57 protein-coding genes, 1 pseudogene and 1 riboswitch are annotated in these 54,965 nt (G+C 66.6%); of the genes and pseudogenes, 18 read left to right on the plus strand and 40 right to left on the minus strand.

Annotated elements, in window-relative coordinates:
- Positions 1–11 precede the first annotated feature (11 nt).
- Positions 12–728, minus strand: coding sequence for a DUF4230 domain-containing protein (locus SBA_RS00005; protein WP_261935457.1), 717 nt, complete (start codon positions 726–728; stop codon positions 12–14).
- On the minus strand, positions 713–1,591 hold the full coding sequence (locus SBA_RS00010) for an MBL fold metallo-hydrolase (protein WP_261935458.1): 879 nt from the start codon (positions 1,589–1,591) through the stop codon (positions 713–715). Before SBA_RS00010 ends, SBA_RS00005 begins: the two co-directional genes overlap by 16 nt.
- A 388-nt stretch (positions 1,592–1,979) precedes the next feature.
- Here SBA_RS00010 and SBA_RS00015 point away from each other — a divergent pair, with 388 nt between their 5' ends.
- Complete coding sequence (locus tag SBA_RS00015; protein WP_066605681.1) at positions 1,980–2,870, plus strand: tyrosine recombinase XerC; 891 nt, start codon at positions 1,980–1,982, stop codon at positions 2,868–2,870.
- Between the two features lie 67 nt (positions 2,871–2,937).
- The gene (locus tag SBA_RS00020; RefSeq protein ID WP_261935459.1) at positions 2,938–3,228 is read left to right on the plus strand and encodes a hypothetical protein; all 291 of its coding nucleotides are present in this window, start codon (positions 2,938–2,940) and stop codon (positions 3,226–3,228) included.
- A gap of 3 nt (positions 3,229–3,231) precedes the next feature.
- Here SBA_RS00020 and SBA_RS00025 read toward each other — a convergent pair whose 3' ends face one another.
- The 4 genes and pseudogenes from SBA_RS00025 to rsmI all read right to left on the minus strand — a co-directional run bounded on the left by SBA_RS00025 (position 3,232) and on the right by rsmI (position 6,259).
- Positions 3,232–3,831 (minus strand): DedA family protein, encoded by a 600-nt coding sequence (locus tag SBA_RS00025; RefSeq protein WP_224549671.1) that lies wholly within the window; start codon positions 3,829–3,831, stop codon positions 3,232–3,234.
- 117 nt (positions 3,832–3,948) lie between these two features.
- Positions 3,949–4,922, minus strand: a pseudogene (gene gshB / locus SBA_RS00030) (glutathione synthase).
- Between the two features lie 144 nt (positions 4,923–5,066).
- The gene (locus SBA_RS00035; protein ID WP_261935460.1) at positions 5,067–5,420 is read right to left on the minus strand and encodes a YraN family protein; all 354 of its coding nucleotides are present in this window, start codon (positions 5,418–5,420) and stop codon (positions 5,067–5,069) included.
- Positions 5,417–6,259: a 16S rRNA (cytidine(1402)-2'-O)-methyltransferase gene (rsmI, locus tag SBA_RS00040; protein ID WP_261935461.1), complete on the minus strand. Its 843-nt coding sequence runs from the start codon at positions 6,257–6,259 to the stop codon at positions 5,417–5,419. Before rsmI ends, SBA_RS00035 begins: the two co-directional genes overlap by 4 nt.
- Before the next feature lie 11 nt (positions 6,260–6,270).
- Here rsmI and SBA_RS00045 point away from each other — a divergent pair, with 11 nt between their 5' ends.
- Entirely contained in the window at positions 6,271–7,476 is a 1,206-nt protein-coding gene (locus SBA_RS00045) for a penicillin-binding protein activator (protein ID WP_390902356.1), read from the plus strand.
- 24 nt (positions 7,477–7,500) lie between these two features.
- Here SBA_RS00045 and SBA_RS00050 read toward each other — a convergent pair whose 3' ends face one another.
- Entirely contained in the window at positions 7,501–8,277 is a 777-nt protein-coding gene (locus SBA_RS00050) for an ABC transporter ATP-binding protein (RefSeq protein ID WP_261935462.1), read from the minus strand.
- On the minus strand, positions 8,271–9,269 hold the full coding sequence (locus SBA_RS00055; RefSeq protein ID WP_261935463.1) for a FecCD family ABC transporter permease: 999 nt from the start codon (positions 9,267–9,269) through the stop codon (positions 8,271–8,273). Before SBA_RS00055 ends, SBA_RS00050 begins: the two co-directional genes overlap by 7 nt.
- 38 nt (positions 9,270–9,307) lie before the next feature.
- On the opposite strand from SBA_RS00055, the gene SBA_RS00060 reads away from it, so the two are divergent.
- A complete protein-coding gene (locus tag SBA_RS00060) occupies positions 9,308–10,117 on the plus strand; it encodes an ABC transporter substrate-binding protein (protein WP_261935464.1) in 810 nt (269 codons plus the stop codon).
- A gap of 36 nt (positions 10,118–10,153) precedes the next feature.
- Here the strand turns inward: SBA_RS00060 and SBA_RS00065 are convergent, their stop codons facing one another.
- The 7 genes from SBA_RS00065 to SBA_RS00095 form a co-directional block, all read right to left on the minus strand.
- Positions 10,154–11,992 (minus strand): TonB-dependent receptor plug domain-containing protein, encoded by a 1,839-nt coding sequence (locus SBA_RS00065; RefSeq protein ID WP_261935465.1) that lies wholly within the window; start codon positions 11,990–11,992, stop codon positions 10,154–10,156.
- A 165-nt stretch (positions 11,993–12,157) separates the two neighbouring features.
- Positions 12,158–12,371: riboswitch (cobalamin riboswitch) on the minus strand.
- A 69-nt stretch (positions 12,372–12,440) separates the two neighbouring features.
- Positions 12,441–13,238, minus strand: coding sequence for a formate dehydrogenase accessory sulfurtransferase FdhD (gene fdhD, locus SBA_RS00070; RefSeq protein WP_261936645.1), 798 nt, complete (start codon positions 13,236–13,238; stop codon positions 12,441–12,443).
- 31 nt (positions 13,239–13,269) lie between these two features.
- Entirely contained in the window at positions 13,270–13,575 is a 306-nt protein-coding gene (locus SBA_RS00075; protein ID WP_261935466.1) for a formate dehydrogenase subunit delta, read from the minus strand.
- Positions 13,576–13,585: 10 nt separating this feature from the next.
- Positions 13,586–16,432, minus strand: a complete 2,847-nt coding sequence (gene fdhF, locus SBA_RS00080; protein ID WP_261935467.1) for a formate dehydrogenase subunit alpha — start codon at positions 16,430–16,432, stop codon at positions 13,586–13,588.
- The gene (locus SBA_RS00085; RefSeq protein WP_261935468.1) at positions 16,429–18,015 is read right to left on the minus strand and encodes a formate dehydrogenase beta subunit; all 1,587 of its coding nucleotides are present in this window, start codon (positions 18,013–18,015) and stop codon (positions 16,429–16,431) included. Before SBA_RS00085 ends, fdhF begins: the two co-directional genes overlap by 4 nt.
- Positions 18,012–18,464, minus strand: a complete 453-nt coding sequence (locus SBA_RS00090; RefSeq protein ID WP_261935469.1) for an NAD(P)H-dependent oxidoreductase subunit E — start codon at positions 18,462–18,464, stop codon at positions 18,012–18,014. Before SBA_RS00090 ends, SBA_RS00085 begins: the two co-directional genes overlap by 4 nt.
- A gap of 97 nt (positions 18,465–18,561) precedes the next feature.
- Positions 18,562–19,464, minus strand: a complete 903-nt coding sequence (locus SBA_RS00095; protein ID WP_261935470.1) for a LysR family transcriptional regulator — start codon at positions 19,462–19,464, stop codon at positions 18,562–18,564.
- Between the two features lie 40 nt (positions 19,465–19,504).
- Here SBA_RS00095 and mobA point away from each other — a divergent pair, with 40 nt between their 5' ends.
- A complete protein-coding gene (mobA, locus tag SBA_RS00100) occupies positions 19,505–20,047 on the plus strand; it encodes a molybdenum cofactor guanylyltransferase (protein WP_261935471.1) in 543 nt (180 codons plus the stop codon).
- Between the two features lie 186 nt (positions 20,048–20,233).
- Positions 20,234–21,817, plus strand: coding sequence for an ABC-F family ATP-binding cassette domain-containing protein (locus SBA_RS00105; protein WP_261935472.1), 1,584 nt, complete (start codon positions 20,234–20,236; stop codon positions 21,815–21,817).
- A 3-nt stretch (positions 21,818–21,820) separates the two neighbouring features.
- Here the strand turns inward: SBA_RS00105 and SBA_RS00110 are convergent, their stop codons facing one another.
- Genes SBA_RS00110 through SBA_RS00120 form a run of 3 tightly spaced genes read right to left on the minus strand, consistent with a single transcriptional unit; the run spans position 21,821 to position 26,034 of the window.
- Complete coding sequence (locus SBA_RS00110) at positions 21,821–23,350, minus strand: DHA2 family efflux MFS transporter permease subunit (RefSeq protein ID WP_224549646.1); 1,530 nt, start codon at positions 23,348–23,350, stop codon at positions 21,821–21,823.
- 25 nt (positions 23,351–23,375) lie between these two features.
- Positions 23,376–24,527, minus strand: coding sequence for an EmrA/EmrK family multidrug efflux transporter periplasmic adaptor subunit (locus tag SBA_RS00115; protein ID WP_261935473.1), 1,152 nt, complete (start codon positions 24,525–24,527; stop codon positions 23,376–23,378).
- Entirely contained in the window at positions 24,520–26,034 is a 1,515-nt protein-coding gene (locus tag SBA_RS00120; protein ID WP_261935474.1) for an efflux transporter outer membrane subunit, read from the minus strand. Before SBA_RS00120 ends, SBA_RS00115 begins: the two co-directional genes overlap by 8 nt.
- Positions 26,035–26,123: 89 nt before the next feature.
- On the opposite strand from SBA_RS00120, the gene SBA_RS00125 reads away from it, so the two are divergent.
- Positions 26,124–26,801, plus strand: coding sequence for a TetR/AcrR family transcriptional regulator (locus SBA_RS00125; RefSeq protein WP_261935475.1), 678 nt, complete (start codon positions 26,124–26,126; stop codon positions 26,799–26,801).
- A gap of 10 nt (positions 26,802–26,811) precedes the next feature.
- On the opposite strand, the gene SBA_RS00130 is transcribed toward SBA_RS00125, so the two are convergent.
- The 4 genes from SBA_RS00130 to SBA_RS00145 form a co-directional block, all read right to left on the minus strand.
- Complete coding sequence (locus SBA_RS00130) at positions 26,812–27,378, minus strand: winged helix-turn-helix domain-containing protein (RefSeq protein WP_261935476.1); 567 nt, start codon at positions 27,376–27,378, stop codon at positions 26,812–26,814.
- A gap of 75 nt (positions 27,379–27,453) precedes the next feature.
- Positions 27,454–28,377 carry a transposase gene (locus SBA_RS00135; RefSeq protein WP_261935477.1) on the minus strand — a complete coding sequence of 308 codons (924 nt, stop codon included), beginning with the start codon at positions 28,375–28,377 and terminating at the stop codon, positions 27,454–27,456.
- Complete coding sequence (locus SBA_RS00140; protein ID WP_261935478.1) at positions 28,365–29,177, minus strand: hypothetical protein; 813 nt, start codon at positions 29,175–29,177, stop codon at positions 28,365–28,367. The genes SBA_RS00135 and SBA_RS00140 overlap by 13 nt, the downstream gene beginning before the upstream one ends.
- The gene (locus SBA_RS00145; RefSeq protein ID WP_224549638.1) at positions 29,174–29,314 is read right to left on the minus strand and encodes a hypothetical protein; all 141 of its coding nucleotides are present in this window, start codon (positions 29,312–29,314) and stop codon (positions 29,174–29,176) included. Before SBA_RS00145 ends, SBA_RS00140 begins: the two co-directional genes overlap by 4 nt.
- A 156-nt stretch (positions 29,315–29,470) precedes the next feature.
- Between SBA_RS00145 and SBA_RS00150 the strand changes: the two genes are divergently transcribed.
- Positions 29,471–30,094, plus strand: coding sequence for a response regulator transcription factor (locus tag SBA_RS00150; RefSeq protein ID WP_261935479.1), 624 nt, complete (start codon positions 29,471–29,473; stop codon positions 30,092–30,094).
- Here the strand turns inward: SBA_RS00150 and SBA_RS00155 are convergent.
- From SBA_RS00155 to argH, 4 genes are read right to left on the minus strand one after another with little or no spacing between them, the layout of a single operon-like run.
- Positions 30,085–30,849, minus strand: a complete 765-nt coding sequence (locus SBA_RS00155) for a precorrin-2 dehydrogenase/sirohydrochlorin ferrochelatase family protein (protein ID WP_261935480.1) — start codon at positions 30,847–30,849, stop codon at positions 30,085–30,087. The two genes, SBA_RS00150 and SBA_RS00155, sit on opposite strands and share 10 nt — an antisense overlap.
- Positions 30,849–32,114, minus strand: coding sequence for a diaminopimelate decarboxylase (gene lysA / locus SBA_RS00160; protein ID WP_261935481.1), 1,266 nt, complete (start codon positions 32,112–32,114; stop codon positions 30,849–30,851). The genes SBA_RS00155 and lysA overlap by 1 nt, the downstream gene beginning before the upstream one ends.
- Positions 32,115–32,132: 18 nt before the next feature.
- Entirely contained in the window at positions 32,133–32,390 is a 258-nt protein-coding gene (locus SBA_RS00165) for a hypothetical protein (RefSeq protein ID WP_224549631.1), read from the minus strand.
- Positions 32,387–33,772, minus strand: coding sequence for an argininosuccinate lyase (gene argH, locus SBA_RS00170; protein ID WP_261935482.1), 1,386 nt, complete (start codon positions 33,770–33,772; stop codon positions 32,387–32,389). Before argH ends, SBA_RS00165 begins: the two co-directional genes overlap by 4 nt.
- A gap of 43 nt (positions 33,773–33,815) precedes the next feature.
- Between argH and SBA_RS00175 the strand changes: the two genes are divergently transcribed.
- The 8 genes from SBA_RS00175 to SBA_RS00210 all read left to right on the plus strand — a co-directional run bounded on the left by SBA_RS00175 (position 33,816) and on the right by SBA_RS00210 (position 42,759).
- Positions 33,816–34,412: a TlpA family protein disulfide reductase gene (locus SBA_RS00175; RefSeq protein WP_261935483.1), complete on the plus strand. Its 597-nt coding sequence runs from the start codon at positions 33,816–33,818 to the stop codon at positions 34,410–34,412.
- Between the two features lie 250 nt (positions 34,413–34,662).
- Positions 34,663–37,299, plus strand: a complete 2,637-nt coding sequence (locus SBA_RS00180) for a TonB-dependent receptor plug domain-containing protein (protein WP_261935484.1) — start codon at positions 34,663–34,665, stop codon at positions 37,297–37,299.
- A gap of 76 nt (positions 37,300–37,375) precedes the next feature.
- Positions 37,376–37,864, plus strand: coding sequence for a RidA family protein (locus SBA_RS00185; protein WP_261935485.1), 489 nt, complete (start codon positions 37,376–37,378; stop codon positions 37,862–37,864).
- A gap of 35 nt (positions 37,865–37,899) precedes the next feature.
- A complete protein-coding gene (locus SBA_RS00190; RefSeq protein WP_261935486.1) occupies positions 37,900–39,501 on the plus strand; it encodes a flavin monoamine oxidase family protein in 1,602 nt (533 codons plus the stop codon).
- A 1-nt stretch (position 39,502) separates the two neighbouring features.
- Positions 39,503–39,907, plus strand: a complete 405-nt coding sequence (locus SBA_RS00195; protein ID WP_261935487.1) for a c-type cytochrome — start codon at positions 39,503–39,505, stop codon at positions 39,905–39,907.
- Positions 39,904–41,037, plus strand: a complete 1,134-nt coding sequence (locus tag SBA_RS00200) for an aminotransferase class I/II-fold pyridoxal phosphate-dependent enzyme (protein ID WP_261935488.1) — start codon at positions 39,904–39,906, stop codon at positions 41,035–41,037. The genes SBA_RS00195 and SBA_RS00200 overlap by 4 nt, the downstream gene beginning before the upstream one ends.
- Positions 41,034–42,293 carry an aminotransferase class V-fold PLP-dependent enzyme gene (locus tag SBA_RS00205; RefSeq protein WP_261935489.1) on the plus strand — a complete coding sequence of 420 codons (1,260 nt, stop codon included), beginning with the start codon at positions 41,034–41,036 and terminating at the stop codon, positions 42,291–42,293. Before SBA_RS00200 ends, SBA_RS00205 begins: the two co-directional genes overlap by 4 nt.
- 19 nt (positions 42,294–42,312) lie before the next feature.
- Entirely contained in the window at positions 42,313–42,759 is a 447-nt protein-coding gene (locus SBA_RS00210; protein ID WP_261935490.1) for a RidA family protein, read from the plus strand.
- A 121-nt stretch (positions 42,760–42,880) separates the two neighbouring features.
- Here SBA_RS00210 and SBA_RS00215 read toward each other — a convergent pair whose 3' ends face one another.
- The 7 genes from SBA_RS00215 to SBA_RS00245 form a co-directional block, all read right to left on the minus strand.
- The gene (locus SBA_RS00215) at positions 42,881–43,066 is read right to left on the minus strand and encodes a Trm112 family protein (protein ID WP_261935491.1); all 186 of its coding nucleotides are present in this window, start codon (positions 43,064–43,066) and stop codon (positions 42,881–42,883) included.
- Entirely contained in the window at positions 43,063–43,677 is a 615-nt protein-coding gene (locus SBA_RS00220; RefSeq protein ID WP_224549609.1) for an LON peptidase substrate-binding domain-containing protein, read from the minus strand. The genes SBA_RS00215 and SBA_RS00220 overlap by 4 nt, the downstream gene beginning before the upstream one ends.
- 5 nt (positions 43,678–43,682) lie before the next feature.
- Positions 43,683–44,594 carry a tetratricopeptide repeat protein gene (locus tag SBA_RS00225; RefSeq protein ID WP_261935492.1) on the minus strand — a complete coding sequence of 304 codons (912 nt, stop codon included), beginning with the start codon at positions 44,592–44,594 and terminating at the stop codon, positions 43,683–43,685.
- A gap of 100 nt (positions 44,595–44,694) precedes the next feature.
- Positions 44,695–45,543: a MipA/OmpV family protein gene (locus SBA_RS00230; protein ID WP_261935493.1), complete on the minus strand. Its 849-nt coding sequence runs from the start codon at positions 45,541–45,543 to the stop codon at positions 44,695–44,697.
- Positions 45,544–45,617: 74 nt separating this feature from the next.
- Entirely contained in the window at positions 45,618–45,971 is a 354-nt protein-coding gene (locus SBA_RS00235) for a DUF2141 domain-containing protein (protein ID WP_261936646.1), read from the minus strand.
- A gap of 86 nt (positions 45,972–46,057) precedes the next feature.
- Positions 46,058–46,822, minus strand: coding sequence for a sterol desaturase family protein (locus SBA_RS00240; protein ID WP_261935494.1), 765 nt, complete (start codon positions 46,820–46,822; stop codon positions 46,058–46,060).
- A gap of 176 nt (positions 46,823–46,998) precedes the next feature.
- Entirely contained in the window at positions 46,999–47,889 is an 891-nt protein-coding gene (locus tag SBA_RS00245; RefSeq protein WP_224549601.1) for a prephenate dehydratase, read from the minus strand.
- A gap of 185 nt (positions 47,890–48,074) precedes the next feature.
- Here SBA_RS00245 and SBA_RS00250 point away from each other — a divergent pair, with 185 nt between their 5' ends.
- Positions 48,075–48,704 carry a c-type cytochrome gene (locus SBA_RS00250; protein WP_261935495.1) on the plus strand — a complete coding sequence of 210 codons (630 nt, stop codon included), beginning with the start codon at positions 48,075–48,077 and terminating at the stop codon, positions 48,702–48,704.
- Positions 48,705–48,873: 169 nt separating this feature from the next.
- Here SBA_RS00250 and SBA_RS00255 read toward each other — a convergent pair whose 3' ends face one another.
- Both SBA_RS00255 and SBA_RS00260 read right to left on the minus strand, forming a co-directional pair.
- Entirely contained in the window at positions 48,874–49,605 is a 732-nt protein-coding gene (locus SBA_RS00255) for a DUF695 domain-containing protein (RefSeq protein ID WP_261935496.1), read from the minus strand.
- Between the two features lie 145 nt (positions 49,606–49,750).
- A complete protein-coding gene (locus SBA_RS00260) occupies positions 49,751–51,067 on the minus strand; it encodes a hemolysin family protein (protein ID WP_261935497.1) in 1,317 nt (438 codons plus the stop codon).
- A 153-nt stretch (positions 51,068–51,220) separates the two neighbouring features.
- On the opposite strand from SBA_RS00260, the gene SBA_RS00265 reads away from it, so the two are divergent.
- A complete protein-coding gene (locus SBA_RS00265) occupies positions 51,221–51,901 on the plus strand; it encodes an OmpA family protein (RefSeq protein ID WP_261935498.1) in 681 nt (226 codons plus the stop codon).
- A 59-nt stretch (positions 51,902–51,960) separates the two neighbouring features.
- Here the strand turns inward: SBA_RS00265 and SBA_RS00270 are convergent, their stop codons facing one another.
- Genes SBA_RS00270 through SBA_RS00290 form a run of 5 tightly spaced genes read right to left on the minus strand, consistent with a single transcriptional unit; the run spans position 51,961 to position 54,785 of the window.
- Entirely contained in the window at positions 51,961–52,581 is a 621-nt protein-coding gene (locus SBA_RS00270) for a MarC family protein (protein WP_224549591.1), read from the minus strand.
- A complete protein-coding gene (locus SBA_RS00275) occupies positions 52,578–53,246 on the minus strand; it encodes a YybH family protein (protein WP_261935499.1) in 669 nt (222 codons plus the stop codon). Before SBA_RS00275 ends, SBA_RS00270 begins: the two co-directional genes overlap by 4 nt.
- On the minus strand, positions 53,243–54,136 hold the full coding sequence (gene folD, locus SBA_RS00280) for a bifunctional methylenetetrahydrofolate dehydrogenase/methenyltetrahydrofolate cyclohydrolase FolD (protein WP_224549587.1): 894 nt from the start codon (positions 54,134–54,136) through the stop codon (positions 53,243–53,245). Before folD ends, SBA_RS00275 begins: the two co-directional genes overlap by 4 nt.
- Complete coding sequence (locus SBA_RS00285) at positions 54,133–54,474, minus strand: DUF167 family protein (RefSeq protein WP_449325374.1); 342 nt, start codon at positions 54,472–54,474, stop codon at positions 54,133–54,135. Before SBA_RS00285 ends, folD begins: the two co-directional genes overlap by 4 nt.
- A complete protein-coding gene (locus tag SBA_RS00290) occupies positions 54,471–54,785 on the minus strand; it encodes a YggT family protein (RefSeq protein WP_224549585.1) in 315 nt (104 codons plus the stop codon). The genes SBA_RS00285 and SBA_RS00290 overlap by 4 nt, the downstream gene beginning before the upstream one ends.
- Positions 54,786–54,965 lie beyond the last annotated feature (180 nt).

The raw sequence follows: 54,965 nt of genomic DNA on the forward strand, positions 1-54,965 counted from the left end.
CCCTAGCGCTGCTACCGCCTGTTGGCCAGTACCTCGTTGATCGGTGTGGTGACGTCCCACTGGTCCTCGCTGCGCCGCTCGGCCGGAAAGGTGACGATCACCCGCGCATCGCCAAAGCCCATCGCGGCCAGCGGCGCACTCATGATCTTGCTCACCGCGCCGCGCCCATATTCACGCGCCTGCGCCATGCGTTCGGGCGAGCGCGCCGACGCCTCCGCCCGCGCCTGCGCATGGACGGACACTTTCCGGCTGAGGGCCTCGCCCGCCGCCCGCGTCACGAACAGGCCGCTGGTGCGCACCAGCGTCCGGCGCGCCTCGTCGACATTGGGCTTGTCCGGCGTCACATCGGGCGCATTGACGATCAGCGTGCGGCTCTTCTCGTTCCACTCCAGGTCGCGCGCACTAAGCCCCGAAAGGTCGACGAAATAATCGACCGAATAGGGCATCTTCACCAGCTGATCGGATTTCAGCCAGCCAAAGCCGCGCACATCCTGCGCCGTGCTCTGGACCGTGCCGTTCAGCCGCGACACGCGCAAATCGCTGGCGCCCGCGATCTTCTCCGCGATGATCTTCGTCACCGCCGACCCGTCATCCTCGACCGCGACCACATAGTCGCGATCATAGCGCTGCCACCCGACCAGCATCGCCGCCCCCACGAACAGGATCAGCAGCGCGCCAAGGATCGGCCCGGCATAGCGTTGCCATGGGCGCCTCAGCGCATCTGCCATCGCCCATCCTCCAGCGGTGCGGCCAGCCCCCGGCCGTCCAGATCGATCAGATGCGCCAGCACCGATCGCCCCGCCGCGCCATAGAGGCGCGGATCGACGCCCTTGTACATTTCAGCCACCATATCAGGGATCGCACTGTCGCCGTTGCGCGCCAGAAAGCGCAAAATCTGCCCCTCGCGCTGCTTGCGATGGCCCATCATGCCGCGCACCAGCCGCTGCGGGTTTTCGATCGGCTCGCCATGGGCGGGATAATAGATACGGTCGTCCCGTTCCAGCAGCCGCTGCATCGATCGCATATAGGCGCTCATGTCGCCATCGGGCGGCGAGATCACGCTGGTCGACCAGCCCATCACATGGTCGCCGGTGAAGAGCACATTCTCCTCCAGCAAGGCGAAGCAGAGATGGTTGGACGTATGCCCCGGCGTCGCCACCGCCTCCAGCGTCCAGCCCGGCCCGCTGACCTGCTCGCCATCGGCCAGCACGCGATCGGGCCGATAATCCGCGTCGAAGGCGGCGTCCGCCCGCGGCCCGTCATCGTCCAGCGTCAGCGGCGCGCAGCCGATCACCGGCGCGCCGGTCATCGCGCTGAGCGGCCGCGCGGCCGGGCTATGGTCGCGATGGGTATGGGTGCATAATATCGCCACCACCGGGCGTCCGGCAATGGCCGCGGTCAGCGCGGCGAGATGATCGGGGTCCGCCGGGCCGGGATCGATCACCGCCACCGCATCCATGCCCACGACATAGGTCTGCGTGCCGGTATAGGTGAAGGGCGACGGATTGGGCGCCAGCAACCGCGCCACCAGCGGAGACAGCGACATCAGGACGCCGGTCGGCAGGTCGGCCGGATCGAAAGGTGTTGCCATGCATCCCATGTGCCCATTTATGCGCGGATTTCAAGGGCGACTGCTAGGCAGCAGGTGAGACAGGCGCTTGGTCTGAAAGCCACCAGACATTGGAATGGATTACACCGTCATCCCGGGCTTGACCCGGGATCCCGCTTCTTCATTTCCTTCGCTTACTCAGTAGCTTGAAGAATAGCGGGATCCCGGCTCAAGGCCGGGATGACGAAATGACGAATGACCGCAACCCACCCATTAATCTGTCCTACCGATCCCTGCTCTGGTAAACACGACGCATGTCCATCACGCGCATCTCTGCTTTCCAGCTCACCTCGCAACAATATGTCCAACGCCTGTTCCAAAATGTCGAAACCGGCGGGAAATGTGCGAAGTTAAGTGCGGCGTCTCCGAAATGACCCCCGCCCTTTCCGAACGCTGGCGCCAGCATCTCGCGCTCGACCGTCGGCGCTCCGTCCACACCGTCCGCGCCTATGTCGCCACCGCCGAGCGGCTGATCGCCTTCCTCGAACAGCATCGCGGCGAAGGCGTCAGCCCCGCCACGCTCGCGCACATCGATCAGGCCGAACTGCGCGCCTTCCTCGCCAGCCGGCGGACGGACGGCATCGGCAATCTCTCCGCCGCCCGCGAACTCTCCGCCGTGCGCGGCTTCCTCAGGTTCGTCGGTGGCGACGACGCCCGCGTGCCGCTGCTCAAGGGGCCGAGGGTCAAGCGCGGCCTCCCCCGCCCCATCTCTCCCGACGAAGCCGTCGCGCTGGCGCAGGACATCGCCGAGACGGCCCGCGAAGGCTGGATCGGCGCGCGCGACTGGGCGGTGCTGCTGCTGCTCTATGGCGCAGGCCTGCGCATCGGCGAGGCGATGGGCCTGCATGGCGACATATTGCCGCTGGGCGACACGCTGCGCGTCACCGGCAAGCGGGGCAAGACCCGCATCGTGCCCCTGCTGCCGCAGGTGCGCGCCGCGATCGACGCCTATGTCGACGCCTGCCCCTATCCGCCCGCCCGCGACCAGCCGCTGTTCCGCGGCGCGCGCGGCGGGCCGCTTTCCCCCGCGCTCATCCGCCGCGCGGTGCAGGGCGCGCGAGGGCGGCTGGGCCTGTCGGACCGGACGACGCCCCACGCGCTGCGCCACAGTTTCGCCACCCACCTGCTGGGCCGCGGCGCGGACCTGCGCTCCTTGCAGGAGCTATTGGGCCATGCCAGCCTGTCCTCGACGCAGGTCTACACCCAGGTCGATGCCGCGCACCTGCTCGACATCTATCGCAACGCCCATCCCAGGGCGTGAAAGGGCCACGATAGCGCCGCATTTCCCGACCAGCCTGCATCGCTTCTCCATGGCGAGGGAAAATGCGATGATGCTGCGTCTGGTCCTGGCATTGCAGAGCGTCGGCGCCACCGACATTCCGCCCGACTTCGACCTGAAGCGGGTCAAGCCTTCGCCCAACACCAATGCCATCATCGTCACCGCCCGCAAGCCGAGCCAGCGGGTCGATCGCGAACCGCTGAGCATCGAGCCGCCGCTCGGTCGGGCGGAGATCGGCCTGTTCGGCGACGTGAAGGCGAACCTCCATGTCGAAAGCCAGGGCTTCGGCAACGGCACCACCTCCCAGCGGGTGATGGTGGGGGTGAAGATTCCGTTCTGAACCTCAGCCCTTGGGCCGCCAGGTCGCGAGCCGCCAGAGATAGAGGATCACCGCGCCCACCACGCAGGCGGTCGCCACCGGGCCGATATAATGGTCGATGTCCCGGAAATTCTGCCCCAGCACATAGCCGGCATAAGCCAGGATGACATTCCAGATCAGCGCCCCGCCCATCGTCCACAACAGGAAGCGGACATGCCCCATGCGGAACAGCCCCGCGGGCAGCGATATCATCGTGCGGAAGGCGGGCATGAAACGAAAGACGAAGACGACGATCTGGCCATATTTGCCGAACAGTCGGTCGAGCGCCTCGACATCGCGCCACTCCAGCGTCGCCCAGCGGCCGAAGCGATCGACCAAGGGTTTCAGACGCTCGAAGCCCAGCACATGGCCGACCAGATACCAGAAATAATTGCCGATCGTGGTGCCGATCGTGCCGGCCAGCAGCAGCCAGCCCATGTCCATCCGCCCCTGCCCGACGCGGATGCCGCCAATCCCCATGATGAGTTCGGACGGGATCGGCGGAAAGACATTTTCCAGGATCATCAGGAAGAAGATGCCCCAATAGCCGCCCGCATCGATCAGGCGGAGAACCCAGTCGGTCATCCTCGATATATCCACGCCGTCATCCCAGCGCCGGCTGGGATCTCACTTTTCTGATCAACGCTCCAGGAAGAAGAGAGATGCCAGCCTGCGCCAGCAGGACGAAAATAAGGCATCCCATCAAGCCGCCGCCCGCGCCGCCAGCCGGGCGTCTATCGCGTCCCAGATCAGGCCGCCGGTGTCGGTGCCGTCGAACGCGTCGATCGACACGATGCCGGTCGGCGAGGTGACGTTGATCTCGGTCAGCCACTCGCCACCGATCACGTCGATGCCCACGAACAGCAGCCCGCGGGCCTTGAGTTCCGGCCCCATGGCCGCGCAGATTTCGCGCTCCCTGTCGGTCAGCTCCGTCTTCGCCGCCGATCCGCCCACGGCCAGGTTCGAGCGAATCTCGCCCGCACCCGGAATACGGTTGACCGCACCCGCGACCTCGCCGTCGATCAGCACGATGCGCTTGTCGCCCTGCGCGACGCCGGGAATGAAGGCTTGCACCATGAACGGCTCGACCCAGGACGCGTTGAACAATTCCACCAGTGACGACAGGTTCGCGCCGTTGCTGCCGACGTGGAACACGGCCACGCCGCCATTGCCGTACAGCGGCTTGACCACGATCTCGCCATGCTCCGCCAGGAAGCTCTTCACCTGCGCCAGATCGCGGGTGATCATCGTGGGCGGCATGAAGCGCGCATAATCGAGCACGAACAGCTTTTCGGGTGCATTGCGGACGCTGGCCGGGTCGTTCACCACCAGCGTTTCCGCCTGCACCCGCTCCAGCAAATGGGTGGCCGTGATGTAGCTGAGGTCAAAGGGCGGATCCTGCCGCATCCACACGACATCGACGTCGCGGCCCAGGTCCAGCAACTCCGGTTCTCCGAAGGCGAAATGATCGCCCTGCACCTTCTGCACCTTGACCGGGCGCGCCTTGGCCAGCACCCGGCCATCGCGGAAGGTCAGGTCCGGCGCCAGATAATGATAGAGCCGATGCCCCCGCGCCTGCGCCGCCAGCATGATGTGGAAGGTCGAATCCCCCCGATCTTGATGCCCTCCATCGGGTCCATCTGCACGGCGACGGTCAGGGGGTTGAGTTCGGTCATGCGCGTCATTCCCTTAAACCGTTCGGTTCGAGCAGCTTCGAGCTTGTCGAGAAGCGCCCGTCGAGAACCCTTTCTCGACTGCGGTTCTCAGCTTCGCTCGAACCTCCGCTCGACACGAACGGGATTGATGGATGGGGCGGGCCTTCACCCCCCATGCCAGACATTGGCCAGATGGCGCGGCGCACGCCCCGGCGCAAGGAGGATGACGTCGATTCGCATGTCGTCCCCCGGTTTCGCCAGTTCGTGCCACAATATTTCCGCCGCCTTCGCCACTCGCGCCAGCCGCCGCTCGTCGATCGCCAGGTCCAGTTCCGCCGCGCTGCCCCGCGCCTTCACCTCGACGAAGGCCAGCATCGCGCCCCGCCGCGCGACCAGATCGACCTCGCCCGCCGCCGTGCGCATCCGGCGACCCACGATCTGCCAGCCCTTCAGCCGCAGCCACCAGGCGGCGATGCGTTCGGCCTGCCGCCCGCGCTTCTCCGCCGCCGCTCTCGTCACCCCTTCAATTCCGTCGCCCGGTCATAGAGCGTCCGCCGGTCCAGCCCCAATTTCTTCGCGACCTCGCCCGCCGCCTTGGACACCGACAGCCGGGTCAGCGCCTCCCGCAACGCCGCGTCGGCGTCCTCCGCGCTGGCGGGCGGCGCTTCGCCCGGCGGGCCGACGGTGACGACGATCTCGCCCTTGGGCGGCGCATCGGCATAGCGGGCGGACAGTTCGGACAGCGTACCGCAGGCGGTTTCCTCGAACGTCTTGCTGATCTCGCGACTCACCGCCGCCTCGCGATCGCCCAGATGCGCGGCCATGGCCGACAGGCTTTCCGACAGGCGCGGCCCGCTTTCGTAGAAGACCAACGTCGCGCGCACGGCCGCCACCTCGTCCAGCGTATCGCCCCGTGCCTTCGCCTTGCTCGGTAAAAAGCCCATGAACAGGAAACGGTCGGTCGGCAGCCCCGACAGGGTCAGCGCCGCGATCGCTGCGCTCGGCCCCGGCAGGGTCGTGATCCGCCGCCTCGCCGCCCGCGCGTCGCGCACCAGCTTGTAGCCCGGATCAGAAATCAGCGGCGTCCCCGCGTCCGACAGCAAGGCCACCGATTCGCCCGCCATCCGTTCGACCAGCCGCTGGCGGACATTTTCGGCGCTATGGTCGTGATAGGGGACCATGGGCCGGTCCGATCCGGCATGGCGCAGCAAGCGTGCGCTCACCCGTGTATCTTCCACGGCGACCACATCGGCCAGTCGCAGGACTTCCGCCCCACGCGGCGTAAGGTCACCAAGGTTGCCGATCGGCCCCGCAACGATATAAAGCCCAGGCTCTAGCCCAGAATGTTGAGTTTCCATAAGGACGCCAGATGACAGAGACGGATGCCCCCCGGCAAGCAAATGTGTTCGCTGCCGTGAAGCGCGGCGCGCGTTGCGCCTTCATGGGGGCGGCCCTGTTCCTCGCCGCCTGTCAATCGATCGTGCCGAAGGGGCCGGCGCCCACCACCCCCACCCGCCCGACCCAGCCGACCGGGCCGGAGGTCGTGCAGGGCCTGCCGACCGACGCCACCCGCCATCGCGTCGCGCTGCTCGTGCCGATGAGCGGCCCCAATGCGGGCGTCGGCCAATCGATCGCCAACGCCACCACGCTGGCGCTGATGGACACCCGGACCGACAAGGTCCGGATCACCACCTATGACACCGCGCTCGGCGCGGCGGCGGCGGTGAACAGGGCGTTGGCCGATGGCAACCGCCTGATCCTGGGGCCGTTGCTGGCGGAGGACGCCCGCGTGATCGGACCGATCGCCGCGCGCGCCAATGTGCCGGTCATCAGCTTCTCCAACGACGCCAGCATCGCGGGCAGCGGCGTCTATGTGCTGGGCTACAACACCGCCCAGTCGATCGACCGCGTCGTCGACTTCGCCAAGGGCAAGGGCCTGTCGCGCTTCGGCGCGCTGGTGCCGCGCGGCACCTATGGCGAACGGGCGGGCAATGCATTGCTGCGCGCGGTCGAGCAGGCCGGCGGCACCGTCGTCTCCATGCAGACGTTCGACCGGACTCCTGCCTCCATCACCGCTGCGGTCAGGAAATTGCAGGCCTCCTCCAGCTATGATGCGCTGCTGATCGCCGACAGCGGCCGCGTCGCACTCCAGGTCGCGCCGATCGTGCGGAAGAATGGCGGCGTCACCGCGCGGCTGCTCGGCACCGAATTATGGAATACGGAAGGCACGCTGGCCGCCAGCCCCGTGCTGCGTGGCGCCTGGTTCGCCAGTGTCTCCGACACGCTCTACCGCCAGCTCGCGACCAAATATCGCGCCCGCTACGGCGCATCCCCCTTCCGCCTGTCCTCGCTCGGCTATGATTCGGTGCTGCTGACGGTGCGGATCGCGCAGGACTGGAAGCCCGGATCGCCCTTCCCCGCCGCGCGGCTGCGCGACGCAGGCGGCTTTTCCGGCATCGACGGCGCCTTCCGCTTCAACCGCGCCGGCGTCGCCGAACGCGCGCTGGAAGTCAGCGAAGTCGGCGCCGGCGCCATCACCGTGGCCGATCCGGCCCCACGCGGCTTCGGCGAGTAATTCCGCCCCTGCCGGCGGGGTGGATCAGGACACCCGCCCCACCGGCAGGATCAGCGGCGCGTCGCCGTCCCGCTCGATCCGCGCCGTCACGCCATAGACCCGCGCCAGCGCATCCGCCGTCAGCACGTCCATCGGCGCGCCATCGGCCACCAGCGCCCCGCCGTCCATCAGCAGCAGCCGGTCGCAATAGCGCGCCGCCATGCCGAGGTCGTGCAGCACCGTCACCACCAGCGCCCCGCCGCGCGCCTCGCCGCGCAGCAGGTCCATGACGTCGATCTGATGTCCAGGATCGAGCGCCGCCAGCGGCTCGTCCGCGATCAGCCCGCGCGCGCCCACCGCCAGCGCCCGCGCCAGCAGCACCCGCGCCCGCTCGCCGCCCGACAATTCGGTCGCGACCCGGCCTTTCAGGTGCAGCACGTCGGCCCGCGCCATCGCCGCCTCGATCGCCGCTTCGTCCTCTTCCGACAGGCGTGACAGCGGCCCCAGATGCGGCAGCCGCCCCAGCGCCACCAGCCGCTCGACGCTGAGCGGCCAGTGCAGCGTCTGGCCCTGCGGCAGATAGGCGACGGCACGCGCGATCGTCTGCCGGTCGAGCCGCTTCCCGTCCTGCCCATCGATCAGCACTCGCCCCGCCTGCGGCGACACCAGTCCCAGCAACGCACGGATCAACGTCGATTTGCCCGCGCCATTGGGACCGACCACGCCGACCAGCGCGCCCGGTTCCAGCGTCACGTCCACATCGCGCACCGCCGCGTGGCGACCCAGCCGCACCGTCAGCCCCTGCGCCGATATCGTCACCATAGCCGCCGCTCCCGTATCAGATGGACCAGGAAGACCGGCACGCCCAGCAGCGCCGTCACTACCCCCAGTTTCAATTCGTTGTTCGTCGGGATCAGCCTGACCCCGATATCCGCCAGCGTCAGCAGCGCCGCGCCGCCCAGCAGCGAAGGCAGCAGCACCGCCGAGGGCGACCGGTCGGTCAGCGGCCGGACCAGATGCGGCACGATCAACCCGACGAAGCCGATCGATCCCGACACCGCGACCGCGCCGCCTACGCCGATCGCCACGCCCAGCATCATGCGCAGCCGCGCAGCCGACAGATTGACGCCCAGCGCCTGCGCGCCATCCTCGCCCAAGGTCAGCGCGTCCAGCGTCCGCCCGTCCGCGATCAGCAGCGCCGCGCCCAAGACGACGCAGGGCAGCGCGATCCAGACATGGGCGTAGCTGCGATTTTCCAGACTCCCCATCAGCCAGCTCATGATTTCCATCGCAGCGAAGGGATTGGGCGACAGGTTGAGCGCCAGGCTGATCCCCGCCCCCGCCAGCGTCGCCACGGCGATGCCGGCCAGGATCAGCGTCAGCGGGCTTTCCACCGTGCCCGACAGCGCGAACAGGGTCAGGATGGCGACCAGTCCGGTCAATATGGCCAGCAGCGGCAGCACCATCGGATGCAGCTGCGCCAGCCCGAAATAGAGCGCGCAGACCGCCCCCAGCGCCGCCGCATTGGACGCGCCCAGCACCGACGGTTCGGCCAGCGGATTACGCAGATAGCCTTGCAACGCGGCGCCGGCCACGCCCAGCATCGCGCCGACGATCAGGCCCAGCAGCATCCGCGGCAGACGCAGATCCAGCACGATGGTGCGGGCGACATCGTCTCCCCCGCCGGTCAGCACCGCGCCGATCCGCCCCGGGCTGATCGCCACCGCGCCCAGCAGGACCGATCCGAACGCCGCCGCCACGACCAGCAGCAGCAGGCCGGGGATCAGCAACGGATGATGACGGCGCACGGTCATGGCTTGCCTCCTTGCCCATGCTTGATAAGGCGATGGGCATGACCAGCAGGATATTTCTGGCGGCGACCGCGCTGATCGCACTGACCGGCGCTGCCGCCCCCACGGCGCCGCGCCGCATCGTCTCGCTCAACGTCTGCGCCGACCAATATCTGCTCGCCCTCGCCGATCCCGCTCAGATTGCCGCGCTCAGCAGCAATGCGCGCGATCCCGAACTGTCCGCTACGGCGAGCAGGGCGCGCGGTTTTCGCACGCTGCGCCGTCCCGCGGAGGAAGTGCTGGCGATCCGCCCCGACCTGATCCTGGGTTTCCCGATCGGCCCGAATGCGGTGGCGGGCGCGCCGCCGGGCCAGTGGCGCACGCTCGGCCTCGCCAGCGCCGACAGCTATGGCGCGATCCTCGACCAGATCAGGCAGGTGGCGCGCGCGACCGGCCATGTCGATCGCGGCGAGGCGCTGATCGCGGCCATGAACCGCGATCTCGCCGCCCTGCCCCGTCCCAGGCGTGGCGGCGTCGCGGCCTATTATCAGCGGCGCGGCTATATGACCGGCACCGGCACGCTGATCGATGATCTTATGCGCCGCGTCGGCCTCACCAATCTCGCCGCCAAACTCGGCAAACCGCCGCTGGCGCAAGTGCCGCTGGAAGAAATGGTGGCGGCACGGCCCGACTGGCTGATCGTGGAAAGCGCCACCGACCGCGTGGTCGATCAGGGCACCGAAATGCTGCACCATCCCGCGCTCGCCGCCGTTCCGCGCATCAGCCTGCCGCAAAGCTGGACCGTGTGCGGCGGCCCCGCCTATGTGCAGGCGGCCCGCACCATCATGGCGCGACTGAACGCGCCGCGCTGAAGGGGCAGGCATCACGCCCGCCCCCTTGCCTGTCGATCAGAAGCGGACACGCACGCCGCCATAGGCAGCGCGGCCATAGGAGCCATAGCCATAGGCCGTCTGGTACGTCTCATCGAACAGATTGTCGATGCGACCATAGACTTCCAGATGCGCGCCCAGCGGCATCGAGGCCCGCACCCCGGCCAGCGCATAGCCGTCCAGCCGCCGCGTATTCGCCGCATTGTCGAAGCTGTCGCCCACCATCGTGACCGTCGCGCCGGTCGACAGGCCGAACGACCAGACATAGTCGGCCGACACGCTCACCGCATTGGCGGCGCGGCGGGCCAGGCGATTGCCGAAATCGGCCGACCCTGCCGACCGGTCGCGCGCATCGACATAGCTGTAGCTGCCGGTGACGGTCAGCGCATCGACCGGCTTCAGCGCGATCGACGCTTCCACGCCCTTGGCGCGGGTGCGGTCCAGATTGCCATAGGTGAAGGTGGCGTTATCATAATTGATCTGGTTGCGCGTATCGCGGCGGAAAGCGGTGACCGACAACATCGCCCGACCACCGTCCAGGCTCTGGTCGAACCCGACATCATAGCTTTTGGACCGTTCAGGGCGCAGCGCCGCATTGCCGCTAAAGCTGTCGTACAGTTGATAGAGCGACGGCGCCTTGAACCCTTCGCCATAGCTCAGCCGCACATTGGTCGCGCCGCCATTGGGCGAATAATTGGCGTTCGCGCCGAAGGTCGTCGCGCCGCCAAACTGGCTATGGTCGTCATGGCGCACGCCACCGGTCACGGCCAAACCAGCGAAAGGCTTGACGATCGCCAGCGCATAGACGCTGTCGATGTTGATCTTCGCGCTGGCGGTCGAACCGAAGCCGAAGAAATCATAATCCGGCCGCTCATGCTCATAGCCGAACAGCAGCTTGGCCTGGTCGACCGGCGCGTAGACGCCTTCATATTCGAAGCGCAGGTTGGTGCCCGAATAGCCATAGTCGGGGTCGGTGCCGCGCACGAAATAATAGTCGCGATCGTTGCGCATCCAGGTGACGGCGGCGCGGTTGGTCAGCTTGCCATCCAGCAGCGCCAGGTTGAGGCCCGCATAGCCGACATATTGGTCGAGCTTGCTGACGTCGCTGCTGTCGGCGGGTGCGCCGAAGAAGCTGTCATAGTCGAGGTCGGCATGGATATAATAGCCGCGCAGGTCCAGGCTCAGCATATCGGTGAAGCTGAGCTTCAACCTCGCGTTGGTCGCGATATTCTCGGTCCCGTCGCGCTCCGTCCCGCCTGCGGCCGACGAAATGCCGTCGGTGCGGAAATAGGCTGCGCCTAGGCCGCCCGCGGCGATGCCGCTGGTGCCCGACACGTCCGCCTTGGCGCTCAGCGTGTCGCTATAGCCATAATCCACCGATGCGTTCGCGCCGAAGCCCTCGGCCGGCACGCCGGTCATCAGGTTGACCACGCCGCCGATCGCCTGGCTGCCATGCACCACCGAGTTGGAACCGCGCAATATTTCGATCCGCTGGATATTGCCGGTCAGCAGCGGCCCGAAATCATAGCCGTCGCCAATGCCGCTGGGATCGTTGACCTTCACCCCGTCGATCAGCACCAAAGTCTGCGTCGTCTCCGCGCCGCGCAGCGACACGCCGGTCACGCCGCCGGTCGATCCGTTGCGGTTGAAGCGCACGCCCGGCGTCGTCGCCAGCAAATCGACCACATCGATCGCCTGGCGCGTCTTGATCGTCTCCGCGTCGATCACGGTAATCGCCTGGCCGACCTCGTCGCGCGACTGCGCAATGCCCGTGGCGGTGACGACGATCTCGTCATCCTGCGCCCATACCGGCGTCGCCACGATCAGCGCCACCAGAGAAATGCCTGTTTTCAACATATATACCCCCCGGCGCCGGTGCGACTTGGGCTGGGGCGTCCGCAATGCGGTCGGGCGGAAGCACGGGATGGCGCCATATCCCGTCCACAACCCGATGCGGCCCCGGCCGCATGGCGTCGCTCGACGGAAAAACCACCGTGCCCCGGCCATCCCCTGGACCAAAGCAAGAGCGACCAAGCGCCGGCAGGTCTCCTGGCTCGCGGGTCGCAGCACGGATGCATAGCCTTCCCGGACATGGGTCCAGTGGCCGGTCTTTCGACCATATGCATCGCACTATCCGCTTACAGTTGCAGGGACAGCCACGGAATTGGGCGCTCGCACGCCCGCACCGCATTCCCGATTAAGCCCGTTGCCGGGCACCGGCGCGATCATCTCGCAGGGGAAGCAAAGCCGCCCCCACGCCGCGCGCTCTAAGGGAAAGCGGATGCGATGCCAAGCGGCACCGGGTTTAAGCCAAAGGCCTGTTGCTCCGCAGCAACATGGCGTCCCGCCGCGCCAACACGACCAGCGGCAAGCCGGCCTCTTCCGCGCGGGCCGCCGCCAGCCGGGTCGGCGCGGAAATGGTGACGAGCAACGGGCATTGGCTCAGCACCGCCTTTTCCACCAGTTCATAGGAACAGCGCGACGACAGCAGCGCAAAACCGCCGTCCCAGTCCGCGCCAGCCCGCGCCATCGCCCCGATCAGCTTGTCGAACGCATTGTGCCGCCCGACATCCTCGCGCACCAGCCGGACGGCCCCGTCCGCCCCGACCCAGGCCGCGGCATGGGCCGCGCCAGTCGCCGCGTTCAACGGCTGGTGATCGTGCAGCGCCGCCAGCGCGCGAAAGATGGCGGCGCGGTCCGCCCGCGACGTCGTCATCACCCGCGGCAGCGGCCGGATCGCCTGCTCCAGATTCTCGATCCCGCATATGCCGCAGGAGGATTCGGACGCACGATGCCGCACCCGCTCCAGCAGCGCATCGGTGCGGTCCTGCGGCAAGGTCGCGCGGGCCACGATGCCCTGTTCAGTCCGATGGGTATCGACGTCGAACGCCGCGTCGCCCGGCCCGATCAGCCGCTCGCCCAACGCAAAGCCCAACACCAGATCGCCAATGTCGGTGGGCGTCGCCATCAGCACCGCATAGCCGATGCCGTTAAATTCGATCGCGACCGGCACTTCGTCGGCCAGCGCGCGGTCGATCGCCTGCGTCCCGCCGTCCGGGGTCAGGCGATCGAAAGTCAGCGGGCGGGCGGCGGCATCATCCATCGTCACGGCGTAGCGATGGACGGCGTGCCGCTCAACCGGCGTCGCAATGCCCGGCCTCGTCCACCGCGTTGAACTGCGCCGCATCGACGGCGGGCGCCGGCCTGCCCTGCGCCATCCGCGCCACGGCGGCTGCGACCATGGGCGACAGGCGCTCGGGCTGGTCCTGCGCGATGGCGATGATCTGCGCCTTCATCCGCGGATCCCAGAAGCGGGTCAGATGCTCGGCCAGCGCCGCTACCGCCTTCGCCTCGCCCATCATCGCCATGTTGCGGGCGATCTGGTGCGCCATATAGACCAGCCGGTCCGTGGTGGACATGACATGGGTGTCGTCGCTCATGTCCGTCATCCTATTCGGCCGCTTCCAGCGGCGCGATGCGGCGGCTGGTCCGGGCCTGCTGCGCATAATCCTGCTGCCAGTCGCTCGGCCCGTTCGACGCCATCACTTGCACCGCCGTCACCTTATATTCCGGGCAATTGGTGGCCCAGTCCGAATAGTCGGTGGTGATGACGTTCGCCTGCGTCTCGGGATGGTGGAAGGTCGTATAGACCACGCCCGGCGCAACCCGCTCGGTAATCAGCGCGCGCAGGGTCGTCTCCCCCGCCCGGCTGCGCAGCGTCACCCAGTCGCCATCCTTCAGGCCGCGATTGTCCGCATCGCTCGGATGCATTTCCAGCCGATCTTCCGGATGCCACGCCGTATTGGCGGTCCGCCGCGTCTGCGCGCCGACATTATAGTGGCTCAAAATGCGCCCGGTCGTCAGCAGCAACGGGAAGCGCGGCCCGGTCTTCTCGTCGGTCGGCACATAGTCGGTCACGACGAACTTGCCCTTGCCACGCACGAAGCCGTCGATATGCATGGTTGGCGTGCCGTCGGGCGCGGCGTCGTTGGCCGGCCATTGCAGCGATCCTTCCGCCTCCAGCCGGTCATAATGCACGCCGGCGAAGGTGGGCGTGAGCGCGGCGATCTCATCCATGATTTCGGACGGGTGGCCATAGGTCCAGCCCAAGTCCATGGCGTTGGCCACCAACTGCACGATCTCCCAATCCGCATATCCATTGAGCGGCGCCATCACCTTGCGCACCCGCTGGATGCGCCGCTCGGCATTGGTGAACGTGCCGTCCTTTTCCAGGAAGGTCGATCCGGGCAGGAAGATATGGGCGTAATTGGCGGTTTCGTTGAGGAACAGATCCTGCACCACCACGCACTCCATCGCCGCCAGCCCCGCCGCGACATGATGGGTATTGGGATCGGACTGGAGGATATCCTCGCCCTGCACGAACAGCCCCTTGAACGTCCCGTCGGTCGCGGCGTCCAGCATGTTGGGGATGCGCAATCCCGGCTCGGCGTCCAGCGCCACGCCCCATGCCCGCTCGAACAGGCTGCGCGTCGCGGTGTCGGACACATGGCGATAGCCCGAAAATTCATGCGGGAAGCTGCCCATGTCGCAGGCCCCCTGCACATTATTCTGCCCCCGCAGCGGGTTCACGCCCACGCCCTCGCGCCCGACATTGCCGGTCGCCATGGCCAGGTTGGCGATCGCCATCACGGTCGAACTGCCCTGCGAATGTTCGGTGACGCCCAACCCATAATAGATGGCGCCATTGCCGCCGGTGGCATAGAGCCGCGCCGCGGCGCGCACGTCCTGCGCCTTCACGCCGGTCAGCGGCTCGATCGCCTCGGGCGAGCGCGCCGCCTCCGACACGAAATCCGCCCAGTCGGCAAACTCGTCCCAGTCGCACCGCGCCCGAATGAAAGCCTCGTCATAGAGCTTCTCGGTCACGACCACATAGGCGATCGCGGTCAGCATCGCGACATTGGTGCCGGGTCGTAAGGGCAGATGATGTTCCGCCGCGACATGGGGAGATTGCACCAGATCGGTGCGGCGCGGATCGATGACGATCAGCTTCGCGCCCTGCCGCAAACGCTTCTTCATGCGACTGGCGAAGACCGGATGCCCATCGGTCGGATTGGCGCCGATGACGAGGATCACGTCCGCGGCCATGACGCTGTCGAAATCCTGCGTCCCCGCCGACGTGCCGAAAGTCTGGCTCAAACCATAGCCGGTCGGCGAATGGCAGACGCGCGCGCAGGTATCGACATTATTATTGCCGAACCCCTGCCGGATCAGCTTCTGGACGAGGAACGTCTCCTCATTGGTGCAGCGGCTCGACGTGATGCCGCCGATGCTGCGCGTCCCATATTTCGCCTGAATCCGGCGAAACTCGGACGCGGTATAGGCGATCGCCTCGTCCCAGGACACTTCGCTCCACGGCTCGCTGACCGACCCGCGGATCATCGGGTTCAATATCCGGTCCTGATGCTGCGCATAGCCCCAGGCGAAGCGGCCCTTGACGCAGCTATGGCCGCGATTGGCCTTGCCGTCCTTCCACGGCACCATGCGCACCAGTTCCTCGCCCCGCATTTCCGCGCGGAAGGTGCAGCCGACGCCGCAATAGGCGCAGGTGGTGACGACGGCGCGGTCGGGCGTGCCGATCTCCACCACCGCCTTTTCGATCAGGCTCGCGGTCGGGCAGGCCTGCACGCACGCGCCGCAGGACACGCATTCGGAGCCGAGGAAATCCTCGCCCTGCGACGGCGACACTTTGGACTCGAAACCCTTATTCTCGATCGTCAACGCGAACGTGCCCTGCACTTCCTCGCAGGCGCGCACGCAACGCGAACAGACGATGCATTTGCTGGGATCGAAGTCGAAATAAGGGTTCGACTGGTCCTTTACCTGCCCCATATTGGTCGCGCCGTCATAGCCATAGCGCACGTCGCGCAGGCCCACCGCGCCCGCCTGATCCTGCAATTCGCAGTCCCCGTTCGCACCGCAGGTCAGGCAATCGAGCGGATGGTCGGAGATATACAGTTCCATCACCCCACGCCGCAATTGCTTCAGCCGGTCGGTCTGCGTCCGCACCACCATGCCGTCGGCGACCGGCGTGGTGCAGGACGCGGGATAGCCGTTGCGGCCTTCGACTTCGACCAGGCAGAGGCGACACGACCCGAAACTCTCGACACTGTCGGTCGCGCACAGCTTGGGGATCGACCCGCCCGTCAGCGACGCCGCGCGCATGATGCTGGTGCCTTCGGGCAGGGTCACGCTCTGCCCGTCGATGGTCAGGGTGACGGACTTGCCCGTGGCGAGCGCCGGCGGCGTGCCATGATCGGTTTCGCGATTGAAGCTCATTCCGCTGCCTCCTTGATGGGTGCAGGCGCACCGAAATCCTCGGGGAAATAGTCGAGCGCGCTCAGCACCGGATAGGGGGTGAAGCCCCCCAACGCACATAGCGACCCATATTTCATCGTATCGGCCAGATCGCGCAGCAAAGCCGTCTGCCCCTCGATCGACACATCGATCCGGGATGGAGAGCGAGAATATAGCGCCTTCCCCAACCCCCCGTCATCCCAGCGAAGGCCGGGATCTTTCTTCTCTTCACCCCCCGGCCGTTGCGCAATGATCCGATCCATAATCTCCACCCCGCGCGTCGATCCGATCCGGCAGGGCGTGCATTTGCCGCAACTCTCCGCCGCACAGAATTCCATCGCGAAGCGCGCCATATGCGCCATGTCCACGCTATCGTCGAAAACCGTGATCCCGGCATGGCCGATCAGCCCGCCAGCCTGCGCAAAGGCTTCATAATCGAACGGCAGATGGAACATGCCGGGCGGGAAATAGGCGCCCAAAGGTCCGCCCACCTGCACCGCCCGCACCGGTCGCCCGCTCGCCGTGCCGCCACCAATCTCGTTCACCAGTTCGCCCAGCGTGATCCCGAAGCCGATCTCATACAGCCCGCCATGCTTGACATTGCCCGCCAGTTGCACCGGCATCGTGCCCCGCGACCGCCCGAACCCGACCGCCGCATAGGCCTCCGCACCTTCGCTCAGGATGAACGGCACGGCCGCCAGCGACAGCACATTGTTGATGACGGTCGGCTGGCCGAACAGCCCCTGGAGCGCCGGCAAAGGCGGCTTGGCGCGCACCTGCCCGCGCTTGCCCTCGATCGAATCGAGCAGCGCCGTTTCCTCGCCGCAGACATAGGCGCCCGCCCCCTCGCGCACCTCCAGCGTGAAGGGCGCGACGATGTGCGCCGACGCCTCGATCGCCGCGCGCATCGTCGCGATGCAAAAGGGATATTCGGAGCGGATATAGATATAGCCATGCCGCGCGCCGACCGCGTGAGCGGCAATCGCCATCCCCTCGATCAGGCAGAAGGGATCGCCCTCCATCAGCATCCGGTCGGCGAAGGTGCCGCTGTCGCCCTCGTCGGCGTTGCTGACGATAAACTTCTCGTCAGCAGGCGCGTCCAGCACCGTCTGCCACTTGATCCCGGTCGGGAAACCCGCCCCGCCGCGCCCGCGCAGGCCCGACCCTTTGACCGTATCCACCACGGCCTGTGGTGCCTGCGCCCGCGCCTTCTCCAACCCAACCCAGCCGTCCTGCGCGGCATAGTCGGTCAGGCTCAGCGGATCGATCACACCGCACCGCGCAAAGGTGAAACGCTGCTGCCCGGCGAAGAAGGGCAGTTCCGCCACTGGCCCCAGCCGCGAAGCATGGCTGCCCTCCAGCACCGCCGCCACATCATCCGGCCCGACCGGCCCAAAACCGATCCGTCCCGCGTCCGTGTCCACCTCGACCAGTGGCTCGATGCTGAACAGCCCGCGCGACCCGGTCCGCACCACCTCGCACCCGGCCTGCGCAAAGGCGCGCGCCACATCGTCCGCGCCCAGCGCCACCGACGCCATGTCGCGGCTGATAAACACGCGCATCATGCCGCCACCTCCAGCGCGATCCGCTCCAGCGCGGCCGCATCGATCCGCGCCACCGGCCGCCCGTCGACCAGCGCATTGGGGCCGATCGCGCACAGACCCAGGCAATAGACCGGCTCCAGCGCCACCTGCCCGTCGCCCCGCGTCTGGCCCATCGCCACGCCCAGCCGTCGCGCCGCCGCCGCCTCGATCGCCGCACCGCCGCGCGCCTGGCAGCTTTCCGCCCGGCACAGCTTCACCACGTGCCGCCCCGGCGCGACCCGCCGAAAATCATGGTAGAAGGTGACGACCCCATGCACATCCGCGCGGCTGAGGTTCAGCGCCTTGGCGATCGCCGGCACCCACGCGTCGTCGATATGGCCGGCCTCTTCCTGCATCGCGTGCAGCAGCGGCAATAGCCGGTCGCGCGTCGCGCCATGGCGCGCAGTCCATGCGCCGATAAATTCTTCCATTTCTACCCTGCCTTCTGGCCCGATTTTGGGTGCGATCCTGCGCCCCGGCCGTCAGCGGGTCAAATCGAAGTCGTCCATCTTTGATAGAAAAACCCTATCAGGAAATCCGGAAGCCCGATGGCAGGCGCAGGTCGCGCGCGACCCCCAGCACCGCCTGCGCCAGCGGCCCCATCGGTGCGCTGTCGGATACGATCACGCCGACCCGGCTGCCCTCGTCCGTTTCCGGCATGGCATGGGTCCGCGCCCAGTTCAGCCCGTCGAGCAAGGCCGCATGGCTGTCGGGAATGATCGAACAGAGCCGCCCCTGCTGCACCAGCCCCAGCAGCGCGACATAGCTGTCCGCCGTCACCAGCGGCCGCAGCGCCAGCCCCCGCTCGGCCAGCCGCGCGTCGAGAATCCGCCGGTTCTGCATCCCCTGATGCAGCAGGCAGAGCGGCAGGCCCGCCAGCGTCGCCCAGTCGAGCGGATCGGGCACCGCCACGCCGCCCACCGCGCTCACCAGCATCGTCCGCTCGACATAGAGCGGCACCGACAGCGTATGGGCGGGCGGCTCGAAATCCAGATAGGTCAGCCCCGCATCCAGCTCGAACGCCGCCAGTTCCCGCTCGATCTGGCGCGACGTCAACGCCCGGATCGACACGTTGAGGCCGGGATGCCGCGCCTGCATCGCCGCGACCAGGCAGCCGATGGCGGGCATCGCCGCGGGTATCGCGCCCAGCCTGAGTTCCCCTTTCAGCGGCCCGCGCGCCGTCTCCGCCGCCTGCCCCAGCGCTTCGGCCGCCGCGACCAGTTGTCGCGCCCAGGGCAAGATCGCATCCCCCTCCGCCGTCAGCCCGCCATATTTGCGGTCGCGCCGGATCAGCCGCTTGCCCAGTTGCGCCTCCAGCGTGGCGATCCCCGCCGACAGGGTCGGCTGGGACACATTGCAATGCGCCGCGGCGCGGGCAAAATGGCCTTCGCGCTCCAGCGCCAGAAAATATTCGACAAGGCGGGTCTGCATTGATTCTGCTATAGGCTTTATAGAGGGGAGCTATCAAGCGATGCACGAAGGACGGATTTTGGGCGCCATATTGGCCGGCGGCCGCTCCAGCCGCTTCGGCAGCGACAAGGCGCTGGCCCGCATGGCCGACGGCCGCACCCTGATCGATCATGCGATGGCCGGCCTTGCCCCCCATGTCGCGACGGTCGTCATTTGCGGCCGGGAAGGTGGCCTGCCGGATCGCCCCGCGCCCGACATGGGGCCGCTCGGCGGATTGAACGCGGCGCTCCATCACGCGCTGGACCATGGCTTCGCCGGGGTGCTGACCACCGGCTGCGACATGCCCTTCTACCCCGCCGCCCTGCCCGCCGCCCTGATCGGCGAGGGCGCCGCCATCCTGAAAGGACAGCAGCTGCTCGGCTGGTGGCCTGCGACGCTGTCGCCGCAACTCGACGTCCATCTGGCGGCGGATAACAACCGCTCCATCCACGGCTGGCTCGCCCGCATCGGCGCGCGCATTGTGGCGATGCCCGGCCTCGTCCTCCCGAACGTCAACCGGCCGGAGGATCTGGCGAACCTCTCCCGCGACGGCGGTCCGCGCTGACCAGCGTCTAAGCCTGTTCCACCCCCTGTCCGGCAAGGACATTTGCTGCTAAGGGTCGAGCTTCACATCTGCGATGCGCGAAAAGCTTGCGACTTTCCGCCATGATCGCCTCACCGACGAGGACCGCCGCCATGAACATCGCCCTGACCGCACAGCCCACCCGCTCTGCCTTCAGGAAAGCCGTTCATGCCTGCCATCACTCTTTCGAATCTCTGCTGGTCCACGCCTGACGGAACGCCCGTCCTTTCCGGCCTGGACTTCCGCTTCATCCCCGAACGCATCGGCCTGATCGGCCGCAACGGCGTCGGCAAATCGACGTTGCTCGCACTCATCGCAGGCGATCGGACTCCTGCGACGGGGCAGATCAGCGTCACCGGCGCTGTCGCGACCCTGCGCCAGGCGCGCGACGCCGACCCCGGCCGGACCATCGCCGATCTGTTTGGCGTCAGCGCATCCCTGGCGCTGCTCGATCGGGCGGACGCGGGCGCGGCGACGATGGACGACCTCGACCAGTGCGACTGGACCCTGCCGGGCCGCCTTGCCGACGCCCTGGCGGAGGTGGGGCTTGAGGCCGATCCCGCCACATCACTGGCGCACCTGTCCGGTGGCCAGCACACCCGCGCCGCGCTCGCCGCCGCTCTTTTCGCCCGGCCCGACTGGCTCATTCTGGACGAGCCGACCAACCATCTCGACGCCGACGGTCGCGACGCGCTCATCACTCTGCTCGGCCGCTGGCGCGGCGGAGCGATCGTCGTCAGCCACGACCGCGCGCTGCTGGAGACGATGGATGCGATCGCCGAACTGACCAGCCTCGGCATCACGCACCATGGCGGCAACTGGTCGGCCTGGCGCGCGCGCAAGGATATCGAGCTGGCCGCCGCCCATCATGCACTCGACCAGGCGCAGCGGCAGGCGTCCGACCTCGCCCGCAGGACGCAGCTCGCGACCGAGCGTCAGCAGCGCCGCGACGGCGCGGGCGCGCGGCAGGCGGCGAAGGGCGGTATGCCACGCATCCTGCTGGGCAAGCGCAAGCAGCAGGCCGAACAATCGAGCGGAGACGCGGCCCGCCGCGCCGATCAGCAGCGCGCGGAAGCGCAGGTGGCGATGACCGAAGCGCGCGCCCGAATCGAAATACTCGATCCGCTGCGTGTCTCCCTGCCTTCCGCCAATGTCCCGACCGGCCGTATGCTGCTGACGCTGGAGGCGGTCACGGCCGGCCATAATCCCGTCAACCCACCGCTATGCGATCTCAGCCTGACCATCGCCGGACCGGAGCGAATCGCCATTACAGGCCCCAATGGCGTCGGCAAATCGACCCTGCTGCACCTGATCGCGGGCCACCTCGCGCCACTGTCGGGCCGCATCCATCGCTCCGCCGACTACGCCCTGCTCGATCAGGACGCCAGCCTGCTCGATGCCGATGCCAGCATTGCCGACAATTTCGCACGCCTGCATCCCGGCGCCTCCCGCAACGCCGTCCATGCCGCGCTCGCCCGCTTCCGCTTCCGCGCCGACCTGGCGCTGCAACGGGTGGAAAGCCTGAGCGGCGGACAGAGGCTGCGCGCCGCGCTCGCCTGCGTACTGGGCGGAGAGACGTTGCCCCCGCTGCTGCTGCTGGACGAGCCGACCAACCATCTCGACCTCGATTCGATCGCCGCGATCGAACAGGGCCTCGCCGCCTATGATGGCGCGCTGCTCGTCGTCAGCCACGACCCCGCCTTCCTCGACGCGATCGGCATCACGCGGCGGATCGCCCTGCCGCTGCGCTGAGACTCAATGGGCGGCGGAGGTGTCCACAGGCCCGGTCGGGCGCGGCGCGAGCCAGACGATGATCGCGGCGCCGAACAGAATCAGCGCTGAGATGAAGAAGATATGGTCGACCGCCGTCACGATCGCCTCCTGCTCCACGATATTGGAGATGGTCTGGCGGATCTGCTCGGTGGAAAAGCCAAGGCCGCCCAACTGCGCCTGCGCATCGGCCGGTTGCAATACGCTTGCCAGCTCGTTGCGCGACACGCGCTGCGAATCGCTCCAGCCGGTCAGCACCAGCGAGGTCGCGATCGCGATCGCCATGGTGCGGACGAAATTCTGGAGACCCGCCGCCGACGCCGTTTCGCTCGGCAGCACGGATCCCAGCGTCAGCGTGGTCAGCGGAATCATGAAGAAGGGCATCGCGAAGCCCTGGATGAATTGCGGCGCCGCCATCGTCCAGAAATCAATGCCGCTGGTCCAGTGCGCGCGCCACAATGTCATCAGCCCCAGCCAGAAGACCGCGCCTGAAATCATCAGCCGCGGATCGACCTTCCCCACGAAACGCGCGGCGACAGGGGCGGTCATCAGCGCCGCCATGGCGGTGAAGGCGGTCAGGATGCCAGCCCAAGTGGCGGTATAGCCCTGCGTCATCTGCAACCATTGGGGGATGATGACGATGCCCGAAAAATAGGCGCCAAAGCACAGCGCCAGCGAAAACACGCCGGAGGTGAAGCCGATATGGCGGAACACCCGCAGATCGACGACCGGATGCTCTTCGGTCAGTTCCCAGATGATGAAGGCGAAGAAACCGATCACCGCCAGCACGCCCAGGATGACGATCATCGGATCGGCGAACCAGTCATGATCGCGACCGATGTCCAGCATGACCTGCAGGCAACCGATCCAGAAGACCAGCAGGAACAGGCCCATCTTGTCGATCGGCACCTTGGCCGTGTCGGTCTCCACCGGCCGCAGCAGCGCCTGCGCGGCAAAGACGCACATCACCGCGATCGGCAGGTTGATGAAGAAGATCCAGTGCCAGCTCCAATTGTCGCTGATATAACCGCCGATGATCGGACCCATCGCCGGGCCGAGCAGCGTCGTCATCGCCCACAGGCCCATGGCGCGGGGTCGCGCCTCCGGCGGGAAGATGCGCATCAGCAGCGTCTGCGACATCGGCATGATCGGCCCGCCGCAAATGCCCTGGCCGATGCGGCAGGCGACGATCATGCCCAGGGTCATCGACATGCCGCACAGCAGCGAGAAGATGCCGAACCCGACCATCGCGAAGGTGAACATCTTCACCACGCCGAAACGCTGCGCCAGCCAGCCGGTCAGCGGCACGCAAATGGCCTCCGCCACCGCATAGGATGTGATGATCCACGTCCCCTGGTCGGGCGATATGCCAAGATTGCCCGCAATGTGCGGCACCGAGACATTGGCGATGGTCAGGTCCAGCACAACCATGAAATTGCTCATGGCCAGCACCAGTCCCGCCAGGGTCCGGGTGCGCGGCGAGAGCCGCGAGAAGATATCGTCGTCGCTGCTCATCGCCCGAACCTTCCTCAATCTCGCCCTACTTGTCGGACAGGTCGATCTCGACATCCATGGACAGGCCGACGCGCAGCGGATGCGCGGCCAGTTCCTTGGGGTCGAGCGCGATCCGCAGCGGCAGGCGCTGCACCACCTTGATCCAGTTGCCGGTCGCATTCTGCGCCGGGATCAGCGACATGGACGATCCGGTGCCGCCGGAAAAGCCGACGACCTTGCCATGATAGACGACGTCGCTGCCATAGAGGTCGGACGTCACCTTGGCGGGCATGCCGACGGTCACGCCGCGCAGTTGCCGCTCCTTGAAATTGGCGTCGACATAGACCTGGGCGAGCGGGACGATGCTCATGATCGGGCTACCCTGCGCCACGCGCTGGCCCACCTGCACCTGCCGCTTGGTGACGACGCCGTCGATCGGCGCGCGGATGACCGCGCGGTCGAGGTTCAGCTTCGCCGAATCGAGCTTGGCCTGCGCCGCCATCACCGCCGGGTCGGTATCGACCGTCGATCCGCGCACCAGCGCATCATTGGCCGCCAGTTGCCCGCTGGCCGCGCTGCGGGTCGCCTGCGCGGTCTGGACGCCGGCGCGGGCCAGGTCCAGCGCCGCCCGCGCGGAGGCATAGGCCTTGCGCGCGCCGGTCACTTCATCGCCCGACACCGCGCCATCGCCCACCAGCGCCTCGCGCCGTTGCAGGTCGATCCGCGCCTTGTCGAAGTCGGCCTGGGCGGTCGCCATCTGCGCGCGCGCCTGCACGATATCCGCGCCGCGCGCATCCACCTGCGCCGCCAGCGACGTGCTGGTCGCCGCGGTCTGGCGGAAACGACGCTTGGCTTCGGCCAGGTCGGCTTCGGCCTGCGCCACCGCGATCTTCGCGTCGGTCGGATCCAGCTTCACCAATATATCGCCGCGCTTGACCTGTTGGGTGTCGCTGACCAGCACCTCAGTCGCCTGCGCCGACATCAGCGGCGTCACCTGCGCCATTTCGGCATTCACATAGGCATTGTCGGTGGCGACATGGGTGCGGCCGACCAGCAGATACCAGACACCCCACAACAGCCCGCCGACGATGACGACCAGGCCAAGCCGGATCAGCCATGTCTTGCGCGCCGACTGGCGGCCTTCCTGCTGCATATCGTCGCTGTCGGGCGCTGTGGTTTGCGGATTGGCGTCAGCCATGGGGCTTGTCCTTGGACTGGAAGTCGCTGGCGGCGAAGCCGCCGCCCAGCGCACGGATGAGAGCAATATCGGTCGAGAAGGCGCTCGCCTCCAGCCCTGCGAGGGACTGGCGCGCGCCGAGCAGTTGGTCCTCGACATTCAACACGTCGAGATAGGTGGACAGCCCGCCCTTATAGCGTTTCTGGGCGATGCCATAGGCGTCCTCCGATGCGGCGACCGCCGCGCGGGCATCGACCAGCCGCTGGTCCAGCGTCTTGCGCGTGGTGACGGCGTCGGCCACCTCCTGATAGGCGGCCAGCACGGTCTTGTCGTAGGACGCGACCGCCTCGTCATAGGTGGCACGCGCCCCGCGATACTGGCCCTGCAAGGCCCCGCCATGGAAGATCGGCAGGCTGATCGCCGGACCGACCGTGCCGAACAGCGATCCCTTGTCGAACAGGCTGTTGATGAAGGGCTTGGGCGTACCGGTCGCCGACGTGCCGCTGAACACCGTGTCATAGCCCAGCGACTGCACGCCGATCAGCGCGCTCAGCCGCAACGCGGGAAAGAAATCGGCATGGGCCACCTTGATCCGTTTGGCCGCCGCTTCGGTGCGGGCCAGCGCGGCGGCGATGTCGGGACGGCGGGCGACCAGATTGGTGGTGACATCGGCGGGCAGGCCCAGCGGCGCCAGCGCGCCGATCTTCGGCCGGGCAATCGAAAGCCCCCGGTCCGGTCCTGCGCCGATCAGCGCCGCGATCTGATGCTGCCGCAATTCGATCGCCATGGTCGCGGCGGCCAGCTGCGCGCGGGCGGAGGATACGGTCGCGTCCGCCTGCCGCACGCTGCCGCGCGTTTCCAGGCCATTGTCCCGCCGGTCGGCGACCAGCTTCTGGCTCGCCATCCGGATGTCGAGGGTGCGCTGCGCAATGTCCGCTTCGTCACGCAGCCGCGCCAGATCGGCATAGGCGTCGGCGATCGCCGTCGTCAGCGCGAGCCGTGCCTGCTGCGCGTCGATCTGCGCCGCCCGGGTTTCGGAGGTGGCCGCGGCCAGCGCGGCCTTGTTCCTGCCCCACAGGTCGAGGTCGAAGCCCATGTCCAGCGCCACGCGCCCTGTGCCCAGCCAGCCTTTCGGCACGAAATTCCGGGGCTGACCCATATTATAGCTTTGCTTGGTCGCAGCGCCGCTCGCCTCCAGATCGACCGACGGCAGCAAGGCCGCGCCCGCCTGTTGCGCCATGCCCGCCGCCTTGCGGAAACGGGCGCCGGCCGCGGCGACGTCGGGCGACGCGCGCAACCCTTCGGCGATCAGCGCATCCAGTTGCGGATCGCCATAGGCGCTCCACCAGCCGTCGCCCGGCCATGCCACCGGCGCGGCAGCCAGGCTGCGCTCCGCCGCGACGGCCGCAGGGGTGCGCAGCTCGGGCTTGGCGCCCAGATCGGGGACCGCGGCGCAGGCCGCCAATAGCAGAAGGGAAGAAGCCATGCCTCCCGTGCGGGCGGCCAGGGCAATGCGACTCACGGACATATCTAACCGTACCACCTAGTATGAAAATTGCACTTGCCGCCCCCGCCCGGCCTTGTCAACCGAAATAGCGTACTCTATGGTACGATTTTATGACAACGCCCGATACGCCTGTGATTCCCAGCAGAAGGGAGGCCCGCCGCCAGGATCGACGCGACGCGATCCTGACCGTGGCGCAGACCTATTTCCTCGAACATGGCTTCGCCGACACCACCATGTCGGGGATCGCCGCGGAACTGGGCGGATCGAAGGGCACCTTGTGGAACTACTTCCCTTCGAAGGAAGCGCTGTTCGCCGCCGTGGTCGAGCGGGCAGCCAAGGCCTATCAGGGCCGGCTATCGCAGATTCTCGATCCAGACGGCGCGCTGGAGCCGACCTTGCAGAGCGCTTGCCGCAGCCTGATCGAGAAAATAACCTCGCCAGACGCCAGCGCCCTGCATCGGCTGATCGTCGCGCAGGGGCGCCGCTTCCCGGATCTAAGCCAGATTTTCTTCGATCTCGCGCCACAGAATACCCGCCTGCTGCTGGCCGACTTCCTGCATGGCGCAATGACGCGCGGCCAGTTGCGGATGGCCGATCCGATCGATGCCGCACGCGCGCTGATGTCGCTGTCGATGTCCGGCTGTCACCAGCAAATGCTGATTGGCCGGATCGACCGTCCCGCCCCCAATGAAATCGCCGCCGACGCGGCCTTCGCTGTCGACATCTTCCTGCGCGCCTACGCGCCTCTATCCGGGCCTTCGCTTCCGCCGGAAGCGCCACCCGTCTGACATCAGGACGTCAGGCGGTGTCCGGCCAGCGCCCGTCGGGGCACAGGGCGTAGCCGCGCCCCTTCACCGTATGCAGCATCGCCACGGCGAACCCGCGATCCAGCTTGCCGCGCAGCCGCGACATATGCACCTCGACGCTGTTGGTGCCGGGGTCGAAGTCCAGCCGCCAGACCGCGCGCAGCAACTCCGTCCGGCTCACCGCCTGACCCGGCCGCCGCGCCAGATGCAGCAGCAGCGCATATTCCCGCGCCAGCAGCGGGATCGGCCGGCCGTTACGCTCCACCCGCCGGTCGACCAGCCGGATCGTCAACTCGCCCAGCCGCAACCGGGGCTGTTCGGCATCGGCCAGACGGATGATCCGGGCGACCGTCTCGGCCTCGTGCATCCAGGGGCCGACCACCTCCTGCATCCCCTCCTCCAGCGCACGAGCGCGGGCGGCCGGATCGTCTATCCCCTGCCATAATATGGTCGCGTCGCCCACGCGCACCAGCGACGACTGGTCCCGCCCCGGCCGGATCGCCAATTCAAGGCCGCGCGCGCTCAGCGCCCGCGCGACCGGCGCGAAATCCGGCCCCATGCCATGGCATTCCACCCGTCTGCCCACATCTGGCCCGCCATATCCTCGTCATCCACATCCCACCTGCGGAGGGGGTCAAAAACAAGCCATTTCATATCCGTTATGGATGTTTCGCAACGCAGCCTCGCCCGCACGACGGAGCAGCGGACTGCCGCTCCGTGCGCCCTGCTCGGCATGGGCCAGCCGCGCGGCGGCATCCGCCAGCCCTGCGCCGATCGTGCGCCAGGCGGTCCAGCGCATCGCGTCGACCGGGTGGCGCGCGGCAAAATCATGCGCCAAGTCGATCGCATCGCCGCTGCCGCATCCGACCGCCAGTTCCAGAAGCAGTTGAGCGCTCGCCACCGTCATGCATTGGGCGATCACGCCGCGCGCCGTGTCGAACCGATATTGACGTCGCCACCCCTGGTCGGGCGCGCTGGCCAATATGTTGAGCGACACCGACAGCGACTCCGCCGGCAATTGCGCATGGACGTCGCGATTGGCGCGGTAGAGCAGCATCTTGCCTTCCGACAGGCAACTGCGCTCGACGAAGCGCAGCGCCACCGCCTCCCCGTCCGCCCCCGCCACGCCGTCGGGGTCATAGTCATAATAGTCGGACCCATAGCCCGGCCCCAGATAGCCCACGGTCAGGAAGTCGAAACTATGGTCGTGCGGCACATGATAAAGGAACGCCGACGCGCCGCTCATCCGCACCACATGGTCGCGTTCCGCCGGCCAGAAGGCGGCACGCAGCACATAGCGGTCGGTCGGCGGGTTGAGCAGCAGCACTTGCGCCGAATAAGGATTGACCCGCCTCTGCCCGGCGCAGCGATCCTTCAGCTCGGCCACCGCCAGCTCCGACAGGAAATCGCGGTTGCGCGACAGCGCGCGCAGCATCGGCGCGGCTTCCGCCAGCCCCTCTTCGCATCCGGAGTCGAAGGCCGCGCTCTCGCACCAGTCGATCAGCGCCTCCAGATCGATGGTCGTACCGTCCTCCGGCGGCGCGATCAGGCGGGGCATGGTTCGCCCTCCACCTGCCGCAGCGTCCGCGCCGCCAGCCCCCGCACCGTCGCATCGGCGTCCCGCCTCGCCATGGCTCGCAACGCCGGCAGCGCGCGCTGCGTATCGAGCGCCAGATATTCCCGCATCACAGCCCAGCGCTGGCCCGGCAGCGGCGCGTCCAGCGCCTGCCCGAACTGCCCGGCGGCATCGCGCCGCCCCTGTAGCCGCAGCAGCGACAACAGCATCAGCGTGCGGGCATGAGCTTCGTCCGCCTGCGCGCTGGCGATCGCCCGCCCGTCGCTGCGGTCATGGATGCGCGCCTGCACCGGCCCGACCGGCGCGATTTGCGCCCGCAGCAGCATCAGCGGCGCGTCGGCCGGCCGCAGGCACAGCGCCTCGCGCCGCTCGTCCAGTTCGATCGTGGCCCCCGCCGCGCAGGACCGCGTGCCGACCACCACCGCCCGTTCGCCCTCCAGCCGCCAGACGTCGCCCGCCAGCGGTCCGTTCAACGGCCGGCACAAGCTTAGGCGCCCGGAAAAATGCACCCTGTCAGAGGGTGCCTGCCCCCCATCCAGCAGGCTCGCGGTCAGCCATATCCGCTCTGTCCGCGCCAGCACCAGATGGCGCGTGCCGCCCTGGCGACTGGCGCGAAAGCCCGGCAGGTAGCGAGGGTCGCCCGCCATCGCCTGTATCTCCGCCGCCAGCAACGCCTCGAACCAGCCAATGTCCGTCATGAACGGCCGGATCAGCGCCACCGCCCGATCGAGCGGCGCGGCCTCGGCCGCATCGACCGCCGCGGCCAGCGCCGCCGGGATCACGGCCGCACGATCACCGCGATCACCACGTCCATCACGCTGATTTCCAGCGCGTCGCGATCCTCCAGCCCGAACAGGCTGGCGCCGTCCTGCAGGTCCGCAATATCGTCGATGGCAAGCTGTGTGATCTGTTCGGACATGACGATCTCCTCCGTTGATGTCGGGGAGAGGCTATGGCGCGCGACCGCACCGAACCAATTAAATCGAATTAATCGCACCTCCGCGCGTTAACCATTTCTTCGGGCGCGCTTCCTATCCTTTTCCTATCAGGCCAGAATCGGGAAAAGTGGGACGACATGCCGATCTTCAAGCGCAACCGCATCCGCCACGGCGAACTCGACGGCGCAGCCGAAGCCTTGCGCTCCCCCCGCCGCCTGCGCCTGCTGCTGGTCGATGAAAATCCTACCGCGCGCGCGGTCGTCGCCCGCCGCCTGTCGCACCTCAATTATGACGTGGTGCTGGCCGAAAACGGCTTCATCGCCCTCAACCTGCTGGTCACCCGCCCGGTCGATATCATCCTGGTCGACATGGGCCTGACGATGCTGCCGGCGGTCGGCATGATGCAAAAGATCCGCGCCGCCAATCTGGCCGGCAACGCCTGTTTCGTGATGATCGCCGGGCGGCTCGACAGCCAGTCCACGGTGGAGGCGCTCGCCGCCGGCGCTGACGACCATGTCGTCAAGCCCTTCGACTTCGACGTTCTCGACGCCCGTCTGCGCCATCTGTGCCAGCGCGCCGAACAGGTCGGCGCCCTCACCCGCCACAATGCCGAACTCGACGCCCGCATCGCCCGCCGCGCTGTGGAACTGGGCGAAACCCGCGAAGCGCTGCGCGAAATGCAGCTCGATCGCGCCCGTCTCGTCTGCTCGATCCAGGCGCTGCATGACGAGGTCGAACGGCTCCACGCCGCTCAGGGCTGATCCATCTCCAGCCATAGCGACAGGCCGTCCCCCGCCATCGCAGGCGGCGCCTGGGTGACGATCCGCGCCGCATCCGCCCGCGCGCGATCCAATATGGCCGGCGCCACCGCCGGATGATGATAGACCCGGTCTGCTTCCCCCAGCAGCCGCGCCGCCCGCAATGTCAGGTCGTCGGGATCGCCCGACAGCAGCCGGATCGCCTCCAGCCGCGACGGCGTCGCCGCGCCTTCCCCCGCCAGCCAGCCCGGCACGCCATCGGCCGCCCCATCGCGCAGCGGATCGATCGCGCCGCCGGGGACCAGCCCCGCATCGATCGCCCGCCGCCGCGCATCCGCCTCCGGCCAGCGCGCCCGGATCGCCGCCCGCGCTGCGTACAGCGCCGTCGCCAACGCCCCCAGCCGCGCCGGCAGCATCGCCTCCAGCCGTTGCCGCAACGCCTTGGCCAGCCCCGCCGAAGCGCCGCCGGTGCCGATCGCGATCAGCACCGGATCGCGGTCCACGATCGCGGGCAGGGTGAAATCGCACAGGTCCGGCGTGTCGGTCGCATTGACCAGCACGCCCCGCGCGCGCAGCCGCGCCACGGTCGCCGCGTCCCCGTCCGCCACGATCGCGATCCGGGCGTCGGGATCGCTCTCGCCCACGACGATCGCGCCCGCCCGTTCCAGCAGCCGGCGCTTGGCGTCCGCCGCCTCGCCCTCGCCCGTCAGGATCACCGGCCTGCCCGTCAGCCGCAGGAAGACGGGCAGGCTGTGCATCAGCGGCCGACCCAGTCCGGGATGATGTCCGCTTCGATCAGCGCCTCGACCGGCGGCCGCGCGCGCACCACCGCCCATTGGTCGCCCGACACCAGCACTTCAGGGGTCAGCGGACGGCTATTGTAGGTGCCCGCCATGGTCGCGCCATAGGCCCCCGCCGTCATGAAGGCGACTAGGTCGCCCGCCTGCACCACGTCCATGTCGCGATGCATGGCGAAGGTGTCGCCCGTCTCGCACACCGGTCCCACGACATTGGCGGTTGCGCGCGTCCCCGCCGGCTTCACCGCGCGGATATCGTGCCAGGCGTCGTAGAGGCTGGGTCGCATCAGGTCGTTCATCGCCGCATCGACGATCACGAAGGGCGCCTGCGCGCCCTGCTTCACCCGCACCACGCGCGACAGCAAAGCGCCGGCATTGCCCACGATCACCCGGCCCGGCTCGAACATCAACCGCACCGGCCAGCCCTGCGTCACCCGGCACACCATCGCACCATAATCGGCGGGGCTGGGCGGCAAAGGCTGGGAGGGATCATAGGGCACGCCAAGGCCACCGCCCAGATCGGCGGTGCGAATGTCATGCCCCGCGGCCCGCAATTGCTCGATCAGCGCGCCGACCTTGGTGAAGGCGGCCTCCAGCGGGGCGAGGTCGGTCAACTGGCTGCCGATATGGACGGCGACGCCCTGCACGTCCAGGCCCGGCAGATCGCGCGCGGCGGCATAGGATTCCAGCGCATGGGTGTAGGGGATGCCGAACTTGTTTTCCGACTTGCCGGTCGAAATCTTGGCATGGGTGCCCGCGTCGACATCCGGATTGATGCGATAGGCGACCGGCGCGCGCAGGCCCATCGACAGCGCGACCTCCGACAGCATCTCGGCTTCCGGCTCGCTCTCCAGATTGAACTGGTAAATGCCCTGTTCCAGCGCCAGCCGCATTTCCTGCGCGGTCTTGCCGACACCCGAAAAGACGATGCGATCGGCCGGAATGCCCGCGGCGATCGCGCGCAGCAATTCGCCGCCCGACACAACGTCCGCGCCCAGCCCCAGCTTCGCCAACGTCGCCAGTACCGCACCATTGGGATTGGCCTTCACCGCAAAGGCGATCAGCGGGTTGTCGAGCGCGCGCAGCCCATCGCGAAAGACGCTGACATGGCGCTCCAGCGTCGCGGTGGAATAGACATAGACGGGCGTGCCGACCGCATCGGCGATCACGTCCAGCCGCACCTGCTCCACCTGCATGGCGCCGTTCACATAGTCAAAATGGTCCAACTTCGCGTCCTTAAAAGCTTATTGCGGCCGCTTTTCGGGCGGCAGGTCGAACGGGTCGTCGGCCCGCTGCCGGGATTGCGTCAGCAATTCCACATTGCGCTCGGGCCGGGCCTGGATGGAGGGTTCCATCAACTGCGCCGCGGTCGGCGCGGTCGCAGCGCCCGTCGGCACCGCAGGCAGATTCTGGCCCTTGACGGGTTTCAACGGCTGGCGCCCCCCGCATCCGGCCAGCGCCAGCGCGATCAGGGACAGGCCAGCCAGCGTCCGCTTCTTCATGATCCCAGCTCCTGTTTCGCCAGTTCCTCTTTCGCCTGCGCGATCCGCGCCCGCACCTGGGCAGGCGCCGTGCCGCCATGGCTCTGGCGGCTGGCGACCGACGCGTCCACCGTCAACACCGCATAGACCCGTTCGTCGATCCGCGCGTCGATGTCTTTCAGCGTCGCGATCGGCAACTGGTCCAGCGGCACCGCCGCCGCCTCCGCCGCCGCGACCGCGCGCCCGGTGATATGATGCGCCTCGCGGAAGGGAATGCCGCCTTCGCGCACCAGCCAGTCGGCAAGGTCGGTCGCGGTGGCAAAGCCGCTCTCGGCCAGCCCGCGCATCCGGTCAGTGCGGAACGTCACCGTCCCGACCATGCCGGTCATCGCCGCGATCGACAAAGCGAGCAGGTCGTGCGCCTCGAACACCGGCGGCTTGTCGTCCTGCATATCCTTCGAATAGGCGAGCGGCAGCCCCTTCATCGTCACGCACAGCGCCGTCATGCAGCCCATGATCCGCCCGGCATGACCGCGCACCAGCTCGGCCGCGTCAGGATTGCGCTTCTGCGGCATGATCGAACTGCCGGTCGAATAGGCGTCGGGCAATTTCACGAAGCCGAAGGGCTGGCTTGCCCAGATGATGAACTCCTCGGCCAGCCGCGACAGGTGCAGCGACGCCTGGGTCGCGGCCATCAGATAGTCGAGCGCGAAATCGCGGTCGGATACGCTGTCCAGGCTGTTGTCGGTCGGCTTGGCAAAGCCCAGCGCCGCCGCCGTCGCATGGCGATCGGTCGGGAAGCCGGTGCCGGCCAGTGCCGCCGCGCCCAGCGGACATTCGTTCAGCCGCGCGCGCGCGTCCGCAAAGCGGCTGCGGTCGCGCCGCACCATCTCATAATAGGCCATCAGATGATGCCCCAGCGTCACCGGCTGCGCCGACTGCAAATGCGTGAAGCCCGGCATCACCGCATCAACATTCTCCTCCGCCCGCGCCACCAGCGCGCGCTGGAGGCCGCGCAAGCCCGCCTCGACCTCGTCGATCGCGTCGCGTACCCACAGGCGGAAATCGGTCGCCACCTGGTCGTTGCGCGAACGGGCGGTGTGCAGCCGCCCCGCGACCGGACCGATCAGTTCGGCCAGCCGCGACTCGGTGACCATGTGGATGTCTTCCAGGTCCAGGTTCACCGGCACGCCGTTAGCTTCATATTCGGCGGCGATGGTGTCGAGTCCCGCTGCAATCGCGTCCGCATCGGCGTGCGCAACGATGCCCTGTGTGGCGAGCATCGCGACATGCGCCTTGGACCCGGCGATATCCTGTTTCCACAATCGCTTGTCGAAGGGGATGGAGGCATTTATCTCACGCATGATCGATGCCGGGCCGGCGGCGAACCGGCCGCCCCACATGCTGTTGGAGCCTGCTTCCGTGATATCGTCATTCCGCGCGCTAATGATACTGCTCCTGCCTGCCGCTCTGGCGGCTTGCGATAGGCAATCGCCGCCGAAGGAGCAAGCCAATGCCGCCCTCCCCGGTGAGGTTCCCGCCACGTCGGGAGAGGCAACAGGCGGCGCGACGAAGAAGGAGGGCGCCTTCGACTATCGGCTCGACCGCAGCAAGGCGGGCGCCCCCGCCCCCGACTTCGCCTTCCAGGACCCCGGTGGCGGCGAAAAGACGCTCCAGGATTTCGCCGGCAAGCCGATCCTCGTCAATCTCTGGGCGACCTGGTGCGCGCCCTGCATTGCGGAAATGCCCACGCTCGACCGGATCGCCGAGGCCTATGGGCCCAAGGGCCTCGCCGTCCTCACCATTTCGCAGGACAATCAGGGGCTGAAGGCCGCCAAGCCCTTCTTCGCCAAACATGACCTGCCCCATCTCAAGGCCTGGGCCGACCCGGAAAACCAGCTCGGCTTCCACTATGCCACCGGCCTGCTGCCCACCACCGTCATCTATGACGCGCAGGGCAAGGAAATGGTGCGGGTGATCGGCGCGATGGATTGGGAAGGCCCGGAGGCCAAGGCGCTGATCGACGCGGCAATGGCGTCCTGACCGGCTGAATGAAACCATAACGAAGCAGAGTCAAAAATCCGCCATGCCAGTTGATTGCAAAATGGCGTGGCGGCGATGCACAGTTGTCACTTGCCGATTCGCTGATCCCCGCAATATCCTCGATGGCTTTTGCCATGGAAACAATTGAGAAATATTACGTTTTAATGCATTTTTTTGCACTGCAATAGAGGATTGCCACAGCCCGTCCGTCCTCCCCCTTGTCATCATAATGCAAAAACAGGGGGCATGAATGACGCGACTGTCCGCGCTCAAACTTTCACTTATTCTGGCTTCGTCCTGGTCCGCCTGCGCCATCGCGCAGGATGCACCGCAGGAACCGCAGACCGATGACGGCGCTGCCATCATCGTCACCGGCACCCGCGCCGTCGGCATTTCGGCCGCCGAATCCGCCGCGCCGGTTCAGGTGCTGAGCGAAGAAGCCATCAGCCATGTCGGCCAGCCGAACCTCAACCAGGTTCTGACCCAGATGGTGCCGGGCTTCACCGCGCAGACGCAGGGCACCGATCTGTCCAGCTTCTCGCTCTCGGCCCGTCTTCGCGGCCTCAGCCCCAACCACACGCTGGTCCTCGTCAATGGCAAGCGCCGCCACGGCAACGCCATTCTTCAGGTGATTTCCGGCGCGTTCCAGGGGTCTGCCGCGCCCAGCATCGACGTCATCCCGCCCGACGCCATCTCGCGCGTCGAAGTGTTGCAGGAAGGCGCAGCAGCCGTCTACGGCACCGATGCGATCGCGGGCGTCCTCAATTTCATCCTCAAGGACAATGATGAAGGCGGCTCGTTCAAGGTCACCGGCGGTCAATATTATGACAGCGAAGGCGAACTCTTCTCCGCCTCGGGCAATGTCGGCTTCAAACTGGGTGAGGAAGGCTTCTTCAACCTGACCCTGTTTCACCGCCGCCAGGATTATACCACCGTCGGCAAGGGCCAGGTGCTCGTCACCCAACAGGACGGCACGCTGCAACCCAACGCGCCGGCCCAATGGTCGAACCTCGCGGGCGATGCGCTGTCGGGCATCAACGGCGGCCAGCCCAAGACCAACCTCAACGTCGCCTTCTACAATATGGGCTATGATTTCGGCGGCGTCGAACTCTACAGCTTCGGCGACTATAGCCGCCGCGAAGGTTGGGCGAAGCAGGGTTATCGCCATCCCAAGCGCATCTGCTACGAAAGCGGCAACACCGGCGGCAGCGTCACCCCGGCCGCCTATGATCCCAGCATCTGCTATGGCGATACCGGCGTCGTGGGTATGGTCCCGCTCCAGCATGTGATCGAAAACGAATATAGCTTCACCATCGGCGCCAAGGGCGAATTTGGCGGCGGCTGGAACTATGATGTGTCCGGCACCTATGGTTCGCAGAAGGACGACATCTGGACGGAAAGCTCGGCCCATCGCGAAATCTGGCAGGAAAGCTACCAGAACCAGCTAAGCGGCATCGGCACTGCCAACACGCCCAGCAGCGCTTATGACGGCGGTTTCAAACTCGCCCAGACCACGCTCACCACCGACATCCGCAAGGAATTCGATGTCGGCATGGCGACGCCGATCACGCTCGCCTTCGGCGGCGAATATCGCAAGGACGAATATGAAATCATCGCCGGCGATTCCATCTCGACCTACAAGACCGGCGTCCAGTCCTTCCCCGGTTACAAGGCGAGCGACGCGGGCAAGTTCGATCGCAGCTCCAAGGCAGGCTATCTCAACTTCATCGCCAAGCCGACCGATGGCTGGAGCGTCGACTTTGCCGGCCGTTACGAAGACTATACCGATTTCGGCGACACGCTGATCGGCAAGGTCACGACCCGCTACGACTTCTCGGACGCCTTCGCCATCCGCGGCACCGCCAGCACGGGCTTCCGTGCGCCGACGCTGCAGGAACAGAAATATTCGACCATCAACGTCGGCCCGACCAGCGCCGTCGCACAGTTGCCCGCCGGCTCGCCTGCCGCCGCGCTGCTGGGCTTCGATTCGCTGAAGCCGGAAAAGTCGAAGAATTTCTCGGCCGGCTTCGTCGTCCGTCCGGTGCCCAAGCTGGCGATCACGGTTGATGGCTATCTGATCAAGATCAAGGATCGCATCACCGGCACCGCGGCCCGCAACGCCGTCCTCAACGGCGTGGCGCAGCCCGGCGGCGCGGACATTCTCAACGCCTTGAGCGCGGCGGGCATCGTCCTCGACAGCGCCCTCTTCACCAGCGGCACGATCGGCGTGCAAAGCTTCACCAACGGCGTCGACACCCGCACCTGGGGCATCGACTTCTCGGCCAGCTATCCCGTCGCGCTGGACTTCGGCCAGCTCAACCTGTCGCTGACCGCCAACTATAACAAGACGAAGATCACCAACAACAAGCTGGGCTATCCGCTGTTCAACGCCGCGTCGGAAAGCAATATCGAACGCGCCAACCCGGACTATAAGGTCGTCGCCAACGCCCTGTTCAAGAGCGGGCGTTTCGCGGTCAACCTGCGCGAAACCTTCTACGGCAAGACCAGCGTCCTGGTGCGGCCGGCCTTCACCTCCTCCGCCAACGGGTCGGTCATCATCCCCGAAGGCGGTTTCCTGATCGCCGACGGCGCGCTGGTGAACGGTGTGAACGCCAACCAGCTCTACTTCAACGGCGTGGCCAAGGCGGCGGCCATCACCGACCTGGAAGTGAATTACGACTTCACCGACGCGGTCACCTTCTCGCTGGGCGCGAACAACCTGTTCAACAAGAAGCCGGAAATCCCCAAGCTGCTCAAGGGCGTGGTCGTTCCCACCGGCGTATCGCCCTATGAAAACGGCTCGGGCTCCTACAGCGCGTCCTACGGCCACAGCGCCTACAGCACATCGGGCGGCTATTATTACGCCCGCATCGACTTCAAATTCTGATCGACGTCACGAGGGAAGGGCCGGTCCGGCAAGGACCGGCCCTTTTTCTTACCATCGTCAACAAGGGGGATTGTCCATGAAAGCGCGTTTCGCCTTCCTGCTGGCCGCCATGGCCGCCACCTCTACCTCTGCCCAGGCCGCCACCGTCGAGCATAAGCAGGCGCCCGGCGCCATGATCGCCAGCGCGGCCATCATCCCGCCCGGCAGCACGCTCTATTATCTCTCCGGCGCGACCGGCGCGCCGATCGATCCCAAGGATGTCGAAAGCCCCGATGCCTTCGGCGACACCGAGGCGCAGACCCTCTCCATCTTCACCAGGATGAAGGCGCAACTGGCCGACATGGGCCTCACCATGGGCGACGTCGTGAAACTCACCGTTTTCCTGGTCGGCGATCCCAAGCTGGGCGGCAAAATGGACCGCGACGGCATGACCCGCGCGTACAAGACATTCTTCGGCACCGCCGACCAGCCCAACCTGCCGACCCGCTCCGCCTTCCAGATCGCCGGCCTCGCCCGGCCGCAGCAACTGGTCGAGATCGAGGCGATCGCCGCCAAGGCGCCCTAAGCACCATGCAATGCGCGCAACAAGGGGGGACATTCATGACGCACGACACCACACCCAGCCGCCGCGACCTCCTGACCATGATCGGCAAGGTCGGTGGCGCCGCCGCCATGTATCAGGCGATGACGGCGCTCGGCCACGCCGCCGAAACCCAGTTCACCGGCCCGCCGGTCCTGACCGGCGCGAAGCCCGGCGCCTCCGTCCTCATCCTGGGCGCGGGCCTTGCCGGCATGGCCGCCGCCTATGAGCTGCAAAAGGCCGGCTATGCGGTCAGGATACTGGAGTTTCAGGATCGCCCCGGCGGCCGCAATTACTCGCTGCGCGGCGGCGACAGCTTCACCGAAAGCGACGGCACGGTGCAGAAGGTGCAGTTCGCGGCGGGCAATTACCTCAATCCCGGCCCCTGGCGCATCCCGCACCATCACAAGGCGCTGCTCCATTATTGTCGCCAGTTCGGCGTCGCGCTGGAGCCTTTCATCCAGCTCAACCATAATGGCTTCATCCATTCGACCGAAGCCTTTGGCGGCAAGCCGATGCGCTACAAGGAAGTCGCGACCGACTTCAAGGGCCACACCTCCGAACTGCTGGCCAAGGCGATCAGCGCCAAGGCGCTGGACGACAAGCTGTCCGCCGAGGATCAGGAAAAGCTGATGGAGGCGCTGCGCGGCTGGGGCGTGCTCGACAAGAATCTGGCCTATACCAGCAGCCTCAAGGTCTCCGCCCAGCGCGGCTACGATCAGGCGCCCGGCGGCGGTCGCAACGGCGCCCCCACCCCGTCGCAGATCGCCAAGCTCCAGGACGTGCTCGACCCGCAGGTCTGGACCGCCATGTCCTTCTATTTCAGCTATGTGATGCAGACGACGATGTTCCAGCCGACCGGCGGCATGGACATGATCGGCAAGGCCTTCGCCAGGAAGATCGGCAAGATCGTCACCTACAACGCCAAGGCGGTGAAGGTCGCCCAGTCCGACTCTACGTCCGGCAAGGGGGGCGTCACCGTCAGCTACAAGGATGTCGCGACCGGGCAGATGCACGATGTCAGCGCCGATTATTGCATTTGCACCATCCCGCTCTCGATCATCAGCCAGGTCGACATGCAGGTGTCCCCGGCGCTCAAGGCCGCGATGAAGGCGGTGCCCTATGGCGGCCACGTCAAGATCGGCCTCGAATTCAAGCGCCGCTTCTGGGAGGAAGACGACAATATCTATGGCGGCCACAGCTTCACCGACCAGTCGATCACCCAGCTATCCTATCCCAATGACAGGATGTTCGGGTCCGGCCCTGCCGTGCTGCTCGGCGCCTTCGCCCGCGACCTTGCCGGCTTCCAGCTCGCCGGCATGACGCCGCAGCAGCGGATCGAAACCGCGCTCAAACAGGGCGAAGTGTTCCACCCGCAATATCGCAAGGAATTTATGAACGGCGTGTCGGTGCCCTGGAGCCGGGTGCCGTGGATATTGGGCTGCACCTCCGCCTGGAGCGAGGACAACCGCAAGGCGCATTACAAGACTCTCGTCACGCTCGACAATCGCGTGGTGCTGGCGGGCGAACATGCCAGCTACTATGGCGGCTGGATGGAAGGCTCCATCCTGTCGGGCATGGACGCGATCACCCAGATCCACGAACACGCGCAGGCGGCCTGAGATGCGGCGCTGGCTCCTGCGCCTCGGCGCTCTCGCGGCGTTGGCCGCGGCCCCCGCGCTGGCGGATTCCCCCGGCGGCCGCCCGGTCAAGATCGCGCTGCCCGATGGCGAGCAGGTCTATAAGCAGGTCTGCGCCGCCTGCCATCTCGACCATGCGCAGGGGTCGCCCGACGGCACCGTCCCGGCGCTGGCCCATAATGCCAAGCTGGCGACGGCGGACTATCCCATCACCGTCGTCATGAAGGGCCAGGGCGGCATGCCCTGGTTCTCCGAAATGCTCACCCCCGGCCAGGTCGCCGGTGTGGTCGGCTATGTCCGCACCCATTTCGACAACAGCTATGCCGATCCGGTCAGCGAAGCCGATGTGAAGCGCCTCGCCGCCGCCATCCGGGCAAGCGAAGAATGACCGAACCCGCCGCCCTCTCCCGCCGGATGCTGATGCGCGGCGCGATCGGCGCCGCTACCGTCGCGAGCGCCGCCCCCGCCCCCGCCCAGCGCGGGCGCAAGGTCGACCTGCCCGACGATCCAGCCGGCATGGCTGCGAGCCTGACCGACGCTGTCTATATCAACAGCAACGAACATCCGGTCGGCCCCTGCCCCGCGGCGGTCGCCGCGCTGGCGAAGCTGCCGCCGCTGTCGGGCCGCTACGGCATGGCCTTTGCCGGGAAGCTCGAAAGCCTGTTCGCGCGCCAGAACGGCCTGTCGCCGACACAGGTGCAGGTCCATCCCGGCTCCTTCATGCCGCTGCGCTCGGTGGCGCTCAGCTACTCCAGCGCCGAGCGTCCGATCGCCTATTTCGAACCGACCTTCGACCAGGGCTTTCTCGGCCTCGACAATGCCAGCATCACCCGCTCGGTCGCCGTCCCGCTGTCGGGCGATTTCGCTGCCGACCCGCGCACGCTGCTGGCCGCTGCGCCCGACGCCGGCGTCTATTATGTGTGCAATCCCAACAACCCGACCGGCCTCACCACGTCGCGCGCCGATATCGACTGGCTGCTGGCGAACAAGCCCAGGGGTAGCATCCTGCTGGTGGATGAAGCCTATATTCATTTCAGCGATGCGCAAAGCTGCCTCGATCTGGTCGCGAGGCAAGCTGACCTGCTGGTGACCCGCACCTTCTCGAAAATCTACGGCCTGGCCGGCCTGCGCTGCGGCCTGATCGCAGGGCGCAAGGATTTGCTCGACGGCATGGCGCGCTACGGCACCAACATCACGCCCATGCCGGCCGTGCTGGCGGCGGAGGCCAGCCTGCTCGACCCGACCCTGCTCCCGACCCGCAAGGCGGAAAACAAGGCCGTGCGCGACGACCTCTTCGCCTGGCTCGACGCCAGAGGGCTGCGCTACCTGCCCAGCCAGGCCAGCTTCGCCATGATCCATGTCGGCCGCCCCGGCGCCGCTGTCACCGCCGCGCTGGCGCAGGCGGGCATATTCATCGGCGGCCCGCGCAAACATATGGACGACTGGGTCCGCGTCTCCTTTGGCAGCCCGGCCGAAATGCAGGCGTTCAAGGCCGCCTTCCTCAAGGTCATGGCATGACGCTCAGCCGCCGTCAGGCCTTGGGCGCGGCGATCGCCGCCCCGCTGGCGGCGCAAGCGGCCCGCGCCAGCGCGACCACGCCCAGCCTGCCCGACAAGGCAAGCTTCGCGCCCACGCCGATCGCCTATCTCGACAGCGCCTCCACCCATCCAATCAGCCTCGGCGCGCGCGCGGCGATGGACGCCTATGTCGCCGCCCGCACGCTCGATCCCGCCGCCGCGGCGCTGAGACCGGTGGACCGCGCCGCCACCATCGCCAAATTCGCGCGACTGGTGAACGCCGATCCGGACGAACTCTGCTGGGTCCAGTCCACCACCATGGGCGAACAGGCCGTGCTCCGCGCGCTGGGCTTCCCGCACAGGAGCGGCCGCATCGTCACCGACACGCTGCATTTCTATGCCGGCTTCCCCATGTATCAGGAACTGGCGAAACAGGGCGTCGATGTCGCCTGGGTGCAGGCGCGCGACGGCCGTATCGACATGAACGACATGGCCAAAGCCATCACCCCCGGCACGACGCTGGTCAGCCTCTCGCTCGTCTCCACCTATAATGGCTTCCAGCACGACCTGAAGGCCGTCTGCGACCTCGCCCATGCCGCCGGCGCACTGGTCTATGCCGACATCATTCATGCCGCCGGCGCGATTCCCGTCGATCTTCACGCCGGCAGCGTCGATTTCGCCGCCTGCGCCACCTATAAATGGCTGATGGGCGATTTCGGCCTCGGCTTCCTCTATGCCCGGCGGGGCGTGCTGGATGCCCTGCCGCTGGCCGATTTCGGCTATTATGGCTTCGCCGCGCCCGGCGCCCCGCCCGGCATCGCCCTGTCGCCGCCGCAAACCCATGTCTATCCGATGGACCCGCCCGGAAATGAACCGGTCAGCTACGCCATCCGCCCCGGTACGCTCGGCCATTTCGGCACCGGCACCTATGCGCAGGCGGTGGTCGCCGCGATCGACCATGGCCTCGACCATATCGCTACCCTCACCGTCCCTGCGATCCAGGCCCATGCCCAAAGCCTGATCGCCCCGCTCCGCGACGGCCTGAGCGCGAAAGGCTATCGCCTTATCACCCCGCCCGGCACAACCACGCCGCTGCTGACCGCCCTGCTGCCCAACGCGAAGACCCGCCTCGCCGACCCACTGGCCAAGGCGCAGGTGCGCATCTCGCTGCACGATCATCATTTCCGCATCGCGCCGTCGATCTTCAACGACAGGGCGGATGTGGACCGCCTGCTCGCCGCGCTACCCCGCGCCTGATCTTTTCAAGGAGAGACTTATGAAGCGCCTTCTCGCCACCGCCCTGCTGCTGGCCGCCGCACCCGCCTTCGCCCAACCCGCGCTGGCCCAGCCCGCCGCCGCGCCGCAAGCCCTGCCCGCCAAGCTCCCCTTTTCGCCGTCGATCCGGGTCGGCGACCTCCTCTTCATGTCCGGCCAGATCGGTCAGGTGCCCGAAGGCATGGACAAGCATAAGGAAGGCTTCGACGCCGCGGTGAAGGGGGCGATGGATTCGATCGGCAAGATATTGGCGAGCAACGGCCTGGATTTCGGCCATGTCGTCAAATGCACGGTCATGCTGGACGACATGGCCGACTGGCCGCGCTTCAACGCCGCCTATCTCCCCTATTTCGAAGGCAAACGCCTTCCCACCCGCAGCGCCTTCGGCGCCGACGGCCTGGCGCTGGGCGCCCCGCTCGAAGTGGAATGCATCGCCGCGTTCACATGAGGGAGAGCGGAATTGGCTGACTTAGAATATGTTGCGGAACGTTTGCTTTTCCCAACCGTCATGCCAGCCTGCGCTGGGATGACGACCGTGGGTGGTCGACCATGGCAGAAACCCGCCATTTTCAGATCGCCACAGCCTCCCGCACCACCAGCACAGGCACGCCATCGCGCACTGGAAAGGCCAGCCCCGCCGCCTCGGACACCAACGCGCCGCGCGCGCCATCCCAGCGCAGCGGCGTGCGCGTCACGGGACAAACCAGCTTGTCCAGCAGCCATGGATCGATGGGGGCGATCTCATGCCCAATCATTGCATCGTGGCCCCGCCGTCGCGCTCGATCCGGCCGACGATCTGCATCAGCTGGATGATCCGTTCCGACCGTTCGGACAGCGTGTCGGCTTCCAGCAGGGTCTGCTTGGCCGCCGGGTCGAACGGCACGATCTGGGCGATGCCGTTGACCAGCGCCGTATCGTCCAGCCGCGACACCGCGGTCCAGTCCACCACATAGCCCAGCGCATCGGCGAAACGCCGTGATTCCTGTTCCAGCGCCGCCCGCTCCGCCATGTGCAGCACCTCATCCTCCTGCGGCGCCTGCTCGACATCGGCCTCGATCTGGCGAAACTGGGTCGGGACCTGCAATTCGCGCACCAATCGGAACCGCGCCAAGCCCGTCAGCACGATATTGAACCGCCCATCTTCCAGCGCCTCGATCTGGCTGACATGGCCCAGGCACCCCATATCGAACAAGGGCGGTACGGCGCCGGCCCCGCGCGGCTGGATCATGCCGATCCGCCGGTCGCGCGCCATCGCGTCATGGATCAGCGCGCGATAGCGCGGCTCGAAAATATGCAGCGGCAGGTCCATCCCCGGCAGCAGCAGCGCGCCGGACAAGGGAAAGATGGAGACGCGTGCCAGTGGCATGACGGTTAAGAAAACAGGATCTGGGACAGCTTGCGCCGCTGCGCCGACACCCACGGATCTTCCAGGCCCACCGCATCGAAAATGGTCAGCAACTGCGCCCGCGCCGCGCCGTCGTTCCACGCCCGGTCGCGCCGCACGATCTCCAGCAGCGCGTCGGCCGCGCCATCGCGATCGCCATTGGCCATCAGCCCGCCGGCCAGTTCGAACCGCGCGTCATGATCGTCGGGATCGGCCTCCACTCTCGCCTGCACGCTCGACAGGTCGGCGACCGGCTTCACGTCTCGCGCCAGCGCGATCGCCGCGCGCGCCTGACCGATCGCGACATTTCTGGCGACATCGGCCGGCAGCGCATCCAGCACCGCTTCCGCCTCGTCCAGCCGCCCCAGCGCCACCAGCGCCCGCGCCAGACCGGACGCCACCTCGACATTGTCGGGCGCCATCTCGGCGATCTGGCCGAACACCGACAAGGCGCGCTCCGCATCGCCCGCCGCCAGCACCTCCTCGCCCATGGCGATCAGCGGCGCGATTTCCTGCAACTGCGCCTTCTCATCCGATTCGATCGGCAATTGTGACAGCAACTGGTCGAGATATTGCTTGAGCTGCCCTTCGGTCCGCGCCTGCGTCAGGTCAGCGACCGGCTGGCCCTGGAACACGGCATAGACGGTCGGGATCGATTGCACGCGAAACTGGCTCGCGATGAAGCCATTCTCATCGACATTGACCTTGACCAGCTTGACGCCCTTGGCCGCATAGTCGGCGCAGACCTTCTCGATCACCGGGGCCAGTTGCTTGCACGGGCCGCACCATTCGGCCCAGAAATCGACGATCACCAACTGCGTGCGCGAAGGCTCCACCACATCCTGGCGAAACGCCTCCACGGCCGCCTTGTCGGCCTCGCTCAATCCCAGGGTCGCCACGCTTCTATTCTCCTGTCCATGCGGTCATGCGCCGCCGTCATACCGTGCCTTATGTGGGGCGTCACCCCTCACGGACAAGACGGGCGGCGATTGGACAGAATCAGAAAGTATAACCCACGCCGATCGCGCCGACCCACTGGTTGCGCGATCCCGCGTCCGCCACGATCGGCGAATCCCCATATTTGCCCAACACCCGCGCATAACCGGCCAGGCCGAACACCGCCCAGCCCTTGCGCAGGTCGCCCGACAGCGACTTGCCGGCTGTCAGGTTGACGCTCATCCGCTTGAAGCCCGACCCGCGCCCGGCCCGGTCATAGACATCCAGCCCACTCGCCAGGCTCTCCTGCGGCGTGATGTCGAAATAATAACGGCCATATTTCTTGCCGACATAGTCCGCCGACGCGCTCAGACCAACGAAGGTCGTCATCGACAATGGCGTGAAATATTCGATCGTGGGCGTGATGACGGTGCTGCCATGGGCGCCCGCCACGTCCTTGGTCACCGCCACGCGCGCCGACAGATTGTCATAATCGCTGGTGATGACCCCGGTCTTGCCGATGCCGACGAAGCCGCCGACCTCCACCGCCACGTCGCGCTTGCCCAGCAGCCGCACGGCATCGTCCTTGATGCCCTTGCGGCTGGTGCGGTCCAGCCGGACATTGACGACCGGGCCAAGCTCGAAATTTACGCCGGTGCCGGTGGGATCGGGGATGGCGTCGACATAGAGCGTCGTCCCGCGGGTCCAGAAGGCGAAGTCATGCACCTTGCCGCGCGCCTGCACGATCGGCATCACGCGATAGTCGTCCGACCCTTCATAGCTGGGGATCGCCGCGCCGCCCACGCCGATGGTCAGGCTGCTATGCTGTTCCTCATCCTGCGCCATCGCGGGCGCGCAAAGGGGCAGGACCGCGACGAGAGTCGCGGCCAGTCGGCTGCGGAAAATATGCATGATGACCCTATTCGTGAAGGTGCGTCTGGGCCTAAGAATGTTTTGAGGCGGTTACAGGTTCCCACCCCGGCTTTTCACAGGAAATATTTGAGCCGGATCGCCTGCTCCACCGGCGCGCCCGCGACCGGGAACCCGGCCGAGCGAAAGCTCGGCGCGCCGAAGCGCAGCACCGGATTGCGCGAAAAGCCCACGCCCTCGCGCGGGATGCCGGCAAAGGTATCCAGCTTGCCATTGCCATTTTCGTCATGGACGATGGCGATCGCATAATCGCCCGGCGCGACCAGGCCGAGCGGGATCGCGCCGCTCCGCGCCGCTACGGCGAAATGGCGCTTGTCCGGATCTTTGGTGCAATCGGGAAAATGGTCGGCCGACCGGGTGACGCACACCAATATCTGCCCCCTGGTGGATCGCAGGCCCTCCAGCACCATGCCGAGCGCCTGCGGCTGACCCGCAGGTGCCGCCGCCGTCAGGCCCGCCACCAGCGCCAGCCCCAGCCCCAGCCCTCGCAAAAGCCTCACGCATCCACCTTCTTGAACTCGCCCAACTCCCGAAAATCCTCCACCCCCCGGAAATCTCCCAACCCCTTGTCGGTGCCGCACACACGGTCCCAGACCCGGAAATACAGCCCGTAGTTGCAATTATACTGGTCGTGATGCCGCTGATGATGGGTCGCGGTGATCAGCCACCCGCCCATCGGCCCGCGCACCATCCAGCGCGGGAACATCTCCCACCCCATATGATTGCTCACGCCCATGATCGTCATGATCGTCAGCACGCATCCCAGCGCACCGACATGAATGGGGATCAGGAACACCAGAGCCGGGATCACAACCGCCCCGGTCAGCGCCTCCCAGGGATGGAAGCTCATCGCCGCCCAGGCGGTCGGCGGCCGACTGGCATGATGCACCGCATGGGCGATGCGGAACAGCCGCGGCCGGTGCATCCAGCGATGCGTCCAGTAGAACCATGTGTCGTGCGCCGCGAGACAGAGCAGCACCGACAGCGGCAGCCACCACAGCGGAAAGTCGCCGACATCGCTATAGATGCGCGTCCAGCCCCGTTCCTGCCAGCCCCAGGCGACCACGCCGGCGGGCACGCCATAGATCAGCGCGGACGCCAGCGACCAGCCGATCTCCCGCCGCATCTGCCGCTCCAGCCCCTGGTAAAGTCCCGGCTGGCGAATCCGCGTCGCCAGTGCGAACCCGCCGCTCGCCAGCAGGTAACGCACGCCGACGATCGCGCTCATCGCCAGGGCGGACAGAAGGATGGCTGCGACCATGGGGAGCGCTATAGGCGCGATCTCGCTCCTGCGAAAGCGCCGACGCGAAACTGGCGGCAAAGACTGCGAACGACCAGCTGACACGCTCCCCCTCCCGCTAGCGGGAGGAGAATGGCAGGAAAATAACCATCTCAGCCGTCACCCTAGCCCGAAACAGGCCCACGCCCGTGCGCGCCTCAGGTCCGCGGCCGCGCCTGCCGATAACTCCCCAACTGCCGCACCCACTTGGTGTGGAACTCCAGCTCCGCCAAAGCCCGATCCACCGCCGGGTCGCCCGGCATCCCCTCGATATCGCAGAAAAATTCGGTCGCGGCGAAACTGGCTCCGCGCTGGTAGCTTTCCAGCTTGGTCATATTGACCCCGTTGGTCGCAAAGCCGCCCATCGCCTTGTAGAGGGCGGCGGGCACATTCTTCACCTCGAACAGAAATGTCGTCATCACCGGCCCGACATTGGCGACCGGCATCTTGGCCTCCTGCGCCAGCACCAGGAAGCGCGTCATATTGTCGTCGCTATCCTCGATATTCTCGGCGATCAGGCGCAGGCCGTACAATTCCGCCGCCAGATAGGGCGCGATCGCCCCTTCGCCGGGCGTGCGCGTTTCCGCCACCAGCGCCGCCGCGCCGGCCGTATCGGCATAGGCGACCGGCTGAATGCCTCGCTCCCGCAGATAATGGCGGCATTGGCCGAGCGCCTGGGGATGGCTGATCGCGCTCTTCACCGGGCTGTCGTCCGGCGCCATCAGGCAATGACGGATGCGCAGGAAATATTCGTCGATCACCGCCAGCCCCGATTCGGGCAGCAGGAAATGCATGTCCGCCACGCGCCCGTGCAGGCTGTTTTCGATCGGAATGATCGCCCGCGCCGCCTGTCCATTGCGCACCGCATCGATCGCATCCTCGAACGCGAAACAGGGCAAAGGTACGCAATCGGGCGCATAGCCGAGCGCCGCCAGATGCGAATTGGCGCCGGGCGCGCCCTGATAGGCGACGGCGCGCGCCGGGTCGGCCGCGGCCTTTTGCGCGAGTTGCGCGACGATCGCGCGGGCGGGGGCGGGATAATTTTCCATGACTGGCTGCGCGCTTAGGGTTTCACCCGCCCCCACGCAAGCATCCGCGCGGCGTCCGCGCACGCGAAGGGCGATTTACCGTGCCAACCCGGCTTGCATGGTGGCGTGTCCGCCATTATGGCAGCGCACAAGAGGGGGCGCGGAAGACAGCCGCCAGAACAGAAACGCAAGGGAAATCGAGCGAAATGGGCGATCGTTTCAACACCGTGGCGGGCTGGGCTTTGTTTGCGGGGATCATCGCGCTGGGCGGCGCGATCGTCAGCTCCAAATATTTCCATGACGAACGGCCCGAAAAGATGGGCTATGCGATCGAAGGCGTCGAAGCCGAGGGCGAAGGCGGCGGCGACACCGGCCCCGGCCTCAACACGCTGCTCGCCAGCGCGGACGTCGCGGCCGGTGAGAAGGTGTTCGCCAAATGCGCCGCCTGCCACACCGTGAACCAGGGCGGCGCCAACGGCATCGGTCCCAATCTCTACGCCACGGTCGGCGAAGCGATCGGCCAGGGCAAGGGCGGCTTCGCCTTCTCCGACGCGCTCAAGAGCAAGGGCGGCGAATGGAGCTTCGACAATCTCGATCACTGGCTGAAAAGCCCGCGTGAATTCGCGCCCGGCACCAAGATGACCTTTGCGGGCCTGGGCAATCCGGCCGATCGCGCCAACCTGATCGCCTGGCTCAACACGCAGGGTTCCAACCTGCCGCTGCCCGCAGCCGACGCCGCGCCTGCCACCGCGGAAGGCGCAAACGCCGCCGAAGCGGGCAACGCCGCCAATGCGACGGAAGCCCCCGCAGCGAACGCGGCCAACGCCAGCGAGTAAGCGGCGCCAGAGAGCAAAGGACAAAGGGCGCGGCATCGATTGCCGCGCCCTTTGTCCTTTGTGCTAATTGCGTCCGCAGCGAAAGCGACCTTGGCGGGTAAGATGATGGCCGACTTGGGGTGGAGAGCGGAATGTCTGCTTTACGCCAGAAATCGACAATAGCGGACGGTCAGTTGACGATGGTGCAGCCCCATCCGTCATACTCACCGCCAATATCCCGCGCCGCTCTGAATAGATCGATCGTCACCTCATCAATTTGATCTGGTCGATCTGTCATATCGAACGTAATTTGAAATTCGCCGCTTGCAGCATCAGTCTTTCGAACGATAGCATATCCCTTCGCGACGAGATGTTCGGCAAAGATGTTCCTATCCTCTTGCGAACCAAATACAGCAAAATGATCAATCGTTCGGGGTTCTTCTATGCGATCGCCCTGTTCCAACAAGCGATCGACAACATCCCGGTTTCCTATGCGTTGAAAATCCTCTGGTGAGGGATAAAGAAAGCGCCAATACGTTGACCACTGTTCATCTGGTCGATGGCCAGTCTGATATTCATACAAAGGCCATTTTTTCATGGCTTTTGTGAGAAAATCTTCGATCGAGTGGTTTTGCGTGTAGAAGTAAAAATCCCGATTTCCGCTTGACGTATTCCGCCCGACATAGAGGTGTTTCCCGGCGCGCTCTGCTGCTTCTGCTACGTCTTTCTCCAAAGAAATCAGACTGTCGTATTCGTCCTGACTGGATAACCCATCCGGCCGGGGATTGTTCATCCTGACGCGTGAATACGCCATAATCGGGAAATCAGCGATGTGTGTTTCTTTCGTGACCCCGAGATCGACAAAGATCGAAGCTGGCTCATCATCGACAAGGAGGGCGTAGAAATTCCAGTTGTCGGACATCTGCATACCTCGCAGGGGTTGATTAAGAATGGTGACCTGCGACCCACATTTACATGGCGGCTTTGAGGATAAGCAATTGCTTATGCTGCTGACCTAAAATGGTCGACAGCTGTCATGCTTCGTCGCTTGGCCAAAGGGCAGCCCCCTACCGCTCCGCCACCAGCAGCTTGTCGATCTTGCGCCCGTCCATATCGACGATCTCGAAACGCCATCCCTGGTCGTCGATGAAGTCCCCGACCTCCGGCAACCGCTTGAGCAGCCACAGCGCATGGCCCGCCACCGTCGCATAGTCGCGGTCCTCCGACAGGTCGATGCCGATCCGTTCGGCCAGCTGGTCGATCGGCATCTGCCCCGACACCAGCAGGCTGCCATCCTCGCGCTCGACCATGTCCGGCTCGTCATAGGCGTCGCGGTCCGACGCGAAATGGCCGGCGATCGCCGACAGCAGGTCAGCCGGGGTTACGATCCCCTCGAAATGGCCATATTCGTCATGGACCATCACCATCGGCACGTCGGACCGGCGCAGCACTTCCAGCGCGTCCATCGCATCGACCTGGTCCGGCACCACCTCCGCCCGGCGCATCAGCGCGCCGACATTGAGCGCCTCGCCGCGAAACAGCGCGGTCATGATGTCGCGCGCCTGGACGATGCCGATAATATCTTCCACCGACCCGCGGCCTACCGGCAGGCGGGTATGCGGCGTTTCCAGCAGGCGACTGCGAATCGTCGCATCGTCGGCGGCGATGTCGATCCAGTCGACGTCCATCCGCTGGGTCATCACCTCGCGCACCGGCCGGTCGGCCAGCCGCACGACGCCCGAAATGATCGCCCGCTCGCTTTCCTCGATCACGCCGGACTTGCTCGCCTCCGCGACGATCAGGTGCAATTCCTCGGCGGTGACGTGGTTCTCCGATTCGCGGTCCAGCCGCAGCAGCTTGAAGATCAGGCTGCTCGACCCGTCCAGCACCCATACGATCGGCGCGGTGATCTTCGACAGCCACAGCATCGGCGTCGCCACCAGCACCGCGATCGGCTCGGGCGCGCGCAGCGCGAACTGCTTGGGCACCAGCTCGCCCACGATCAGCGAGGCATAGGTGGTCAGGCCGATCACCAGCGCGAAACCCGCATTTTCCGCCAGGTTGGGCGACAGGCCCAGCAACTGCAACCGCTCGCCGGTCGGCCCGCCCAGGCTGGCGCCCGAATAGGCGCCCGCGATGATGCCGATCAGGGTGATGCCGATCTGCACGGTGGACAGGAACTTGCCGGGATCGCTGGCCAGCGCCAGCGCCGTCGTCGCCCCCTTGCGCCCCGCCTTCTCCAGCCCCTGCAGCCGCGGCTTGCGCGCGGACACGATGGCCAGTTCGGACATGGCGAAGACACCATTCAGGGCGACGAGCGCCAGGATGATGACGAGATCGGCCCAGGGAAAGGGCGTCGGATTATGGAGGGGGATCGTGGCCATGGTGGTCAACTACCTCCTATAACCGCTAATCTTTCAATTTCACAACATCCCCCTCATTATCGGTTCAGTTCGCATGTGGAACAAACGGCATGTTCGGCCATTATGAGGGGCAGTCGCTCCTACAGGCGCGAAAAAGGACAAGGGAACAGGATCATGAGGATTTCTCACCGCATCATCGGCGCCGCAGGGCTGGCCGCCATGCTCGCCACCACGGCCTGCACGACGGACCCGACCACGGGCCAGCGCAGCATTTCGAAGGCGGCGATCGGCGGCATCGGCGGCGCGCTGGGCGGCTATCTGCTCGGCGATCTGGTCGGCGGCCGCAACGACCGCACCGAAAAGATCCTGGGCGCGGGCATCGGCGCGGTCGCGGGCGCGGGCATCGGCGCCTATATGGACGCCCAGGAACGCAAGCTGCGCGAAGAAACCGCCGGCAGCGGCGTGGACGTGATTCGCGACGGCGACAATCTGCTGCTGCGTATGCCGTCGGGCATCACCTTCGCCTATAACAAGGCGGACGTGCAGCCGCAGTTCCAGCCGACGCTGAACGACGTCGCCTCGGTCCTGTCGCAATATCCCAAGACCTATATCGACGTGTACGGCCATACCGACAGCGACGGCGCCGACGCCTACAACCAGACCCTGTCCGAACGCCGCGCCCAGTCGGTCGCCAGCTATCTGGTGAGCAAGGGCGTGCAGTCGGCCCGCATCGGCACCCGCGGCTTCGGCGAAACCCAGCCGATCGCCTCCAACGCCACCGAAGAAGGCAAGGCGTCCAACCGCCGCGTCGAAATCAAGATCGCGCCGGTCACCGAAGCCGACGTGAAGGGCTAACCAATCTATCGTCATCCCAGCGAAAGCTGGGATGACGGCATATCAGAGGATCGGGCGCCTCAAAAACTCGCCTTCAACCCGTCGATCACGAACTGCGCCGCCAGTGCGGCGAGCAGCACGCCCAGCAGCCGCGTAATCACTGCCTCGATCTTGCGCCCCAGCAGCGCCATCAGCGGCCCGGCGGCGATCAGCGCGCCCAGCATCAGCGCCAGCGTCAGCACCACGGCGCCCAGCACCACCCCGCGCTCCGCCATGCCATTGGCCCGCGACATCAGCAGCATGACGGTCGCGATCGATCCCGGCCCGGCGATCATCGGCATCGCCATCGGGAATACCGACACATCCTCGACATGCGGCTCTTCGGTCGTGATCTTGTTCGCCCGGTCCTCGCGCCGCTGGGTCCGCTTTTCGAACACCATGTCCATCGCGATCATGAACAGCATGATGCCGCCCGCGATGCGGAAACTGTCGAGCGCGATGCCCAGCACGCCCAGCAGCTGCTTGCCCCACAGGGCGAAGACCAGCAGGATCGCCGCCGCGATGCCGACCGCCCGGATCGCCATCGCCCGGCGCTGCGCCGCATTGGCCCCGCTGGTCAGGCTGGCATAGATGGGTGCGCAGCCCGGCGGATCGATGACGACGAACAACGTCACGAAGGCGGAAATGAAAAGCTCGATCATGATCCCGCCTTTACCCTGTCGTCGATCACCGTCTCATAGGCCGCGCCGGTCCACATCCGCACCGTCACCTGCCGGCTGCCGTCGGTCGCGACGTCCGCGGTCCAGATCAGGCTCTCGTCGGGCGGTGGCGGCAATTCCCCCTTCTTGCCCGATGGCGGAGGCGGCGGCATGGCGCCCTGCGGCCCGCGCCTGCAGGTCGCGACCTTGCCGCTCAGAAACTCCGGCGTCGCACGCGCGGTGGCCAGCGTGTCGCCATGGTCCATGATCCATTGCCAGCGCCCCTTCCGGTCGCGCCGCCAGATCGTGGTATAATAGCCGACCGACCCGTCCGGCCGCGTCCAATTGCCCGTGCTGGCGGCCAGATTGCCGTCGCACGATACATAGACGACTGACGTCGACCAGCGAACCGAGGCGGCCGGATTGGCCTGTTTCTTCAGCCAGTCCTTCGCCATCACCTTCTGCGGCACGAACATCACGGCATCGTCGGCAGCCGTCTCGGCAAAGGCGATCCATTGCCCCTTGCTCTGCGCCAGCCGGTTGAAGGCGATCTCCGCCGCGATCACGCTGCTCGGATCGGGCTGGAAGCGTGGCGGCGGCTTGGCAGCGCTTGGGGTAGCGACCAGGGCGGCCGCGCCTAACGCCAGCAGCGCCAGCCGCGCCGTCACAGACCCGCCGGCTTGGCCAGCCCGGCGCGGGCATGGGCCGCGACCAGCGTGTTGCGCAGCAGCACGGCGATAGTCATCGGCCCGACGCCGCCCGGCACCGGCGTAATGGCGCGGACATGGGCGAGCGCCTCGGCGGTGGCGACGTCGCCGACGATCCGGCTCTTGCCATCCTCGGTATCCGCCACGCGGTTGATGCCCACGTCGATCACCGTTGCACCGGGCTTGATCCACTCGCCCTTCACCATCTCGGCGCGCCCCACGGCGGCCACGACGATGTCGGCGCGATGCACCACGCTCGCCAGGTCGCGGGTGCGGCTATGCGCGATCGTCACGGTGCAGCTTTCCGCCAGCAGCAGCGCCGCCATCGGCTTGCCCACGATGTTGGACCGGCCCACGACCACGGCTTCCAGTCCCGACAGGTCGCCCAGCTCGTCCTTCAGCAGCATGATACAGCCCAGCGGCGTGCAGGGCACCAGGGCCTCCTGCCCCGTCGCCAGCTTGCCCGAATTGACCACGTGAAAGCCGTCCACATCTTTGGCCGGGTCGATCGCGCCGATCACGGCGGCCTCGTCGATATGCCCCGGCAGCGGCAATTGGACCAGAATGCCATCGACCCGCTCGTCATGGTTCAGTTCTTCGATCAGGTCGAGCAGATCCTCCTCGCCGATGCTGTCGGGCCGCTTGAATTCGAAGCTTTCCATGCCCGCCGCGACCGTCATCTTGCCCTTGGACCGGACATAGACGCTGCTGGCCGGGTCTTCGCCCACCAGAACCACCGCAAGCCCCGGCTTGCGCCCGGTCGCCTCGACGAAGCCCGCCACGCCTTCGCCCACCGTGTCGCGCAGGGTGGCGGCGAACGCCTTGCCGTCGATGATCTTGCCGATGGTCATGTCTGTCCTACCCATGTTTCGATAAGCGCGGTCAGGCGCGCCGACGCGCGGCCGCCGCCGATGATGCGCAGCCGCTTTAGCCGGTTGGTGTCGCCCGATTCCAGCAAAATCGCGCTGCGCGGCCAATCCAGCCCTTTCGCCAGCAGCGCGATCAGCGCCGCATTGGCCCGGCCCTTTTCCGGCACGGCGCGGACCCGCGCGGACAGCCAGCGCGCATTGCGCTCATCGATCCAGCCACCGCCTATATCCTCTTTCGCCGCACCCGGCGTCAGCCGGACGGCGATCAACAGGTCGTCGCCCGCTACGATCCAGACGGGGGGCGGACAGACAGGATTCAGGCCGCGGCCCGCATCAGCGCCGCGAACAGATTCTCGCGCACCGGCCCCTGCAATATGATGACCGCCAGCAACACCACCATCGGCGACAGGTCCAGCGCGCCCAGATCGGGCAGCACCTTGCGCACCGGGCGATAGAGCGGCTCGGTCATCCGGTCGAGCGCATAGAGGCCGTTGCGGACATATTCGTTCGACGTATTGATGACGTTGAACGCGATCAGCCAGCTCAGCACCGCCTGCACGATGATGATCCACCAGACCGCTTCCAGCACGATATAGACGATGCCGTTCAGGGCGTTGAGAAGTTCGAACAAGCTACCGGCCTTCCATGCTGCGCTGCCGCGAATGTGATGGCATATCTAGCGGCGGGGACACCCCGCCACAAGGACCGGCCGACGCTTATTCTGCCAACGACAGCCAGTGTGGTGGATTTGAAATACGCCACATTGTAGCGGCTTGGTCTGGAGCGTATTCCAAATCCCTAAACCACACTG

Source organism: Sphingomonas bisphenolicum, from assembly GCF_024349785.1.
GTDB classification, from domain to species: domain Bacteria; phylum Pseudomonadota; class Alphaproteobacteria; order Sphingomonadales; family Sphingomonadaceae; genus Sphingobium; species Sphingobium bisphenolicum.

Excerpts from the sequence above, each read along its gene's own strand:
- SBA_RS00165 (WP_224549631.1), bottom strand. The coding sequence starts at position 32,390 with ATGAAGAAGCGGACGCTGGCTGGCCTGTCCCTGATCGCGCTGGCGCTG.
- SBA_RS00175 (WP_261935483.1), top strand. The coding sequence starts at position 33,816 with ATGATACTGCTCCTGCCTGCCGCTCTGGCGGCTTGCGATAGGCAATCG.
- SBA_RS00010 (WP_261935458.1), bottom strand. The coding sequence starts at position 1,591 with ATGGCAACACCTTTCGATCCGGCCGACCTGCCGACCGGCGTCCTGATG.
- SBA_RS00020 (WP_261935459.1), top strand. The coding sequence starts at position 2,938 with ATGATGCTGCGTCTGGTCCTGGCATTGCAGAGCGTCGGCGCCACCGAC.
- SBA_RS00265 (WP_261935498.1), top strand. The coding sequence starts at position 51,221 with ATGAGGATTTCTCACCGCATCATCGGCGCCGCAGGGCTGGCCGCCATG.
- SBA_RS00085 (WP_261935468.1), bottom strand. The coding sequence starts at position 18,015 with ATGATGCGCGTGTTTATCAGCCGCGACATGGCGTCGGTGGCGCTGGGC.
- SBA_RS00110 (WP_224549646.1), bottom strand. The coding sequence starts at position 23,350 with ATGAGCAGCGACGACGATATCTTCTCGCGGCTCTCGCCGCGCACCCGG.
- SBA_RS00180 (WP_261935484.1), top strand. The coding sequence starts at position 34,663 with ATGACGCGACTGTCCGCGCTCAAACTTTCACTTATTCTGGCTTCGTCC.
- SBA_RS00115 (WP_261935473.1), bottom strand. The coding sequence starts at position 24,527 with ATGGCTGACGCCAATCCGCAAACCACAGCGCCCGACAGCGACGATATG.
- SBA_RS00185 (WP_261935485.1), top strand. The coding sequence starts at position 37,376 with ATGAAAGCGCGTTTCGCCTTCCTGCTGGCCGCCATGGCCGCCACCTCT.
- fdhF (WP_261935467.1), bottom strand. The coding sequence starts at position 16,432 with ATGAGCTTCAATCGCGAAACCGATCATGGCACGCCGCCGGCGCTCGCC.
- SBA_RS00075 (WP_261935466.1), bottom strand. The coding sequence starts at position 13,575 with ATGAGCGACGACACCCATGTCATGTCCACCACGGACCGGCTGGTCTAT.
- SBA_RS00195 (WP_261935487.1), top strand. The coding sequence starts at position 39,503 with ATGCGGCGCTGGCTCCTGCGCCTCGGCGCTCTCGCGGCGTTGGCCGCG.
- SBA_RS00045 (WP_390902356.1), top strand. The coding sequence starts at position 6,271 with ATGACAGAGACGGATGCCCCCCGGCAAGCAAATGTGTTCGCTGCCGTG.
- mobA (WP_261935471.1), top strand. The coding sequence starts at position 19,505 with ATGCACGAAGGACGGATTTTGGGCGCCATATTGGCCGGCGGCCGCTCC.
- SBA_RS00105 (WP_261935472.1), top strand. The coding sequence starts at position 20,234 with ATGCCTGCCATCACTCTTTCGAATCTCTGCTGGTCCACGCCTGACGGA.
- SBA_RS00220 (WP_224549609.1), bottom strand. The coding sequence starts at position 43,677 with ATGCCACTGGCACGCGTCTCCATCTTTCCCTTGTCCGGCGCGCTGCTG.
- SBA_RS00240 (WP_261935494.1), bottom strand. The coding sequence starts at position 46,822 with ATGGTCGCAGCCATCCTTCTGTCCGCCCTGGCGATGAGCGCGATCGTC.
- folD (WP_224549587.1), bottom strand. The coding sequence starts at position 54,136 with ATGACCATCGGCAAGATCATCGACGGCAAGGCGTTCGCCGCCACCCTG.
- SBA_RS00190 (WP_261935486.1), top strand. The coding sequence starts at position 37,900 with ATGACGCACGACACCACACCCAGCCGCCGCGACCTCCTGACCATGATC.
- SBA_RS00055 (WP_261935463.1), bottom strand. The coding sequence starts at position 9,269 with ATGACCGTGCGCCGTCATCATCCGTTGCTGATCCCCGGCCTGCTGCTG.
- SBA_RS00145 (WP_224549638.1), bottom strand. The coding sequence starts at position 29,314 with ATGTCCGAACAGATCACACAGCTTGCCATCGACGATATTGCGGACCTG.
- SBA_RS00095 (WP_261935470.1), bottom strand. The coding sequence starts at position 19,464 with ATGCAGACCCGCCTTGTCGAATATTTTCTGGCGCTGGAGCGCGAAGGC.
- rsmI (WP_261935461.1), bottom strand. The coding sequence starts at position 6,259 with ATGGAAACTCAACATTCTGGGCTAGAGCCTGGGCTTTATATCGTTGCG.
- SBA_RS00270 (WP_224549591.1), bottom strand. The coding sequence starts at position 52,581 with ATGATCGAGCTTTTCATTTCCGCCTTCGTGACGTTGTTCGTCGTCATC.
- SBA_RS00050 (WP_261935462.1), bottom strand. The coding sequence starts at position 8,277 with ATGGTGACGATATCGGCGCAGGGGCTGACGGTGCGGCTGGGTCGCCAC.
- argH (WP_261935482.1), bottom strand. The coding sequence starts at position 33,772 with ATGTGGGGCGGCCGGTTCGCCGCCGGCCCGGCATCGATCATGCGTGAG.
- SBA_RS00250 (WP_261935495.1), top strand. The coding sequence starts at position 48,075 with ATGGGCGATCGTTTCAACACCGTGGCGGGCTGGGCTTTGTTTGCGGGG.
- SBA_RS00135 (WP_261935477.1), bottom strand. The coding sequence starts at position 28,377 with ATGCCCCGCCTGATCGCGCCGCCGGAGGACGGTACGACCATCGATCTG.
- SBA_RS00005 (WP_261935457.1), bottom strand. The coding sequence starts at position 728 with ATGGCAGATGCGCTGAGGCGCCCATGGCAACGCTATGCCGGGCCGATC.
- SBA_RS00125 (WP_261935475.1), top strand. The coding sequence starts at position 26,124 with ATGACAACGCCCGATACGCCTGTGATTCCCAGCAGAAGGGAGGCCCGC.
- fdhD (WP_261936645.1), bottom strand. The coding sequence starts at position 13,238 with ATGGATGATGCCGCCGCCCGCCCGCTGACTTTCGATCGCCTGACCCCG.
- SBA_RS00215 (WP_261935491.1), bottom strand. The coding sequence starts at position 43,066 with ATGATTGGGCATGAGATCGCCCCCATCGATCCATGGCTGCTGGACAAG.
- SBA_RS00260 (WP_261935497.1), bottom strand. The coding sequence starts at position 51,067 with ATGGCCACGATCCCCCTCCATAATCCGACGCCCTTTCCCTGGGCCGAT.
- SBA_RS00065 (WP_261935465.1), bottom strand. The coding sequence starts at position 11,992 with ATGTTGAAAACAGGCATTTCTCTGGTGGCGCTGATCGTGGCGACGCCG.
- SBA_RS00235 (WP_261936646.1), bottom strand. The coding sequence starts at position 45,971 with ATGGTGCTGGAGGGCCTGCGATCCACCAGGGGGCAGATATTGGTGTGC.
- SBA_RS00255 (WP_261935496.1), bottom strand. The coding sequence starts at position 49,605 with ATGTCCGACAACTGGAATTTCTACGCCCTCCTTGTCGATGATGAGCCA.
- SBA_RS00245 (WP_224549601.1), bottom strand. The coding sequence starts at position 47,889 with ATGGAAAATTATCCCGCCCCCGCCCGCGCGATCGTCGCGCAACTCGCG.
- SBA_RS00015 (WP_066605681.1), top strand. The coding sequence starts at position 1,980 with ATGACCCCCGCCCTTTCCGAACGCTGGCGCCAGCATCTCGCGCTCGAC.
- SBA_RS00120 (WP_261935474.1), bottom strand. The coding sequence starts at position 26,034 with ATGTCCGTGAGTCGCATTGCCCTGGCCGCCCGCACGGGAGGCATGGCT.
- SBA_RS00205 (WP_261935489.1), top strand. The coding sequence starts at position 41,034 with ATGACGCTCAGCCGCCGTCAGGCCTTGGGCGCGGCGATCGCCGCCCCG.
- SBA_RS00200 (WP_261935488.1), top strand. The coding sequence starts at position 39,904 with ATGACCGAACCCGCCGCCCTCTCCCGCCGGATGCTGATGCGCGGCGCG.
- SBA_RS00130 (WP_261935476.1), bottom strand. The coding sequence starts at position 27,378 with ATGGGGCCGGATTTCGCGCCGGTCGCGCGGGCGCTGAGCGCGCGCGGC.
- SBA_RS00155 (WP_261935480.1), bottom strand. The coding sequence starts at position 30,849 with ATGCACAGCCTGCCCGTCTTCCTGCGGCTGACGGGCAGGCCGGTGATC.
- SBA_RS00210 (WP_261935490.1), top strand. The coding sequence starts at position 42,313 with ATGAAGCGCCTTCTCGCCACCGCCCTGCTGCTGGCCGCCGCACCCGCC.
- SBA_RS00060 (WP_261935464.1), top strand. The coding sequence starts at position 9,308 with ATGACCAGCAGGATATTTCTGGCGGCGACCGCGCTGATCGCACTGACC.
- SBA_RS00090 (WP_261935469.1), bottom strand. The coding sequence starts at position 18,464 with ATGGAAGAATTTATCGGCGCATGGACTGCGCGCCATGGCGCGACGCGC.
- SBA_RS00150 (WP_261935479.1), top strand. The coding sequence starts at position 29,471 with ATGCCGATCTTCAAGCGCAACCGCATCCGCCACGGCGAACTCGACGGC.
- SBA_RS00025 (WP_224549671.1), bottom strand. The coding sequence starts at position 3,831 with ATGACCGACTGGGTTCTCCGCCTGATCGATGCGGGCGGCTATTGGGGC.
- SBA_RS00230 (WP_261935493.1), bottom strand. The coding sequence starts at position 45,543 with ATGCATATTTTCCGCAGCCGACTGGCCGCGACTCTCGTCGCGGTCCTG.